Annotated in this window: 56 protein-coding genes, 3 tRNA genes and 1 other RNA gene (2 of these 60 only partly in view); 55 read left to right on the top strand and 5 right to left on the bottom strand. The window is 49.3% G+C overall.

The features are described from left to right. Positions 1 to 602, top strand: partial view of a hypothetical protein gene (locus ACYQ1O_RS05025; protein ID WP_459990533.1) — the 3' portion only. Its footprint begins 418 nt before the window's first position; only the last 602 of its 1,020 coding nucleotides appear in the window; its start codon lies off the left edge, out of view; the stop codon is at positions 600 to 602. 163 nt (positions 603 to 765) lie between these two features. Here the strand turns inward: ACYQ1O_RS05025 and mutM are convergent, their stop codons facing one another. Continuing rightward, the gene (gene mutM / locus ACYQ1O_RS05020; RefSeq protein ID WP_459990532.1) at positions 766 to 1,578 is read right to left on the bottom strand and encodes a bifunctional DNA-formamidopyrimidine glycosylase/DNA-(apurinic or apyrimidinic site) lyase; all 813 of its coding nucleotides are present in this window, start codon (positions 1,576 to 1,578) and stop codon (positions 766 to 768) included. 91 nt (positions 1,579 to 1,669) lie between these two features. Here mutM and ACYQ1O_RS05015 point away from each other — a divergent pair, with 91 nt between their 5' ends. Continuing rightward, positions 1,670 to 1,894 carry a hypothetical protein gene (locus tag ACYQ1O_RS05015; RefSeq protein WP_459990531.1) on the top strand — a complete coding sequence of 75 codons (225 nt, stop codon included), beginning with the start codon at positions 1,670 to 1,672 and terminating at the stop codon, positions 1,892 to 1,894. 131 nt (positions 1,895 to 2,025) lie between these two features. Then, the gene (locus ACYQ1O_RS05010; protein WP_459990530.1) at positions 2,026 to 2,682 is read left to right on the top strand and encodes a class I SAM-dependent methyltransferase; all 657 of its coding nucleotides are present in this window, start codon (positions 2,026 to 2,028) and stop codon (positions 2,680 to 2,682) included. 30 nt (positions 2,683 to 2,712) lie between these two features. Here the strand turns inward: ACYQ1O_RS05010 and ACYQ1O_RS05005 are convergent, their stop codons facing one another. Genes ACYQ1O_RS05005 through ACYQ1O_RS04995 form a run of 3 tightly spaced genes read right to left on the bottom strand, consistent with a single transcriptional unit; the run spans position 2,713 to position 4,292 of the window. Beyond that, the gene (locus ACYQ1O_RS05005; protein ID WP_459990529.1) at positions 2,713 to 3,294 is read right to left on the bottom strand and encodes a BON domain-containing protein; all 582 of its coding nucleotides are present in this window, start codon (positions 3,292 to 3,294) and stop codon (positions 2,713 to 2,715) included. Positions 3,295 to 3,314: 20 nt separating this feature from the next. Next, entirely contained in the window at positions 3,315 to 3,899 is a 585-nt protein-coding gene (locus ACYQ1O_RS05000) for an SIS domain-containing protein (RefSeq protein WP_459990528.1), read from the bottom strand. 21 nt (positions 3,900 to 3,920) lie between these two features. Continuing rightward, positions 3,921 to 4,292, bottom strand: coding sequence for a YraN family protein (locus ACYQ1O_RS04995; protein WP_459990527.1), 372 nt, complete (start codon positions 4,290 to 4,292; stop codon positions 3,921 to 3,923). Positions 4,293 to 4,343: 51 nt separating this feature from the next. Here ACYQ1O_RS04995 and rsmI point away from each other — a divergent pair, with 51 nt between their 5' ends. The 37 genes from rsmI (at position 4,344) to ACYQ1O_RS04810 (ending at position 42,062) form a co-directional block, all read left to right on the top strand. After that, complete coding sequence (rsmI, locus tag ACYQ1O_RS04990; RefSeq protein ID WP_459990526.1) at positions 4,344 to 5,204, top strand: 16S rRNA (cytidine(1402)-2'-O)-methyltransferase; 861 nt, start codon at positions 4,344 to 4,346, stop codon at positions 5,202 to 5,204. A gap of 3 nt (positions 5,205 to 5,207) precedes the next feature. Next, the gene (locus ACYQ1O_RS04985) at positions 5,208 to 5,417 is read left to right on the top strand and encodes a TfoX/Sxy family protein (protein ID WP_459990525.1); all 210 of its coding nucleotides are present in this window, start codon (positions 5,208 to 5,210) and stop codon (positions 5,415 to 5,417) included. Positions 5,418 to 5,615: 198 nt separating this feature from the next. Beyond that, the gene (locus tag ACYQ1O_RS04980; RefSeq protein ID WP_459990524.1) at positions 5,616 to 6,485 is read left to right on the top strand and encodes an NHL repeat-containing protein; all 870 of its coding nucleotides are present in this window, start codon (positions 5,616 to 5,618) and stop codon (positions 6,483 to 6,485) included. A 130-nt stretch (positions 6,486 to 6,615) separates the two neighbouring features. Beyond that, positions 6,616 to 6,982: RNase P RNA component class A (gene rnpB, locus ACYQ1O_RS04975), an RNA gene on the top strand. Positions 6,983 to 7,343: 361 nt separating this feature from the next. Continuing rightward, positions 7,344 to 7,814: a division/cell wall cluster transcriptional repressor MraZ gene (gene mraZ, locus ACYQ1O_RS04970; protein ID WP_459990523.1), complete on the top strand. Its 471-nt coding sequence runs from the start codon at positions 7,344 to 7,346 to the stop codon at positions 7,812 to 7,814. Positions 7,815 to 7,829: 15 nt separating this feature from the next. Further along, positions 7,830 to 8,756: a 16S rRNA (cytosine(1402)-N(4))-methyltransferase RsmH gene (gene rsmH, locus ACYQ1O_RS04965; RefSeq protein ID WP_459990522.1), complete on the top strand. Its 927-nt coding sequence runs from the start codon at positions 7,830 to 7,832 to the stop codon at positions 8,754 to 8,756. Position 8,757: 1 nt separating this feature from the next. Then, positions 8,758 to 9,033 (top strand): cell division protein FtsL, encoded by a 276-nt coding sequence (gene ftsL / locus ACYQ1O_RS04960; protein WP_459990521.1) that lies wholly within the window; start codon positions 8,758 to 8,760, stop codon positions 9,031 to 9,033. Between the two features lie 20 nt (positions 9,034 to 9,053). Beyond that, positions 9,054 to 10,889, top strand: coding sequence for a peptidoglycan D,D-transpeptidase FtsI family protein (locus ACYQ1O_RS04955; RefSeq protein ID WP_459990520.1), 1,836 nt, complete (start codon positions 9,054 to 9,056; stop codon positions 10,887 to 10,889). A 4-nt stretch (positions 10,890 to 10,893) separates the two neighbouring features. Next, positions 10,894 to 12,387, top strand: a complete 1,494-nt coding sequence (locus ACYQ1O_RS04950) for a UDP-N-acetylmuramoyl-L-alanyl-D-glutamate--2,6-diaminopimelate ligase (protein ID WP_459990519.1) — start codon at positions 10,894 to 10,896, stop codon at positions 12,385 to 12,387. Between the two features lie 22 nt (positions 12,388 to 12,409). Beyond that, entirely contained in the window at positions 12,410 to 13,771 is a 1,362-nt protein-coding gene (locus tag ACYQ1O_RS04945; protein ID WP_459990518.1) for a UDP-N-acetylmuramoyl-tripeptide--D-alanyl-D-alanine ligase, read from the top strand. Positions 13,772 to 13,774: 3 nt separating this feature from the next. Beyond that, positions 13,775 to 14,857 carry a phospho-N-acetylmuramoyl-pentapeptide-transferase gene (mraY, locus tag ACYQ1O_RS04940; protein ID WP_459990517.1) on the top strand — a complete coding sequence of 361 codons (1,083 nt, stop codon included), beginning with the start codon at positions 13,775 to 13,777 and terminating at the stop codon, positions 14,855 to 14,857. A 2-nt stretch (positions 14,858 to 14,859) separates the two neighbouring features. Next, a complete protein-coding gene (gene murD, locus ACYQ1O_RS04935; protein WP_459990516.1) occupies positions 14,860 to 16,230 on the top strand; it encodes a UDP-N-acetylmuramoyl-L-alanine--D-glutamate ligase in 1,371 nt (456 codons plus the stop codon). After that, a complete protein-coding gene (ftsW, locus tag ACYQ1O_RS04930) occupies positions 16,227 to 17,435 on the top strand; it encodes a putative lipid II flippase FtsW (RefSeq protein ID WP_459990515.1) in 1,209 nt (402 codons plus the stop codon). The genes murD and ftsW overlap by 4 nt, the downstream gene beginning before the upstream one ends. Beyond that, a complete protein-coding gene (gene murG, locus ACYQ1O_RS04925) occupies positions 17,420 to 18,478 on the top strand; it encodes an undecaprenyldiphospho-muramoylpentapeptide beta-N-acetylglucosaminyltransferase (protein WP_459990514.1) in 1,059 nt (352 codons plus the stop codon). Before ftsW ends, murG begins: the two co-directional genes overlap by 16 nt. Continuing rightward, positions 18,475 to 19,923: a UDP-N-acetylmuramate--L-alanine ligase gene (gene murC, locus ACYQ1O_RS04920; RefSeq protein WP_459990513.1), complete on the top strand. Its 1,449-nt coding sequence runs from the start codon at positions 18,475 to 18,477 to the stop codon at positions 19,921 to 19,923. The genes murG and murC overlap by 4 nt, the downstream gene beginning before the upstream one ends. A gap of 2 nt (positions 19,924 to 19,925) precedes the next feature. Further along, positions 19,926 to 20,810: a UDP-N-acetylmuramate dehydrogenase gene (murB, locus tag ACYQ1O_RS04915; protein ID WP_459990512.1), complete on the top strand. Its 885-nt coding sequence runs from the start codon at positions 19,926 to 19,928 to the stop codon at positions 20,808 to 20,810. Beyond that, entirely contained in the window at positions 20,803 to 21,726 is a 924-nt protein-coding gene (locus ACYQ1O_RS04910) for a D-alanine--D-alanine ligase (RefSeq protein WP_459990511.1), read from the top strand. Before murB ends, ACYQ1O_RS04910 begins: the two co-directional genes overlap by 8 nt. Positions 21,727 to 21,735: 9 nt before the next feature. Continuing rightward, a complete protein-coding gene (locus ACYQ1O_RS04905; RefSeq protein ID WP_459990510.1) occupies positions 21,736 to 22,503 on the top strand; it encodes a cell division protein FtsQ/DivIB in 768 nt (255 codons plus the stop codon). A 39-nt stretch (positions 22,504 to 22,542) separates the two neighbouring features. Continuing rightward, the gene (gene ftsA, locus ACYQ1O_RS04900; protein ID WP_459990509.1) at positions 22,543 to 23,769 is read left to right on the top strand and encodes a cell division protein FtsA; all 1,227 of its coding nucleotides are present in this window, start codon (positions 22,543 to 22,545) and stop codon (positions 23,767 to 23,769) included. A 32-nt stretch (positions 23,770 to 23,801) separates the two neighbouring features. Further along, entirely contained in the window at positions 23,802 to 24,977 is a 1,176-nt protein-coding gene (gene ftsZ / locus ACYQ1O_RS04895) for a cell division protein FtsZ (protein ID WP_459990508.1), read from the top strand. Positions 24,978 to 25,252: 275 nt separating this feature from the next. Further along, the gene (locus tag ACYQ1O_RS04890) at positions 25,253 to 28,957 is read left to right on the top strand and encodes a pyridine nucleotide-disulfide oxidoreductase (RefSeq protein ID WP_459990507.1); all 3,705 of its coding nucleotides are present in this window, start codon (positions 25,253 to 25,255) and stop codon (positions 28,955 to 28,957) included. 140 nt (positions 28,958 to 29,097) lie between these two features. After that, entirely contained in the window at positions 29,098 to 29,703 is a 606-nt protein-coding gene (locus ACYQ1O_RS04885; RefSeq protein ID WP_459990506.1) for an NUDIX domain-containing protein, read from the top strand. Between the two features lie 110 nt (positions 29,704 to 29,813). Beyond that, positions 29,814 to 30,341 carry a YceD family protein gene (locus ACYQ1O_RS04880; RefSeq protein WP_459990505.1) on the top strand — a complete coding sequence of 176 codons (528 nt, stop codon included), beginning with the start codon at positions 29,814 to 29,816 and terminating at the stop codon, positions 30,339 to 30,341. Further along, complete coding sequence (gene rpmF / locus ACYQ1O_RS04875; RefSeq protein ID WP_459990504.1) at positions 30,341 to 30,526, top strand: 50S ribosomal protein L32; 186 nt, start codon at positions 30,341 to 30,343, stop codon at positions 30,524 to 30,526. The genes ACYQ1O_RS04880 and rpmF overlap by 1 nt, the downstream gene beginning before the upstream one ends. A 66-nt stretch (positions 30,527 to 30,592) precedes the next feature. Further along, positions 30,593 to 31,621 (top strand): phosphate acyltransferase PlsX, encoded by a 1,029-nt coding sequence (plsX, locus tag ACYQ1O_RS04870; RefSeq protein ID WP_459990503.1) that lies wholly within the window; start codon positions 30,593 to 30,595, stop codon positions 31,619 to 31,621. Then, a complete protein-coding gene (locus ACYQ1O_RS04865; protein WP_459990502.1) occupies positions 31,618 to 32,586 on the top strand; it encodes a beta-ketoacyl-ACP synthase III in 969 nt (322 codons plus the stop codon). Before plsX ends, ACYQ1O_RS04865 begins: the two co-directional genes overlap by 4 nt. Positions 32,587 to 32,605: 19 nt before the next feature. After that, on the top strand, positions 32,606 to 33,550 hold the full coding sequence (gene fabD, locus ACYQ1O_RS04860; RefSeq protein ID WP_459990501.1) for an ACP S-malonyltransferase: 945 nt from the start codon (positions 32,606 to 32,608) through the stop codon (positions 33,548 to 33,550). After that, positions 33,547 to 34,275, top strand: coding sequence for a 3-oxoacyl-ACP reductase FabG (fabG, locus tag ACYQ1O_RS04855; protein WP_459990500.1), 729 nt, complete (start codon positions 33,547 to 33,549; stop codon positions 34,273 to 34,275). The genes fabD and fabG overlap by 4 nt, the downstream gene beginning before the upstream one ends. 136 nt (positions 34,276 to 34,411) lie before the next feature. Continuing rightward, positions 34,412 to 34,642 carry an acyl carrier protein gene (gene acpP, locus ACYQ1O_RS04850; protein ID WP_459990499.1) on the top strand — a complete coding sequence of 77 codons (231 nt, stop codon included), beginning with the start codon at positions 34,412 to 34,414 and terminating at the stop codon, positions 34,640 to 34,642. A gap of 81 nt (positions 34,643 to 34,723) precedes the next feature. Next, the gene (gene fabF, locus ACYQ1O_RS04845) at positions 34,724 to 35,968 is read left to right on the top strand and encodes a beta-ketoacyl-ACP synthase II (RefSeq protein WP_459990498.1); all 1,245 of its coding nucleotides are present in this window, start codon (positions 34,724 to 34,726) and stop codon (positions 35,966 to 35,968) included. 15 nt (positions 35,969 to 35,983) lie between these two features. Next, entirely contained in the window at positions 35,984 to 36,832 is an 849-nt protein-coding gene (gene pabC, locus ACYQ1O_RS04840) for an aminodeoxychorismate lyase (protein WP_459990497.1), read from the top strand. Continuing rightward, the gene (gene mltG, locus ACYQ1O_RS04835; RefSeq protein ID WP_459990496.1) at positions 36,822 to 37,835 is read left to right on the top strand and encodes an endolytic transglycosylase MltG; all 1,014 of its coding nucleotides are present in this window, start codon (positions 36,822 to 36,824) and stop codon (positions 37,833 to 37,835) included. Before pabC ends, mltG begins: the two co-directional genes overlap by 11 nt. Beyond that, on the top strand, positions 37,832 to 38,455 hold the full coding sequence (tmk, locus tag ACYQ1O_RS04830; RefSeq protein WP_459990495.1) for a dTMP kinase: 624 nt from the start codon (positions 37,832 to 37,834) through the stop codon (positions 38,453 to 38,455). The genes mltG and tmk overlap by 4 nt, the downstream gene beginning before the upstream one ends. Next, a complete protein-coding gene (locus tag ACYQ1O_RS04825) occupies positions 38,452 to 39,456 on the top strand; it encodes a DNA polymerase III subunit delta' (protein WP_459990494.1) in 1,005 nt (334 codons plus the stop codon). Before tmk ends, ACYQ1O_RS04825 begins: the two co-directional genes overlap by 4 nt. Next, a complete protein-coding gene (locus ACYQ1O_RS04820) occupies positions 39,437 to 39,787 on the top strand; it encodes a PilZ domain-containing protein (RefSeq protein ID WP_459990493.1) in 351 nt (116 codons plus the stop codon). Before ACYQ1O_RS04825 ends, ACYQ1O_RS04820 begins: the two co-directional genes overlap by 20 nt. Positions 39,788 to 39,796: 9 nt before the next feature. After that, positions 39,797 to 40,570, top strand: a complete 774-nt coding sequence (locus ACYQ1O_RS04815; protein ID WP_459990492.1) for a TatD family hydrolase — start codon at positions 39,797 to 39,799, stop codon at positions 40,568 to 40,570. A 91-nt stretch (positions 40,571 to 40,661) separates the two neighbouring features. After that, on the top strand, positions 40,662 to 42,062 hold the full coding sequence (locus ACYQ1O_RS04810; protein WP_459990491.1) for a mannose-1-phosphate guanylyltransferase/mannose-6-phosphate isomerase: 1,401 nt from the start codon (positions 40,662 to 40,664) through the stop codon (positions 42,060 to 42,062). A 72-nt stretch (positions 42,063 to 42,134) separates the two neighbouring features. Here ACYQ1O_RS04810 and rimK read toward each other — a convergent pair whose 3' ends face one another. Continuing rightward, positions 42,135 to 43,061: a 30S ribosomal protein S6--L-glutamate ligase gene (gene rimK / locus ACYQ1O_RS04805; RefSeq protein WP_459990640.1), complete on the bottom strand. Its 927-nt coding sequence runs from the start codon at positions 43,059 to 43,061 to the stop codon at positions 42,135 to 42,137. Between the two features lie 215 nt (positions 43,062 to 43,276). Here rimK and ACYQ1O_RS04800 point away from each other — a divergent pair, with 215 nt between their 5' ends. From ACYQ1O_RS04800 to ACYQ1O_RS04730, 15 genes are all read left to right on the top strand, one after another. Next, on the top strand, positions 43,277 to 43,591 hold the full coding sequence (locus ACYQ1O_RS04800) for a redoxin domain-containing protein (RefSeq protein WP_459990490.1): 315 nt from the start codon (positions 43,277 to 43,279) through the stop codon (positions 43,589 to 43,591). Beyond that, positions 43,581 to 43,826, top strand: coding sequence for a thioredoxin domain-containing protein (locus ACYQ1O_RS04795; RefSeq protein ID WP_459990489.1), 246 nt, complete (start codon positions 43,581 to 43,583; stop codon positions 43,824 to 43,826). Before ACYQ1O_RS04800 ends, ACYQ1O_RS04795 begins: the two co-directional genes overlap by 11 nt. Positions 43,827 to 43,859: 33 nt before the next feature. Next, complete coding sequence (locus tag ACYQ1O_RS04790; protein ID WP_459990488.1) at positions 43,860 to 45,032, top strand: phosphoglycerate kinase; 1,173 nt, start codon at positions 43,860 to 43,862, stop codon at positions 45,030 to 45,032. A gap of 197 nt (positions 45,033 to 45,229) precedes the next feature. Then, entirely contained in the window at positions 45,230 to 45,481 is a 252-nt protein-coding gene (rpoZ, locus tag ACYQ1O_RS04785) for a DNA-directed RNA polymerase subunit omega (protein ID WP_459990487.1), read from the top strand. Positions 45,482 to 45,497: 16 nt separating this feature from the next. Next, a complete protein-coding gene (locus ACYQ1O_RS04780; RefSeq protein WP_459990486.1) occupies positions 45,498 to 47,660 on the top strand; it encodes a RelA/SpoT family protein in 2,163 nt (720 codons plus the stop codon). A 398-nt stretch (positions 47,661 to 48,058) separates the two neighbouring features. Continuing rightward, positions 48,059 to 48,943: a response regulator gene (locus ACYQ1O_RS04775; RefSeq protein ID WP_459990485.1), complete on the top strand. Its 885-nt coding sequence runs from the start codon at positions 48,059 to 48,061 to the stop codon at positions 48,941 to 48,943. 62 nt (positions 48,944 to 49,005) lie between these two features. After that, positions 49,006 to 49,416: a response regulator gene (locus ACYQ1O_RS04770; RefSeq protein ID WP_459990484.1), complete on the top strand. Its 411-nt coding sequence runs from the start codon at positions 49,006 to 49,008 to the stop codon at positions 49,414 to 49,416. 27 nt (positions 49,417 to 49,443) lie between these two features. Then, complete coding sequence (locus tag ACYQ1O_RS04765; protein ID WP_459990483.1) at positions 49,444 to 49,968, top strand: chemotaxis protein CheW; 525 nt, start codon at positions 49,444 to 49,446, stop codon at positions 49,966 to 49,968. Positions 49,969 to 50,028: 60 nt separating this feature from the next. Continuing rightward, positions 50,029 to 53,622, top strand: coding sequence for a hybrid sensor histidine kinase/response regulator (locus tag ACYQ1O_RS04760; protein ID WP_459990482.1), 3,594 nt, complete (start codon positions 50,029 to 50,031; stop codon positions 53,620 to 53,622). 40 nt (positions 53,623 to 53,662) lie between these two features. Then, positions 53,663 to 55,936, top strand: a complete 2,274-nt coding sequence (locus ACYQ1O_RS04755) for a methyl-accepting chemotaxis protein (protein ID WP_459990481.1) — start codon at positions 53,663 to 53,665, stop codon at positions 55,934 to 55,936. Positions 55,937 to 56,265: 329 nt separating this feature from the next. Then, positions 56,266 to 56,457, top strand: a complete 192-nt coding sequence (gene csrA / locus ACYQ1O_RS04750) for a carbon storage regulator CsrA (RefSeq protein WP_459990480.1) — start codon at positions 56,266 to 56,268, stop codon at positions 56,455 to 56,457. A gap of 8 nt (positions 56,458 to 56,465) precedes the next feature. Further along, positions 56,466 to 56,557: transfer RNA gene (locus ACYQ1O_RS04745), tRNA-Ser, on the top strand. An 83-nt stretch (positions 56,558 to 56,640) separates the two neighbouring features. Further along, positions 56,641 to 56,717: transfer RNA gene (locus ACYQ1O_RS04740), tRNA-Arg, on the top strand. Between the two features lie 16 nt (positions 56,718 to 56,733). Next, a tRNA-Asn gene (locus ACYQ1O_RS04735) sits at positions 56,734 to 56,809 on the top strand. Between the two features lie 288 nt (positions 56,810 to 57,097). Beyond that, positions 57,098 to 57,671, top strand: partial view of an HsdM family class I SAM-dependent methyltransferase gene (locus ACYQ1O_RS04730; protein WP_459990479.1) — the beginning only. 641 nt of this gene lie beyond the right edge of the window; 574 of the gene's 1,215 nt are visible here — the first part of the coding sequence; the start codon lies at positions 57,098 to 57,100; its stop codon lies off the right edge, out of view.

Raw genomic sequence — 57,671 nt, 5'->3', positions numbered from 1 at the left:
ACAAACTCAAACTGGAACACCAAGGCAAGGCCGGGGGTTTATACGCCGAAAACAGCCGCTGGATTTATGGCGATATTGTCTTTGTTGGACTGAACATACCCGGCAGCAATAACAACAAAGTGGCGATGCCCGACTGCATCAATACCAAAAGCCACCGCAACAAAGCCGACTGCCAAGCCGACAACATCGAATACCTCGCCCGCGACGCCGCCAACATTGCCTATTTGCGCGAAGCCTTCAGCCTTGCCAAACAACGCCATGCGCCCGGGTTGGTGCTGATTGTCCATGCTGACTTAGGCTTTGACTTGCCCGAAACCGACGACATTAACGAACGCAATGACAAAGGCTTTGATGGTTTTAGCGATTTTGTCAACGTACTCACCAAAGAAACCCGCACCTTCAACGGACAAGTGCTGTTGGTACATGGCGACACGCATTTTTTTAAAATCGACAAGCCATTGGTCAACCAACCCCAATTGCTGGCTAACCTGACCCGCGTGGAAACCTTTGGCAGCCCCAATTTGCACTGGGTTAAAGTGACGGTTGATGACAACAATGCCAATGTTTTTGTGATTGAACCCGTCATCGTGCCGGGCAATTAAGATAAGGAAAATCGATAGATAAGTAATGGGCATGGAATAAAACAAGGCAGTAGGTGCGAATTCATTCGCATTTATGCCCTGTGGGTACTGTGCGGATAAATCCGCACCTACACCGAAAACCCATCCACGTACTTGAGGAAATTATTTTATGCGCGCTCCTAAGCTAGCGCTGGCAAGACCGGCAAAACACGGTTGACCGGTTGGACAAGCGTGTTTCCGTTAAGGCTTCACCACATTGCCGGCAAGGCAAACCGGTGCGCCCATAAACCCGCAGCTGTTGCTGAAAATAGCCCGGCTTGCCCGCTTCATTGACAAAGTCGCGCAGCGTTGTGCCGCCTTGGGCAATGGCGTCCGCCAAAACCGTGCGGATGCAGTCCGCCAATTGTTGGTAACGCGCCAAGGCTATTTTCCCTGCCGGACGGGTTGGCAAAATGCCCGCCATAAACAACGCTTCGTTGGCGTAAATATTACCGACACCGACAACATGGTGGCTGTCCATAATGAATGACTTGACCGGTACTTTGCGGTTTTTTGCCGAGTTGTGCAGCCATTCGCCACTAAATCCCGATTCTAACGGCTCCGGCCCCAAATCTTTAAGCAAAACATGCTCGGCAACAGGCTCGGTCGTCCACAAAACCGCACCGAACCGGCGCGGGTCATTAAAGCGCAGGATGATGTCATCAAAGACGATGTCGATATGGTCATGCTTGGCAGGCGTTTGCGGTTCGGTCAACACCCGCAAACTGCCCGACATCCCCAAATGCACCAGCAACGTACCGGCCTGAGTTGCCAGCAATAGATACTTGCCACGCCGACTGACCGACTGCACCGTCAAGCCCAATAAAGTCTGAGGCAAATGTTCCGGCACAGGCCAGCGCAAACGCCGCTCACGCACCACAACTTGGGTGATCGTGCGTTGGCTGATATGGGGGGCAACACCGCGACAAGTTGTTTCAACTTCGGGTAATTCAGGCATACTGGTATTTAGGGGCTGCAAAAGGCTGCATTATAAAGTAGGCAGCCGGCATTATCAGGATTCATCTTCGGACAAACAACCAAGAGGCACTATGCAAGATTGGGTAAAAAACGTCGGGCAACTGTTAAACAACCCTAGCCCACACACAGAAACAGAGGATTTGCCCGCCAGCGCCACCGCAGCAGTGGCGGGCGAACAAAAATCGACAACCGTACACACCGGCAAACGGCATGTGAAAGAAATCTTTACCAACCATTGGGATTTGGATTATTTGCCGCGCAGCGAGACCGATAATCTATTTAAAAGCGACGAATAGGTTAAACTCTGCCTGTCGCCACGCCCAAAAGGTTTGCTGGCACTTTCGCCTTTTCGGCCTGTATGCCGCTTCTTATCAAGTGTTGTGCCATTCGATCAGAAACTTTCGGCACACTTTTTTAAGAGGCAACCATGCCCGGCTACCAAGTCAAATTCGAAACCGTCACAGTGGGCGGTTTCGATTACCAAATACGCTCGCTTTTAGACTTGCAACAATTTGCCGACCCGCAAGGCGAGGCGGAAGCCGCAGGCCTTTCTTCAGCCTCGTGGTCACTGTTTGGCAAAATATGGCCTTCGGCAAGAATTTTGGCGCAAGCCATGCACAGCCATGAGCTGCTCGGTAAACGTATCTTAGAAATTGGTGCGGGCTTGGGTTTGGCAAGTTTGGTGGTGCATCGCCGCCAAGGCGACATGACCGTCAGTGATTGGCATCCGTTAAGCAAACCGTTCTTAGATGCCAACGTCTTGCTTAACCATTTACATCCCATCAAATACCAAACCGGCAACTGGGCGGAAAACAACCCCGAACTGGGCCAGTTTGATTTGATTATCGGCAGTGACATCCTTTACGAACGCCAACATCCGCAGCAGCTTGCCACGTTTATTGATTGCCATGCCGCCCGTGACGCGCAAATTATGATTGTTGACCCAGACCGCGGCAACCGCGTGGGCTTCTGCCGCGCAATGGCGGCGCTTGGTTATGGCTTTAGCAGCCGGAAGGCGGATGCCACCATTGAAAACGGCGAGCCGTATAAAGGGCGCTTTTTGACTTTTTCGCAATCGCTTTAAAAAGCACTTGCCTTATCGCCAAAGGAACGCTCAGTTCAGGTACTCAAAAACCGCCACAATACGCTGAACGCCGTTCTGATGGCGGATGACATTAATGACGGTGTTGCCTTCAATCCTATGCACCAAGCCCATCACATAAACCGCACCATTTTCCACAACCACGTTGACCATTGAAGCGTCAAAACCGTCTATCGTCCTGATTTGGCTAAGCGCCATTAACAGCCGCTCTTTAATAGCTTGGTCTTGCTCTTGAACCGTTTTGTCCAACGGCGGCGCAATGCTTAAATGGTTGTGGACTTCCTTGACGTTTTTAATGATCCGAAGGCTGTCCACCAGCTGGGTTTGCGCTTGGGCATCGGGCACTTGCCCTAAAATCAAGGTTTTGCCATTGTAAACGGCGGTGACAATATGGCTATGCGCCAACAAGTCTTGCTCATCCGCCAGCTTGTCTTTGATGTCAGCCTCAATCTCTAAGTCTTTAGACAACGCGTCGCGGCTGCGGCGGTCGTTGATCGACAAGGCATCAATTTCTTGATCGCTGATGTTATGTGTGGTGCAGCCCAAGCTTGATAATTGGGCGGCAAGCATCAGCAGCAATAGCAGTTTTTTCATGGCTTCACACCTTGTTTGGCTTATCCAAACAGTTGATGGTCAATGAGATCACACAAACAATGGGTAATCAGCACGTGGGTTTCGTGGATGCGTGCGCAAGATTGCGCAGGCACGCGGACTTCAATATCGGTTTCATGCAAAAGCGGTGAAAGCATACCGTTATTGTCACCGGTCAGGGCAATCACCGAGATGTCTTTATCATGTGCGGCAGAAATGGCTTTGGCAATATTGCTGCAGTGGTCGCTTTCTGTATACACCAGCAAAATATCGCCATTTTGCCCTAACGCCCTGACTTGTTTGGCAAAAATATCGTCAAAATGGTAATCGTTGGCAATCGCCGTTAAGGTAACGGCATCCGTGTTCAAAGCAATGGCGGGCAAAGACGGACGGTCGCGCTCAAACTGGTTGAGCATGGCGGCCACCAACAGCTGCACCGTGGTAGCCGAAAAGCCATTGCCGCAGGCCAAGATTTTTTTATCATTTAATAAAGCGTTGACCATGCGCTGCGAGGCATATTCAATCAATTCGCACAAGCCCGCGATAGACTGCTGCTGGGTTTGGATATTGTCGGTAAAGTGGTTGATGATCCTATCTTGTAAACTCATGAAGCTTGCAAACCCTGAAAATTAAAAAGCGTTTTTTATCCAATTGATGCTGCCCACACCCGACAGCGCAACCACATCAAAGCGCATGGCGCGTTTTTGATGTTGCGGCGATTGCGATAAATAACAGTGTGTTGCCGCTATTATACGCGATTGCTTGCTGGGCGTGACGCTCTCGGCGGCACTGCCGTAGCGGTCGCTGGCGCGGAAGCGGACCTCGACAATCACCAAAGCCTGTTGATCGAGCATAATCAAATCCAACTCGCCTTGCTTACAACGGAAATTACGGTCGACCGGCAACAAGCCTTCGGCAAGCAAAAATTGATGCGCCGCCTCTTCGGCACTTTTGCCACGCGACAAATGGGCAGTTTTGCTTTCTGGTTTACGAAAAAGCATATAATTCCACGATTGACGATTAAATGGGGGCGCACATCATGAGGACAAACAATGGCAACTGAAGCGGGTAAATTATACGTGGTTGCCACGCCGATAGGTAATTTAGCGGACTTGAGCTTTCGGGCGGTAGAGGTATTGAAGCAGGTCGACATGATTGCCGCTGAGGATACACGTCATGTCAAAATGCTCTTGCAGCATTATGGCATCAGCAACAAAACCATCGCCCTGCATCAACACAATGAAGAAAAAGCCTCGGCACAGCTGGTCGAAAAACTCCTGCAAGGCGAATCCATCGCCTTGGTCTCCGATGCTGGCACGCCACTGTTCAGCGACCCGGGCATGCCCTTGGTGAAACTGGCGAAAGATTCAGGCTTGGACGTCATTCCTATTCCCGGCGCATGCGCACTGGTCGCAGCCCTGTCGGCGGCAGGCTTGCCAGTCAGCCGCTTTTACTTTGAAGGTTTTTCGCCGCGAACCTCTTCTGCCCGCAAAGCTTTTTTTAGCGAACGCGCACAATTGCCCATGACTTGGGTTTTCTACGAATCAAGCCACCGTATTTTGGATTCCCTGCAAGATATGGTGGTCAGCTTGCCGCCAGAACGCACCATCGTCATCGCCAGGGAAATGACCAAACTGCACGAAACCATCGTCAAAGCCAGTGTGGCAGATGCCTTGGCTTTGGTCGAACGCGACGACAATATGCGCAAAGGCGAGTTTGTCGTGATTGTCGACGCAGCCCCTATTGACCTAAGCGAACCGGCACTGACCCCGGAACAGGAAAAAATATTGCGGATTTTACTGCAAGAATGCTCCATCAAAACCGCTGCTGCTCTGGCGGCAGAGATTACGGGTGTCAGAAAAAAACTGCTCTACCAAACCGCATTGGCTTGGCAAAACACCTCGCAACCTTAAAAAATGGCTAAAAAGCGTAGCGAATTTGTCGACTTTGTTGCCGAACAACTCGCGTTTATGCCCAGTACAAGCCTACGGCGCATGTTCGGCGGCTATGGCGTTTATACCGATGGGCTGATGTTTGCCATCATCATGGAAGATTGCCTGTACTTTAAAGCCGATGCGATCAGCCGCCCCCTGTTTGTCGGACAGAATTTGGCCTCCTTCAGCTAGAACGCGCGCGGTAAAACCATTGCCATCGCCTATTACGAAGCGCCAAGCGAAGTGTTTGACGAACCCGAAGCCATGCGTTTTTGGGCAGAAACCGCGTGGCAAGCGGCACTAAGAGGAAATACAACATCAAAGCCCCACAAAAAATAACGACTTAGAAACCTTATGACCCACACCATCAATCCCGACTTGGAGATCAGTATGAAAACATTAGCTTTTCCACTCACAGCACTTGCCGCGCTGCTATTTGCCGCCAACGTCTTGGCTGCCGACCCTATCTGGACTGTATCTGGCTTTAAAACCCCCGAATCGGTTGAGTACGATACCGCCCGTGACCGTTTTTATGTCTCCAACATCAATGGCGGCGTGAGCGAGCAAGATGGCAATGGCAGTATTGGCCTAATCGACGGCAAAGGCGGCTTGGTGGCAGCAGAATGGGTAAAAGGATTGCATTCGCCCAAAGGCTTGGCCTTGCACAAAGGCAAGCTGTATGTCGCCGATGTCAAAGAACTGGTGGTGGTTAATGTGGACACCGGCAAAGTCATTGCCCGTTACGAGGCGGATGATTCCAAAGTGTTAAATGGCATTTCCATTAGCGCATCAGGGCAAGTCTTTGTTTCCGATTGGCTAGGCAACCGCATTTATAAATTGGAAGACGGCGAGCTGAAAGTTTGGTTATCGTCCGACGATCTGGATTCACCAAACGGCTTATGGGTGGAAGGCAACGATTTGTATGTCGCCAGCTGGGGCAAACACCCGAAAGAAGATTTCACCACCGAAACATCAGGCGTGCTGAAAAAAATCTCGCTGAAAACCAAGTCCATCAAAACCATCGGCAGCGCGGGCAAACCGTGGATGAACATGGACGGCATCGCCCGTTATGACAAAACACACTGGTTAATCAGTGACTTTATCAAAGGCGAAATTTATCTGGTCGATAACCAAGGCCAAGTCAAAAAAACCATCACCTCGAAAAAAGGCTCGGCAGATTTGTACTACATCGCGGCGAAACATTGGTTGGTCGTGCCATTGTTCTTGGACAACCAAGTGGTTGCCTATCAATTGGATTAAACCGCGCCATGATTGGGCAGGGCGGTAGCTGAAGTGGTAGGGAAATTGAAAACATCACCAACCCTCTATTGAAGAGGGTTGCAATCCATCCTCATCGCACTCACCAATCTGTGTTAAACTGCCCAGAGAAAGAGTCGACTGAGCAGTCGCTGTTTTATCGCAAGATAAAATGGAGGAAAGTCCGGGCTCCACTGGGCAGGGTGCCAGGTAACGCCTGGGAGGCGTGAGCCTACGGAAAGTGCCGCAGAAAATAAACCGCCCGCCGTTTATGCCCCTCGTGGGTACAAGGCAGGTAAGGGTGAAAAGGTGCGGTAAGAGCGCACCGCGCAACTGGCAACAGGTGTGGCAGGGTAAACCCCACCCGGAGCAAGATCAAATAGGGGGACAGACGCATGGCCCGTGCGGTCCCCGGGTAGATTGCTTGAGCTGCAAGGCGACTTGCAGCCTAGATGAATGGCTGTTCTCGACAGAACCCGGCTTACAGGTTGACTCTTTCTTTTTTCTAATCCCTTCAAAACCCCTCCTCAAACCAACTAAAAACATTGGTTAATGCCTGCGGTAATATTTCACATTTACAGCATTATCCCCAAAAAATGCTTGCATTCCCTTTCAAGACCCTTTTCAAGCAACTCCTCAACAAAATTATTTAACTTTTTGATAAAACATAGAATTTGCTTTGCTGTGTTTTGACCCCTTTCGCAACTCATTGAAAGACATGTAAGTCATTGTCAAAAAAGAAAGATTTTAATCAAAAAGCCGCTTGACTATATATGCTTTGGTATCTATAGTGGAGACATGTGGAGAAAAATGGCGTTTTAGGGAGCAAAGTGGTTTTTTTTACCAACTCTGGGGAATGTTTTGTTTCGTGGCACCAGCTCAATCAATATTGACGAAAAAGGCCGGTTCGCCATACCAACAAAGTATCGCGACGAATTGCAGGCCTGTTGTGACCGCAAACTGATTGTAACTATTGCCATGACCGCCCGCTGCGCAGGTGAAAAAGGTTGCTTATGGCTTTACCCAGAAAATGAATGGGAAAAAGTTGAAAAAACCATCAACGCCTTACCTACCCTAAACGAAACCGCCATCAACTTAAAACGTTTTTTCATCGGCAACGCCACGGAGTGCGATATGGACGCCCAAGGAAGGCTGTTATTGCCCGATAAACTCAGAAAATATGCCGGAATGGATAAAAAAATTGTCTTGGTTGGTTTAGGCGAAAAATTTGAAGTCTGGAATGAAGAAGCCTTCAACGCCAAAGAAACCGCCTTTTTTGCTGGCGACGGCTCTGATAAAGGCTTGGAAGAGCTGGGTTCTTTGTCATTCTAAAAACAAGGATCACCAATGGAACACCAGCCCGTCATGCTCGCAGAATGCCTGCAGCAATTGGCGATAAAAACGGACGGCGTCTATCTGGACTGCACCTTTGGGCGCGGCGGTCACAGCCTTGAAATACTCAAGCAACTTGGGGAAAAAGGAAAACTACTGGCGTTTGACAGGGACAATGACGCAATCCACTCGGAACGCGCGCTAGCCCTAAGCAAGGACATGCGTTTTACATTAACGCATTGCTGGTTTTCCCGCATGGCAGAAGTGGTCGAAAGCCAAGGATTAAGCGGCCAAATTGACGGCATACTAATGGACTTAGGTGTTTCTTCACCCCAACTGGATACTCCGGAACGAGGTTTTAGCTTTCTTCGCAATGGCAATTTGGATATGCGCATGGACAGCAGCACGGGGCTCTCCGCCCAAGACTGGCTAAGTAGCGTTGATGAAAAAACATTGATCAAAGTCCTGTTCGATTACGGAGAAGAGCGCTTTGCCAAACGCATTGCTGCAGCCGTTGTCGCAAGACGCGCAATAGCACCAATCACCAGCACGATAGAGCTTGCCAAGCTAGTAGAAGATGCCGTGCCCTTCAAAGAAAAGCACAAGCATCCGGCGACCCGTACTTTTCAAGCGATTCGCATAGCCGTTAACCAAGAACTTGATGAACTGACAGCAGCCTTGCAACAAGCGGTACAAGTACTGAAGCCGCAAGGCCGCTTAGTCGTCATTTCCTTCCACTCGCTGGAAGACCGGATCGTCAAACGCTTTATCCGCGACGAATCTGGCAACAAATTTGATGCAGGCAAGCTACCCATTAAAGAAAGCGACATGGTGAAAGGATCCTTAAAAAAAGTGGGTAAAGCCCTAAAAGCCAGCCCTGACGAATTGGCAACCAACATTCGCGCCCGCAGTGCCGTGATGCGGATCGCAGAGCGGATTTGAAATGGCTGCGTGGCGGATTTGGTTAGTTGGCAGCCTAATGGCAGCCATGCTGGCATCAGCAATGGCTGTCATTTACAGCAAGTACCAATCGCGTTTGCTGTTTATAGAAATTCAAAAACAAGAAAAGGTTTTGGAACAATCTGAAGTCGAGTGGGGGCAACTGCAGTTAGAACTGATGTACCACACCGAGCAAAATCAGATAGAACGCAATGCGGTGGACAAGTTAAAACTCGTCATGCCGCCCCGTGAAAATATTATTTATGTGAAGCCTAAATGAAAGTTTTCAAAGTAAAAAATATGACCACCAAAACCAAGGACGACCTCTCTGGCAGAAGGCAGTTTCTGCAGAATTTTATGCTCGTTTGTGCCGTGGTACTGGTCGGACGGGCATTTTACTTGCAGGTATTGAACAAAAACTTTTACATCGAAAAAGGCGAACATAACCAAGTCGGCGTAGTTGATCTGCCCGCTTATCGGGGCATGATAAAAGACCGCAATGGCAATCCCTTAGCGGTCAGCACAGCGGTCGAATCGATTGCCATCGATCCTAAAGAACTCGGTTCAAAAGAGCTGACCGAAGACGAAAAATATGTCGTCAAACAGCGCGAACTCAAACTTGCCAGAGAACTGAAAGCGCGTTTAAGCGATGTCCAAAAAGCAGAAGTACTTGCCGACTATCAAAGCGACAAATTGAAAAACATCGCCGCGATGGAAGCCATGCTAAAGCTGCCCAAAGGCCAAATCGCCAAAGTCATTAAGGAAAATGCGGGTAAACGTTTTTGCCCTATTGCCAAAAACATTGAACCTGATGTTGCCCAAAAAATTAAAGACCTCGGACTACTGGGAGTCATTAGTAAGCGTGAATTTAAACGCTTTTACCCAACCGCCTCGGTATCAGCCCACTTAGTAGGCTTTACCGATGAAAAAGACATTGGGCAAGAAGGCATGGAAGCTGGTTACGAACACCGTCTAAAAGGCACGCAAGGCCTGAAAAAAGTGATGCGTGACGGTCAACGCCGCGTCATTGACGATATTGAAAGTGTAAAAACACCAGTACCAGGCCAAGATTTAGAATTAAGTATCGACCAACGCATACAGTACCTTGCCTATAGGGAGCTGAAACTGGCAGTTGAAGCCAACCAAGCCAAAGCCGGCACGATGGTCATTTTAGATGCTAAAACGGGTGAAATTTTAGCAGCTGCCAATCAGCCTTCGTTCAACCCAAATGACCGCAGCGAACTCATTGAAAGCTTGTACCGCAACCGCGCCATCACCGAAGTGTTTGAACCCGGCTCCACCGTCAAACCTTTTGTTGTCGCCGCTGCGTTAGAAGGCCGCTATATCCGTTATGGCGATATTTTCCAATCCGGAAGCATGCAAATTGGCAGCCACACGGTAAAAGACGTACACAACTACGGCTCTTTAGATTTGACGGGCGTCATCAAAAAATCCAGCAACGTTGCCGTCAGCCAAATGGCCTTGAAAATGCCGCCCAAGTATTTCCATTCCGTCTATCAACAGCTCGGCTTTGGTTCCAAACCGGGTTCAGGCTTTGAAGGTGAAGCAAGAGGCGTATTGGGCGACTACCACCGCTGGAAGGAATTTGACCGTGCCGTCAATTCGTTCGGCTATGGCTTTAACGCCTCGGCATTGCAACTTGCCAGAGCCTACACCGCTTTAGCTGACGACGGATTATTACATTCCGTCACCATTTTAAAACGTGACGAAACCAATCCAGACAAAACGGACCGCGTGTTTTCCCCAAAAACCGCCCGAAACGTCAGGGCCATGATGGAACACGTCATCATGAAAGACGGTACTGCTTACGAAGCCAGGGTTGATGGTTATACCGTTGCCGGCAAAACCGGTACTGTGAAAAAAGCCTCTGGCTCGCACGGCTACACTGAAAAAAGTTATTTCTCGGTATTTGCAGGCATGATTCCGGCAAAAGACCCACGTCTGATTGCCGTCATCATGATCGATGAACCCGGTGCCGGGCAATATTACGGCGGTTTGGTATCAGCTCCCGTGTTCTCCAAAGTGATGACCGGAGCCATGCGTATTTTGGCGGTGACACCTGATAAACAAGAAGCGATGCCGGTATTGCTGACGCAGCAAACCAACAATAACTAAAGCAATGAACTTAAATGAATTGCTTACTGGGCCGGTAACAACGGCAGATGGCTTGTCGCCTTTGGCAGCCAATCTGCCGGTTACCGGCTTAGCTTTAGATAGCAGAAAAGTAAAAAAAGGCCACGTTTTTATTGCCTTAGCTGGCGCCAACCAACATGGGCTGGCACATCTTCAGCAAGCAATTGAAAACGGCGCGGTTGCCGTGCTGTTTGACCCCAGCAAAGATGGCAAGGAATTAGCTGACAGCTTTGCAAACACGCAAGCCATTCCTTTACTGGCTATTGAACAGCTAGGCGATCACCTGGGCGAGATGGCGGCAAGGTTTTACGGTCAGCCATCACAGCAGCTCGATGTGATTGGCATTACGGGTACGAATGGCAAAACCTCATGCAGCCAATTTTTAAGCCAAATGTTGGATGCCTGCGGAATTATCGGTACGCTGGGCTGGGGATCGTGGGGGGAATTGCACAAAACGGTTAACACCACGCCCGACGCACTTGCCGTACAAAGCATGTTGGCGGCACTGGCTGCACAACAAAAACGCACCGTGGCAATGGAAGTATCTTCACACGGACTAGACCAAGGCAGAGTTAACGGCGTCGTATTCAAAGGTGCTGTATTTACCAACATCAGCCGCGACCATTTGGATTACCACGGCACGATGGAAGCCTATTTGAAAGCCAAGTTAAAGCTTTTGACAAAGCCAGGCTTGCAATTTGCCGTCATCAATATGGATGATAGTTATGCGGAGCGGATTTTGACAGCCGTGCCAGAAAACGTGATTGTTTGGGGCATTAGCCAAACGGATAAAGGATTGCAGGCGCAAGGCGAAAACCTCAAGGCCAAAAATATTATCCACCAGACGGGTGGCATTGAATTTACCGTTTGCTGGCGCGAACAATCGGCAAACGTATTATTGCCACTGTATGGTGACTTTAATATCGCCAATGCCTTGTGTGTGCTGGCGGTTGCCCTAGCAATGAGGATGAGATTTGAAACGGCTGTCGGCAAATTGGCGCAGTTAAAACCGGTCGATGGGCGCATGGAGCAGTTCGGCGGAGCGGGCAAACCCAAAGTTTTTGTCGATTATGCACACACACCGGATGCTTTAGAAAAAGCCTTATCGAGCCTTCGCCAGCACAGTGACCAGACCTTATGGCTTGTGTTCGGCTGCGGCGGCAACCGCGATGCCGGCAAACGGGCCGAGATGGGGAAAATTGCCGAACAATGGGCGGATCGGATTATCGTCACCGACGACAACCCCCGTTTTGAACAATCAGCTGACATCATTGCTGACATCTTAGCTGGCTGCCAGAGCCAAAAAGTTGAAGTGATTGCCGACCGAACCCAAGCCATCAGCAGCGTAATAACCCGAGCTGCGGCTACAGATACTGTCTTGATTGCTGGCAAAGGCCATGAAGATTACCAAGAAATCAACGGGGTACAACACCCGTTTAGTGATAGAAACATTGTGAAACGCAGTTTAGCAAGCATTTAAAAAAATACTAGAGAACTTACTCATGAATCTGTTGCTAAGTGAAATTGCCGAGATAGTCGGAGGCCAGCTTTACGGTGAAGACCTACGCGTTTCCGCCCTTAGCATCGACACGCGCACCCTTCAGCCAGGCCAATTGTATGTCGCCATTAAAGGCGACAATTTTGATGGCAACGATTTTGTTAGCCAAGCCGAACAGTCTGGCGCAGTTGCCGCTATGGTTCACACTGGCGTACAACCCCATATCCCGCACATCTTCGTAGCTGACACCCGTTTGGCTTTGGCAGAATTAGCGGGCGCATGGCGCAGAAAAGCCAATGTCGAAGTCGTGGGCATCACTGGCAGCAATGGCAAAACCACGGTTAAAGAAATGACAGCCGCCATTTTGGCGGTCGCAGGCAATACCTTATATACGCAAGGCAACCTCAATAACGATATAGGCGTGCCGCTCACCTTAATGCGCATCAGCGACGAAAACCGCTATGCCGTCATTGAAATGGGTGCCAACCATCACGGCGAAATTGCCTACACCAGCCGCTACGCGCAAGCCGATGTCGTCATTCTGAATAACGCCGGCGCGGCGCATTTGGAAGGCTTTGGCAGTTTGGAAGGTGTCGCCAAAGCCAAAGGCGAAATCATCGAAACCTTAAAAGCGGAAGGCGTCGCCATCATCAACCGCGACGATGTCTATTTTGACTACTGGCTGGGCGTGGCAGAGCCAAGAAAAACCTTGTCATTTGGCCTTGATAGCCATGCCGATGTCCGCGCCAGCAATATTCATGGCGAAATCCGCAACAACGCATTCTTAACGACCTTCACACTGACTTGCCCTCAAGGTGAAATCGAAATAAACCTGCACTTGGCAGGCCTGCACAATGTTAAAAATGCCTTGGCTGCCACAGCAGCTGCTCTGGCTTTGGGCTTAAGCCCTGAACAAGTGGCAGCGGGCTTGGCAACGATCAAACCCGTTACCGGACGTTTGCAGCCTTTGGTCAGCCGCCTAGGCAACATCATTATTGACGACACATACAACGCCAACGCCTCATCGCTCAAGGCAGGCTTGGATGTGTTGGCAAATTGCCCAGGCCAAGCTTGGCTAGTGTTGGGTATGTTTGGTGAATTAGGCCCGGAAAGCCCTAAACTGCATGAAGATTTGGCGCCACTCATCAAAGCCAGCGGCGTAAAGCGCGTATTCGCCGTAGGCCACGATTGCCAATATACCGTGGCGGCCTTCGGAAACGGTGCAAGCTACTTCGCCAACCAGGCCGATTTAATTACGGCATTGCAGCACGAGTTGACAGGCACAGAAACCATTTTAATTAAAGGCTCACGGGCGCAGCGCATGGAAAATGTCGTGGCGGCCTTAGTGGATAATTTTAGGATTTAAACGATGTTACTTTATTTGGCAGATTTTTTAATGAGTTTTGACAGCGGTTTTCGGGTATTCCATTACCTGACATTCCGCGCCATCCTAGGCGTGCTGACCTCATTAGGCATCTCTTTATGGATAGGCCCTGCCATGATCGACAGGCTCACCGTCAAAAAAATCGGTCAAAGCATCCGCGAGCTAGGCCCACAATCGCATTACCAAAAATCCGGCACCCCCACGATGGGCGGCACGCTGATTTTAATCGCTATCACCATCAGCACACTGCTATGGGCGGATTTAAGCAACCGCTACATTTGGGTTATTTTGTTGGTGACTTTAGGCTACGGCGTGATCGGCTTTTTGGACGACTACAAAAAAGTCGTAAAACGCAATAGCGACGGCCTTTCCGCTAAAGCCAAATACTTAGGTCAATCCATCATCGGCTTGATTGCCGCGCTATTTTTATACAACACCGCCGTCTTGCCTGCCGAAACCCAATTTATCTTCCCGTTTTTTAAAGATGTGATGATTAACATGGGCTGGATGTACGTGGTGATGACTTATTTCGTTATTGTTGGCACCAGCAATGCTGTCAACCTCACTGACGGCTTAGATGGCTTGGCCATTATGCCCACGGTAATGGTCGCGGCGGGTTTAAGCGTATTTGCTTATTTATCCGGTCACGTTGCTTTTGCTGAATACCTTGCCATTCCTTATTTGCCCAATGCCGGTGAATTGGTGATCTTTTGCGCGGCTTTAATTGGCGCAGGCTTAGGATTCTTATGGTTTAACACTTATCCAGCAATGGTTTTTATGGGCGATGTTGGCGCCTTGGCTTTAGGTGGCGCCTTGGGTGTGTTGGCAGTACTGGTCAGACAAGAAATTGTCTTGGTTATCATGGGCGGGGTGTTTGTCATGGAAACCTTGTCGGTCATCATCCAAGTGGCCTCCTTTAAAACTACCGGCAAGCGTGTCTTTAAAATGGCACCTATCCACCACCATTTTGAATTGAAAGGCTGGCCCGAACCCCGCGTGATCGTACGTTTTTGGATCATCACCATTATTTTGGTGCTGGTCGGCCTTGCCACACTGAAGTTGAGGTAAGCATGGACAACGCAGTCATCCTACAAAATTTAAAAACGCATTTCTCCTTAGAGCCTGAAACCGCCAAAGTTTTGGTGGTTGGCATTGGCAGCACCGGCATTTCGGTTGCACATTTTCTGCGCCAACTAGGTTTTCGTTTTGCCATTACGGATAGCCGTGACAAACCGCCATTACTCAACGAGTTTGCCGAAATGATGCCCGATACGCCGGTTTTTACCGGCGGTTTTGATGAAGCCGCCTTTAAAGTGGCAACCCATCTGGTAGTCAGCCCTGGCGTGACTTTAAACGAAAAATCCATCATCAAAGCCGTTGCCCAAGGCAGCAAAATCGTCAGTGATATTGATTTGTTTGCTTGCGCCAATGATGCCCCAGTTATTGGCGTAACGGGTTCCAATGGCAAAAGCACCGTCACCACCATGATGGGCGATATGGCAAAACAAGCGGGCTTGCGCGTTGCCATTGGCGGCAACTTGGGCGTGCCCGCCTTGGATTTATTGGAGCAACAAGCGCAAATTTATGTCTTGGAACTATCCAGCTTCCAATTGGAACGCACTTCCGTCTTAAACAACGCCGCCGCCACCGTACTGAATATTTCTGCCGACCATTTGGACAGGCATTCATCGCTTGCCGACTATGCGGAACAAAAAAGACGCGCCTTTAGGGGCAACGGCGCAATGGTCCTTAATTTGGATGACCCGCTGGTTGCCGCCATGCAGGACAGCAGCCGCAAAACCCTAACGTTCTCAATTAAGCAAGCCGCCGACTTTCACTTAGGCATGATGGATGGCATCGAATATCTGATGCATCAACAACAAGCCCTAATGCCGTTGACAGACTTACCGTTAGAAGGCCGCCATAACGCCGCCAACGCCTTAGCCGCTTTGGCTTTAGGCTCAGCCGTCGGACTGGACATGGAGAGCATGTGCAAAGCCTTGCGCAAATTTAAAGGCTTAGATCATCGCATGCAAAAAGTCGCAGAAATACGTGGCGTCACTTGGGTTAACGATTCAAAGGCCACCAATATTGGCGCATGCGTTGCCGCCTTGGAAGGCTATCAGCACAAAGTGATTTTGATCGCTGGCGGCGAAGCCAAAGGCGCAGATATGAACGAGCTAAAACCCGCCGTCTGCGAAAAAGCCAAAAGCGTCGTGTTAATGGGCAAAGACGCGCCATTAATAGAAAAAGCATTGGCAGGTTGTGTACCGGTTTATGCCGCCAGCAATATCAACGAGGCGGTCAAAATTGCCGCGCATTTGGCTGAATCCGGTGACAGCGTGTTGTTATCACCCGCTTGCGCCAGCTTGGACCAATTCAAAAATTACCAAGACCGTGGCGACAAATTTGTTAAAGCTGTCATGGAGTTTGCCCGATGATTAAACCTACAAAAAGCAAACACAAAGAAGCCTTCCATTTTGATAGCTTGCTGAGCTTAGCCAGCGCATCGATTATCTTGCTGGGTTATGTCATGGTCGCCTCATCATCCCTGCACTGGGGTGTCAGCAAAGTGGACGGCAGCTTGTTTGACCCGTTATTTGCCGCCCCTTTTAAGCATGAGATCGTCAAGCAATTGATCCACATCGGCTTAGGTTTGTTTTTGGGCGTCATCGTTGCCAGAACCCCTATGCGGCAATGGCAACGCATGGGACCCTGGTTGTTTATTGTTGGTTTGCTGTTATTGGTTATCGTCTTAATCCCTGGTCTTGGCGTCAAAGTAAACGGCAGTATCCGTTGGCTGCAAATTGCCGGGCTGCGCATTCAAGTTTCAGAAATCGTCAAGTTTTTTGCGGTTATCTACATGGCGGGTTATGTCACTAGACACCATAAGTCTATCCGCCAATCGGCATTTGGCCTGATTAAACCGCTGATGTTGTTTTCGGTGGCTTGTGTGCTGCTATTGCTGGAGCCGGATTTTGGCTCGTCCGTAGTGATTTTAATCATCGCCATGGGCATCATGTTTTTGGCTGGCGCGCGTTTATCGCAATTTATCCTACTGTTTTCGCTGGTTGGCGCAATGGCGGCCTTGATGGTCTTGATTTCGCCTTACCGTATGCAACGGGTTACCAGCTACACCAACCCTTGGGATGATGTCAAAGGCACCGATTACCAATTGGCAAACGCGCTGATTTCCTTTGGGCGTGGCGAATGGTCAGGCGTTGGCCTGGGCAGCGGCGTACAAAAATTGTTTTATCTGCCTGAAGCCCATACTGACTTTTTGTTTTCAGTCATCGCCGAAGAGTTAGGGTTTTTGGGCGTGGTTGCCGTTATCTTGCTCTTCGCCATTCTGGTCTGGCGCTCATTTAGCATCGGCAAAGCCGCAGAAACCGCCGGTGAAGGCTTTTCTGCCTACATTGCCTACGGATTAGGTATTTGGTTTGGTTTTCAGGCATTCGTCAACATGGGCGTCAACATGGGGGTTTTACCCACCAAGGGACTGACACTGCCCCTCATGAGCTACGGCGGCGGCAGTATGATGATTATGTGTTGCGCCGTCGCCTTATTGTTTCGCGTACACAGCGAAACCGCCGAACTGAACGCCAGCACACCGAAAGAAAGGTCAGGAATATGGGCAAAAGTATAGTCATCATGGCGGGCGGAACTGGCGGACATATATTTCCGGCCCTGGCAGTCGCCCAACATTTAAGCGCAGAAGGCTGGCAAGTCAGCTGGCTGGGTACACAAAAAGGCTTGGAGAGCCGCGTTGTTCCTGAAAACGGTATCGACATCGACTGGTTGCCGGTCGCTGGCCTACGCGGCAAAGGCTTGCTGACAAAAGTGAAGGCCGTGCTATTGCTGTTTAAGGCTTGTGCCGAGGCTCGATCAGTCTTGCGCCGCCGTAAACCTGACGTCGTCTTGGGTATGGGCGGATTTGTTGCAGGGCCTGGCGGTTTGATGGCAAAACTGCTCGGCATACCGCTGGTCATTCACGAACAAAACCGAGTACCCGGCACCACTAACCGATTACTGGCAAAAATCGCCAAGCGCGTATTGGAAGCGTTTCCAAACAGCTTTAGCAAAAAAGTTAAAGCCGAATGTACAGGCAACCCACTGCGAAAAAGCTTTATCGATAAAGCAGGCTTAAGCGTAGAGAAAACCACGCATAAGGGACTGAAAATATTGGTTGTAGGTGGTAGCCAAGGCGCTCAAATACTGAACGAAATATTGCCTGATGCGCTTGCACACATTGAAGAAATCATTGTAAAGCACCAAACCGGTGCGATAATGCGTGACCAAGTCGCCAACCGTTATCAGGACTTGTCAGTAGAGGCGGATGTGCAAGCCTTTATCGACGATATGGTTGCCGTTTACCAGTGGGCAGACCTGGTGATTTGCCGCGCAGGGGCAATGACCGTCAGCGAAGTGGCTGCAATGGGCGTTCCGGCTATCTTCGTTCCCTTGCCCAATGCCATTGACGACCACCAAAACGCCAATGCCCGATTTTTAAGCGAAGCAGGAGCTTGCACCATTTTGCAACAAAAAGATTTAAATACTGCCAACTTGGTAGCAAAAATAAACAGTGTTCGTGGACAATTAACCGAAATGTCGCAGGCATCAAAGCAATGCGCCCGCATGGATGCAACGGAAGTGGTCGCTGCCATTTGCAAAGCAGAGGCTGGCGCATGAACTTCCCCAAAAATACCATTTCGACGCGTTTGATCGCCAACGTACTGGGCAATATTGACCACATCCACTTTGTTGGTATTGGCGGCACCGGCATGAGCGGCATCGCCGAAGTGCTGGCAAACCTAGGCTATCAGGTGTCTGGCTCGGATATTAAAACCAGCCAAGTCACCCAACGCTTGGCAGATTTGGGTGTGACCATCACCATTGGCCATGAGCGCGAAAATGTCGCCGAAGCCGATGTCGTGGTCGTTTCCAGCGCCGTTGACCGCAGCAATTTGGAAGTTGAAGAGGCGTTTATCAGACGCATCCCCATCATTCCGCGTGCAGAAATGTTGGCGGAACTGATGCGTTTTCGATTTGGCATAGCTGTTGCTGGTACGCATGGCAAAACCACCACGACCAGCTTGACCGCCAGCTTGTTGGCAGAAGGCGGACTCGATCCTACTTTCGTGATCGGCGGTCGTTTAAACAGTGCGGGTACCAATGCCAAGTTGGGCTTAGGCAATTATTTGGTGGCGGAAGCTGACGAAAGCGATGCGTCTTTTTTGTATTTGCAACCGATGATCGCCATCGTCACCAATATCGACCAAGACCACATGGCGACCTATCAAAACAGCTACCAGCGCTTAAAAGATACGTTTCTGGAGTTTTTGCACCACCTGCCTTTCTATGGATTGGCGGTGTTATGTTTGGATGACGAAGGCATCCGCGAGATTTTGCCGCAAGTGTCCAAACCCCTGCTGACTTACGGTGTCCATGAGGATGCCGATGTCCGCGCCGTTGATGTTCGCCAAGAAGGTATGCAAACGGCATTTACGGTGATTCGCCGCGGCGATTACCCAGCCTTGCGGGTCACGCTTAACATGCCGGGTTGGCACAACATGCTGAATGCCCTGGCGGCTATTACGGTCGCCACCAAATTGGATGTTGATGACGCGGCGATTATCAGAAGCTTGGCAGCCTTCACGGGCGTGGGCCGGCGTTTCCAAATTAACGGCGACGTGCCCTTGGCAGACGGCGTGGTCACTTTGGTGGACGATTACGGACATCACCCACGGGAAATGGCGGCAACCTTCGAAGCGATGCGCCAAGCGTGGCCTACACGCCGCGCCGTGGTGATTTTCCAACCGCACCGGTATTCGCGGACGCGGGATTTGTTTGAAGACTTCGTCCACGTGCTATCCAGCGTTGACGTGCTGGTCTTGTCGGAAGTGTATTCGGCGGGCGAAAGCCCCATTCCCGGTGCCGATGGACGGGCATTAAGCCGCGCCATCCGTGTCCGTGGACAAGTAGACCCTGTGTTTGTCGAAAGCTGGGACGAATTGCCGAAAATTCTGGCGGGCATTTTAAAAGCCGACGACGTGGTGCTGACACTCGGCGCGGGCAATGTTGGGCAAATCGCCACACAACTACCGCAATCATTAGCGGAAGCCTTGGCGGTTTAAACGTGAAAGGGCAATTATTGTTGGACGAAAAACTGGCGAAATACACCAGTTGGCGGGTAGGCGGCAAGGCGGATCGCTTGTACATCCCGCACGACAAGGCCGATTTGATTGATTTTGTAAAAAGCTTGCCAGAATGCGAGCCGATTTTTTGGATGGGCTTAGGCAGCAACCTGCTCATCAGGGACGGCGGCATTCGCGGTACGATTATCAACACCAAAAACCGCTTAAAAGCGATGCAGGTGGCGGATGACGGCAGTGTCTATGTCGAAGCAGGCGTTCCTTGCGCCTTAGTGGCGAAATTTTGCAGTGAACACGGATTGCTGGGCGCAGAGTTCTTGGCAGGCATTCCTGGCACGATGGGCGGGGCTTTAAAAATGAATGCCGGTGCCTTTGGCGGCGAAACGTGGCCTATCGTAAAAAGCGTGGAAATGCTTAGCCGTACAGGCCAAATAACTATCCGGTATCCGGCAGATTTTCAGATCAGCTACCGCTCCGTCAAGGGTTTTGGTGACGAATGGTTCCTGTCGGCAAATCTGGTTTTACAGGCTGGCGACACGGGCGAAAGCATCCAAAAAATTAAAGGTTTGCTTGAACAACGCGCCAAATCGCAGCCGACCAACCAACCCAGTTGCGGCTCGGTGTTTATCAACCCAACCGGCAACTACGCCGCCAAGTTGATTGAAGGTCTGGGCTTAAAAGGTTATGCCATCGGCGGGGCGTGTGTATCGGAAAAACATGCCAACTTTATTATTAACACCGGCAAGGCCACGGCAGCAGAAATTGAACAACTGGTCTATTACGTACAACGCCAAGTTGAAGAAAAGACAGGTATTTTATTAAAAACAGAAGTATGTATGGTAGGCGAAACGGATGGGCTTAATGATTAACAATCCTCAAGATTTTGGCAAAGTCGCCGTACTGATGGGCGGCTCAGCGGCGGAACGTCCGGTTTCACTTCGTAGCGGTCAAGCGGTTTACGAAGCCTTGCTCAGCAAAGGCGTCGATGCCATTGCCGTTGATGTCACCGGCAGCCCTATCGAAGCGCTTGCGGGTTTGAAGGTGGATCGGGTGTTTAACATCATCCATGGACGTGGCGGTGAAGATGGTGTTTTGCAAGGTGTTTTAGACGTGCTGGGCATCCCTTACACCGGCAGCGGCGTGATGGCATCGGCCTTGGCAATGGACAAATTGCGCACCAAATTATGTTGGCAGGGTTATGGGCTGGTAACGCCAAAGTGGTGTTTGCTGAAAAGCGTTGCCGATATTGACGGCTGTATTGCCAATCTGGGTTTTCCGGTGATTGTCAAACCGGCTCAAGAAGGCTCCAGCATTGGCATGAGCAAAGCCAATAACCGCGAAGAACTGGTCGCTGCTTTAGAAGTGGCGGCGCAATACCATTGCGATGTCTATGCGGAAAGCTGGGTGACGGGCAAGGAGTACACGGTTGCCGTATTAAATGGCAAGGCGTTGCCGGTGATCCGCCTGGAGACACCCAATGCGTTTTACGATTACGAAGCCAAATACCACGCCACCACCACGCAATACCATTGCCCTTGTGGTCTGGCAGCCGATGCCGAACAGCAATTGCAGGCTTTGGCAGAAACCGCCAGCCAAGTGATCGGCATTAAAGATTGGGCGCGCGTTGATGTCTTTATTGACAATAACGGTCAATATCAATTGATCGAAATCAACACCGTACCCGGCATGACGGACCATAGTTTAGTGCCTATGGCGGCACGCCAAGCGGGCATCAGTTTTGAGGATTTGGTCTGGCAAATCTTAACTGGCAGCGTAACGGATTAATGACCCTTTATGCGACCGACAACCAAAGCACTTTTGGCAATATCGTTGCTGACCCTGTTCGGCGCAAGTGCTTACCAGATTGCAGCAGGTTTGCCGCCGTTAAAAACGCTGGCGACACCGATTAAATATGTTCGGGTGGAGGGTTACTTCCAATACTTGTCCGAAGAAGAGATCAAATCGGTATTATTGCCGCAAATTTCGGCAGGTTATTGGGAAGCCGACGTGCAAGCCATCCAGCAAGCCGTCAGCACCTTGCCTTGGGTGGAAAAGGTGTCGGTCAAACGTGTTTGGCCCGATGTCATCGCCATCCAACTGATGGAAAAGATACCTTACACTCGCTGGGGCAGCGATAAATTAGTGACTGAAACAGGTGATATTTTCACACCCAAAGACTTATCACCATTTTTGGATATGACCATAATCGAAGGCCCCGAACAACAGCAGCTCAATGTGCTGGAAACCATGCAAGGCATTAAAACCACGCTGGCAGACCAATCCATGAGCTTAACGGAATTTAAAATAAATAGCCGCGGCGCGTGGCAGATAAAATTGGCCAGCGGTTTACAAATACAATTAGGACGCACTGAACCATTAAAAAGGTTACAACGGTTTTTAAGGACACTGTCATTATTGGCACCGGAAAAAGTAGCGGCAATGGCAGTCGTTGATTTGCGCTATCCCAATGGTTACGCAGTGGCTTGGAAACCCGAAACACCGGTATTGGAATGGAATTTGGACAATTCCCAAGAGGAATTGGCAACGCCGAAAAATAACTAAATAAACAGGCATACGAGATAACGGGCAGAGTACATAATCATGGCTAGAAAAGCAGAACGTAATTTAATCGTCGGACTCGACATCGGCACCTCCAAGGTGGCGGCGATTGTCGGCGAGCTAAACGCCGATGGCAGCATCGAGGTGATTGGCCTTGGTACATGCCCATCAAAAGGTTTGAAAAAAGGCGTGGTGGTCAATTTGGAATCCACCGTGCAATCCATCCAAAAAGCGGTCGAAGAAGCCGAACTGATGGCGGGTTGCCAAATTAAATCCGTCTTTGCGGGCATTGCTGGCAGCCATATCAAAAGCTTAAATTCGCACGGCATCGTGGCGATCAAAGATAAAGAAGTCACCCAATACGATATTGACCGGGTGATTGATTCAGCGCGGGCCATGGCGATTCCTGCCGACCAAAAAATTCTGCACATTTTGCCGCAGGAGTTTGTCATCGACTTGCAGGAAGGCATTAAAGATCCTATCGGCATGTCCGGCATTCGTCTGGAAGCCAAAGTGCATATGGTCACCGGCAGCGTCAGCGCTTCGCAAAACATCACCAAATGCATCCGCCGTTGCAATTTGGAAGTGGAAGACATTGTTCTGGAACAATTGGCTTCGTGTTATTCCGTCTTGACCGATGACGAAAAAGAACTGGGCGTCTGTCTGATCGACATGGGCGGCGGCACTACCGATATTGCCATTTACGTTGACGGCGCCATCAAACACACGGCAGTTATCCCCATTGCCGGCGACCAAGTCACTAACGACATCGCCGTGGCCTTGCGGACACCCACCATCAACGCCGAAGACATTAAGCGCAAACACGCTTGTGCGCTCACGCAGCTGGCGGATGTCGATGGCGTGATTGAAGTGCCCAGCATAGGTGATCGTGCGCCACGCAAAATTTCTACGCAAAACTTGTCGGAAATTATCGAACCCCGTTACGAAGAACTGATGGTGTTGGTGCAAAAAGAACTGCAACACCACGGTTTTGAATCGTTAATTGCCGCCGGCATTGTCTTGACGGGTGGCAGCTCAAAAGTCAAAGGCTTGGTGGAGCTAGCAGAAGAAATATTCCACGTGCCGGTTCGGGTTGGCGGGCCAGAACAAGTGACCGGTTTGGCAGAAGTGGTAAAAAACCCCATTTATTCGACAGGGGTCGGTTTGTTGTTGTATGGCAGAGAGCATCAGGGTTTAGGCAATATTGCCGACACGGGGGCGGTTGGCATGTTTGAAAAAATGAAGAGTTGGTTTCAAGGAAATTTTTAATAACTTTGTATTTGTCTTGAGGGGCAGTAAAAATGAAATATGAATTAGTAGATATGTATAGCGAGACTGCCGTTATCAAGGTTATTGGTGTCGGCGGTGGTGGTGGTAATGCGGTCAATCATATGATTGGTCGCCACATCGATGGGGTTGAATTTATTTGCGCCAACACCGATGCACAAGCATTAAGAAAATTGGATGTCGGCACGATTATCCAATTGGGCTTGGAATTGACCAAAGGTTTGGGCGCAGGCACCAACCCAGAAATCGGTAAAGAAGCGGCTTTGGAAAACAAAGAACGTATCAAAGAAGTGCTGCAAGGTGCGGACATGGTGTTTTTGACCGCCGGCATGGGCGGTGGTACCGGTACTGGCGCAATTCCTGTCATTGCCGAAATCGCCAAAGAAATGGGCATTTTGACCGTTGCCGTCGTCACCAAACCATTTGAATTTGAAGGCAAAAAGAAAATGGCTGTGGCTGAATTGGGTATTATCGAATTGGAAAAATATGTCGATTCGTTAATCACCATCCCTAACCAGAAATTGTTGCCTGTTTTAGGCAAAGACGTATCGTTGCTGAACGCCTTCAAAGCCGCCAATGACGTATTGTTGGACGCGGTACAAGGCATCACCGAATTAATCGTCCACCCAGGCATGATTAACGTTGACTTCGCCGACGTTAAAACCGTGATGAGCGGCATGGGCGCAGCCATTATGGGTTCTGGCGCAGCTTCTGGCGAAAACCGCGCACGTGAAGCGGCAGAAAAAGCCATCGCTTGCCCACTGTTGGAAGACATCAACCTGCAAGGCGCACGCGGCATTTTGGTGAACATCTCCGCATCGGACATGGGCATTGCCGAATTTAACGAAGTCGGCAGCATTGTCCACGAATTTGCGTCAGACGATGCCATCATCAAAATTGGTACGGCAATTGACCCCACCTTGGGCGACGAAATTAAAGTCACCGTGGTTGCCACCGGCATGGGTACACCGCCGCCAGCCGCCGCTGTCTTGCCAAAAGCGCAAGTCAGACAATTCCGTAATGCCGCCAGCCAAGGCGGTTATGAAGGCTTGGAAAGACCTGCCTCAGTGCGCCGCGAAAAAGCGGACACCAAACCTGAAAGACGTGATGTGTTTGGTGTGCAAAACAAAAAAGACAGCCAGTTTGACGACCTTGACATCCCCGCATTCTTGCGCCGTCAAGCCGACTAAACCGGTTAGCCAACTCGCATTAAAGGCCAGTTGATCGTTCCCGCGTTCCAACGCGGGAACCCACTTGCCACGAATCCAAAGTCTTTTTAGACCCCACCTGTTCCGTCCTACATTGTGTGCAACACACAAGTGACGCTTTGTAAATACATAAGCAGTGGCAATAAGCCCCGTATTTACATACAATATTCTGTTAAATCATCCTCTTTTAAACTATTTATCCGCGCAGGAATGCTTTTGCACAACCTGTATCGGCAGCTATGAGTCAGCCTAAAACTATGCCAGCAAACACTCTAACCCTTGGAATCCCCAACTTCACTTACGCCGATTTATACGATGCCGCCCGACTGGAAGAGTTGTCGGCGGTGTTTGATGCCTCGGTCAAGCATCATGATGTTGAGTTGTTCGACCAATTTGCTGAGTTTCGGCAAACCCAAGGCGCAGGGCTGACACCTGAGCAACAATCGGCTTTGCTGGTGGCGATGGGGCCTTATGTCGGGCAGTTTGTCGCCAAATTGTTCAACGTCAGTGAGCAACACCAAGCACAAATTACACATATCAAAGATGAAATCGACACCATCTTTACTTATAAAAATGAAGTGGTCGAAAAACTGGGCGTAGTTTTTAAAGGCCAAGACACCAGCGATTGGAACATCCCCAGCATTTTAAGCCGCTTCGATTTGCTGATAGAAGCCGCCTTCCTCGAAGCCAATCAAGACAACGATGCCGAACACCGCGTCGCCCGCGTGGGCGCGGTCATTGGCCAGCTGTCCAGCCATTACAAAACCCTCGCCAAAGGCAAAGCCAGCGATTACGCCAATGCCGACGAGCAAACCCAAGCCATCCGCAGCAAATTGGCAGCACATGAATTGGCAGCCGAAGAATTTAAGGACTTGCTCGCCACGGACGACATCGGCGAATTCGTCGCCGGCTTGATGGACATCGTGCAGCGCTGGAGCTTTGTCGCCCAACAAGACAACGATGTCGTTGCCGATTGGTTAAGCTTCAAATTCCCCGAAAAACGCGACTTTGACAACTTGGTCGAACACGAGGTGATTGACCGTGGCGAATTTACCGCCTGGATGGGTGAGCTGGAACATCGCCGCCGCCGTGACGGTTTTAAGTTGACCGACCCGCGCTACAACCAACGCCAAGTGCTGTCCGAAGTCAACCACTGCATTTACTGCCACGAGCGCGATACCGATTCTTGCTCGAAAGGTATGCGCAACAAAAAAACCAATACCTTCAAAACCGACCCGTTAGGCGTGACCACCATCGGCTGTCCGTTGGATGAAAAAATTTCTGAAATGCATTTGGTGAAACGCGGCGGCGACAATATTGGTGCGCTGGCGATCATCATGATCGACAACCCCATGTGTCCTGGCACCGGCCATCGTATCTGTAACGAGTGCATGAAAGGCTGTATTTACCAAAAAACCGATCCGGTCAACATTCCGCAGATTGAAACCAATGTACTGACTGACGTGTTGTTCATGCCTTACGGCTTTGAGATTTACAGCTTGTTGTCGCGCTGGAACCCGCTCAACATCAAACGCCCGCACATGCTGCCTTACAACGGCAAAAACGCTTTGGTGGTGGGTTTAGGCCCCGCGGGTTACACCATGAGCCATTATTTGCTCAACGAAGGCTTTGCGGTTGCAGGCATTGACGGCCTTAAACTGGAACCTTTGCCGGTTGAATTGACCGGCGACAGCGAAAACCTGCCCTTGCCAATTGTCGATTTCAAAGACTTGTACGAAGAACTCGACCAACGCATCCTCGCCGGTTTTGGCGGCGTAGCGGAATACGGCATTACCGTACGTTGGGACAAAAACTTCTTAAAAGTCATTTACCTGACCTTATTGCGTCGCCAAGCCTTCCGCGCCTACGGCGGCGTGCGCTTTGGCGGCACTTTGACGATTGACGACGCGTGGCAAATGGGCTTTGACCATATCTGTATCGCCTCCGGTGCCGGTCAACCCACCATTATCGACTTGAAAAACAATTTGTTGCGCGGCATCCGCAAAGCTTCGGACTTCCTGATGGCCCTGCAATTGACTGGCGCGGCAAAATCGTCGTCGTTGGCAAACCTGCAAGTGCGCTTGCCAGCGGGCGTGATCGGTGGCGGCTTGACCGCGATTGATACCGCCACCGAGCTGATGGCTTATTACCCCGTGCAAGTCGAAAAAGTCCTGCACCGTTACGAAACCTTAGTCGCCACCTACGGCGAAGCAGCGGTCCGCAAACGTTATGACGCTGAAGAAACCATCATCCTTGATGAATTCCTCGCCCACGGCAAAGCTATTGTTGTCGAACGCGAGCGGGCAGCAGCCGAAGGCGAAAAACCTAACTTCCAACCTTTAGTGGAAGCTTGGGGCGGCGTCACCTTGTTCTACCGCAAAGGCATGAAAGACGCACCCGCTTACCGCCAAAACCACGAAGAAATTTCCGAAGCCTTGGAAGAAGGCATTGCCTTGGCCGAAGGCATGAGTCCGAAAGCCGCCATCGCCGACGAGTTCGGTCACTTGACTGCTGTCGAATTCGACAAACTGGAACAGCAAGACGGTCGCTGGAGCAACGTTGGACAAGTCAACGTGCCGTTACGCGGCCTGTACATTGCCGCCGGTACGTCGCCCAACACCATCTACCAAAGCGAATACCCCGAAACTTTCGTCATGGACAAATGGTTCTTCCAACGCTACGAACCGCAATTGACCGAAAGCGGCGTGGAACTGCTGGCAATGCACGACGAAACCACGCCTAAATTGGGCAAGCCCGCGCCACTGACCTCTTACCATAAAGATGGTAAATTCATCAGTTTCTACGGCGACAACCACCCCGTCTATGCGGGCAACGTCGTTAAGGCGATGGCGAGTGCGAAAAACGGCTATCCGTTCGTAGTCAAATTGTTCGAGAAAGAACTGGCAACACTAGAGCCAGCGCAACAACCCAAGCGTGATGCGGCCTTGAAAGATTTATTCACCCGTTTGGACGAGTCTTTCAAAGCCACGATTGTTGCCATCAACCGCCTGACGCCGACCATTATTGAAGTCGTCGTCAAAGCCCCGTTGGCGGCAGAAAAATTCCAGCCCGGCCAGTTCTACCGTGTGCAAAACTACGAAGCGTTTGCGCCCGTCGTCGAAGGCACGGTGTTGGCGGCGGAAGGTTTGGCGTTAACCGGCGCGGAAGTCGATAAGGAAAACGGTACGGTGTCGTTGATTGCTTTGGAAATGGGTTCATCATCCAGACTGTGCGCCAATTGGAACATCGGCGACCCTGTCGTGTTGATGGGCGTAACCGGAACACCGACCGAAATCCCAAGCGGACAAACCGTATTACTGTTAGGCGGTGGCTTGGGCAACGCGGTGTTGTTCTCCATTGGTAAAGCCTTACGCGCCGCTGGCAACCGCGTGATTTACTTCGCCGGTTACAAATTCGCGCAAGACCGTTTCAAAGTCGAAGACGTGGAAGCTGCCGCCGATGTCGTGGTCTGGTCGGTTGACAAAGCCGAAGGCGTTGAGCCATTCAGCACCCACCGCCCACAAGATAAATCGTTCGTCGGCAATATTTTGGAATGTATGATCGCTTACGCCAAAGGCGAATTGGGCGAACAACCCATCTCTCTGTCGGACGTGGATCACCTGATCGTCATCGGTTCCGACCGCATGATGGCAGCCGTCAAATCCGCCCGTTTCGATGTGCTGAAACCGTACCTGACCAAAGCCCACCACGCCATCGGCTCCATCAACTCGCCGATGCAGTGCATGATGAAAGGCATCTGCGCCCAGTGTTTATGCAAACACGTCGATGCGGAAAGTGGCAAAGAATATTTTGTCTATTCCTGCTACAACCAAGACCAAGATTTGGACAAGGTGGACTTCCCGCATTTGAATGCTAGGTTGCGGCAAAATACCGTGCAGGAGAAATTATCTAACCTTTGGTTGGATTATTTGTTGGAAAAGCAATCGTCTGAAAATGTCTGATTAGTAAAAAACTTCCATCGCCTTATAGGCTTTTATTGAGACACGCCGGACACGGATAAGGATGCAAATTTTCCTTAACTGGTGTCCGGCGTTTTTGTTAGGTTCAAATACGTTCCAATATCAAAGCAAACAAATCCCAAATGACCGAAAAAACCTTTCAGATCATCGATAAAGAACCGGTTTACCAAGGTTTTTTCCGTATGGAAAAATTTCGCCTCCGCCATACTTTGTTTGCGGGTGGCTGGAGCAAAACCATCAGCCGGGAGATTTTTTACCGTGGCTTTTGTGTTGGCGTGCTGCTTTATGATCCGGATGCCGATGCTGTTGTCCTCATCGAGCAGTTCCGTATTGGCGCCATGCTTCAACCCGACCGCGCTTGGCTGGTGGAAATTGTTGCTGGCGCGATAGAAGCGGGCGAAACGGCGGAAGAGGTGGCGTACCGCGAATCGCAAGAAGAAGCGGGCTGCGAAATTGAAGAGCTTTTATATATTAATGAGTTTTTCACAACACCAGGTTGTTCAACCGAAAAAATCACCTTGTTCTGCGGCAAAGTGGACAGCCGAAAAATCAGTGGCATCCACGGCCTAGCCGAAGAAGATGAAGATATTCAGGTTAAAGTTGTGGGCTTCCCCGACGCTTACCAAATGATTTACAACGGCACCATCGAATCTGCCATTCCCATTGTCGCGATCCAATGGCTGGCATTGAATCGGGAAATGCTGCGGCAAAAATGGTGCGCGGGCTAACAACACCTTCTGCCAATGGTAACGCCAGCCACCTGTGCAGATACCATAAACCTAAGAAAGCATTCATGTTTGTTTGACGTGCCTATGCTTTCAATATATTATAGCGGGTTATGTTAGATCGATTGCCGGAATACATAGACCCTATCCAGCTTGCTGACAAGCAAGGTATCCTGAAAGGTCAAATCCCCATCAATAGCCTGAATCGCTTGAAAGATTTTCTTGAGAACGATGCTGGGGAGATTTCCGTTGAGCTTTTTTTTAGGCGGGAAGGCCGGTATCCAAGAGCAGAAGGAACGTTGAAAGGCACGCTTCAACTCACCTGCCAAAATTGCCTTGAAGCCGTTGAGCTACCTGTTGACATTGCCGTTAAACTTGGCATTGTCACCACTATCGATCAAGCTGACCGCCTGCCTGAAGGCTACGAACCTTTAATGGTTACAGGCGAGAAAGTCTTGGCTAAAGACATCATTGAAGACGAATTATTGCTGATATTGCCGACCTACCCTAAGCACCAGCAAGCTTGCTTTGTTAAAACCAAGCAGAAATATAAGGCTGACGAGCAAGAAACCAGCGCTGCGCCAGCACGTGAAAACCCATTTTCCATCTTAGCTAACTTAAAAAACACCGGAGACCTCTAATGGCTGTACAAAAAAGTAAAGTCACGCGCTCAAGACGCGGACAACGCCGTTCACACGACGCATTAACCGCCAAAACTTTGACTAACGACCCGATCACCGGCGAAACTCATTTGCGCCACCACATGACACCCGATGGCTACTTCAAAGGCCGTCAAATCGTCGGGTTTGTCGTTGAAGAAGACTAAATCCTTTATCGTTTCCGTGCCTAAATGGGCCGGCTTATTGCAATAAAAGCGGAGTCATTGGTCAACGTGAGTCTTACTATTTCCATTGATGCAATGGGCGGCGATCACGGCCCTAAAGTCACCATTCCAGCCTCGCTGGATTGTTTACAAAACAATCCAGAATTGCACCTGATCTTAGTGGGTGACGAGGCGGTGCTTAAGCCTCAACTGGCACAAGCCCTAAACGACTATGCAGGTCGTCTCAGCATCCACCACGCATCACAATGCGTAGCCATGGATGAGTCACCCTCAAAAGCACTAAAAAACAAAAAAGATTCTTCCATGCGCGTCGCCATCAACTTGGTGCGCGACGGACAAGCAGATGCTTGCGTAAGCGCCGGAAACACAGGCGCACTGATGGCAACTGCACGGTTTGTGTTAAAAATGATCCCTGGCATTGACCGCCCCGCCATCATATCCACCCTACCCTCCACCTTTGGACACACCCATGTTTTGGACTTGGGCGCCAATGTCGACTGCACTGCAGAGCATCTGTTCGAATTTGCCGTCATGGGCAATGAATTGGTTAAAGCGGTAGACAATATCGAGAACCCAAGAATCGGCTTGCTCAACATTGGCGAAGAAGACGTCAAAGGCAACGAACAAGTCAAAGCGGCTGCCAAACTACTGGAAAACTCGTCACTCAACTACATTGGCTATGTCGAGGGTGACTCCATCAACGCAGGCAAAATTGCCGTTGATTTAATTGTTGTCGACGGCTTTGTCGGCAATATCGCCCTAAAATCCATTGAAGGCGCAGCCAAAATGATCGGCGGCGGCTTAAAAGAAGCCTTTAGCAAAAACCTGCTCACCAAACTGGCAGGACTAATCGCCTACCCAGTACTCAAACTATTCAAAGAACGGATTGATCCGCGCCGTTACAATGGCGCCAGCTTTTTAGGCTTACGGGGTCTGGTCATTAAAAGCCACGGCGGCGCAGACCGCCTAGCCTTCAAAACCGCCATAAAGCTCGCCGAACTGGAAGCGAAAAAAGACATCATAAAAAAAATCAGTGAACAAGTTGAAAAATCCTTGGCAATGAGGGAAAGCGCATGAGCCGCTACGCACGCATCATCGGCACAGGCGGCTATCTGCCGGAAAAAATACTGACGAATGACGAAATTTCACAAACCGTCGACACGTCCGACAGCTGGATTTTTGAACGGACAGGCATCAAAAGCCGCCATATTGCAAACGAAAACGAAAGCGCATCCAGCATGGCTGAAGCCGCAGCACGACAAGCCATCGATGCCGCACAGATTGATGCAGAGAGCATTGACCTGATTATCGTCGCCACGGGTACGCCTGACCGCGTTTATCCCAGCACCGGCTGCCTGTTACAGCAACGCTTAGGTATTAAAAACTGTGTGGCTTTTGACGTACAGGCCGCCTGCTCAGGATCAATCTTTGCCTTAAATATTGCCGACCAATATATCAAGTCAGGCGCAGCCAATACGGTGCTAATTGTCGGCGCAGAATTGTGTTCACGTATCGTGGATTGGACCGACCGCAGCACCTGCGTTCTTTTTGGTGATGGCGCAGGCGCGCTCTTGCTGAGCGCAGCCGAAGAAGGCGGCGTACTGTCGACCCACATCCATTCTGACGGCGAATTTGGCAACCTGCTCTACTGCCCAAATCCGCAAGTAGCCACCGCCGACAACAAAGACGAAAGCGGTTACATCAAAATGCAAGGCAACGAAGTCTTTAAGGTTGCCGTCAACACCTTAGGCCGCATTGTTGATGAAACCTTGGAAGCCAACAATTTGGATTTGAGCGAGATAGACTGGCTGGTCCCCCATCAAGCCAATATCCGCATCATAGCGGCGACCGCAAAAAAATTAAAAATGTCGATGGAACAAGTGGTCGTCACCCTGGAAACGCAAGGCAACACCTCTTCGGCATCCGTCCTGCTGGCATTTAACGCCGCCGTTCGCGACAACCGTATCCAACGTGGACAAATTGTATTGCTGGAAGCATTTGGCGCAGGCTTCACTTGGGGTTCTGCATTAATCCGATACTAAAAATAACAATAACCATCAGATGAACAAACAATCAAACGATCTTGCTTTTGTATTCCCCGGACAAGGCTCACAATCTGTCGGTATGCTAACCGAACTGGCAGACAGCTATCCTGAGGTCAAACAAACCTTTGCGCGCGCATCTGATGTGCTGGGCAAAGATTTATGGGCCATCCTTAACGGCAACCCCGAAGAACTCAACCAAACTTACAACACCCAACCGATTATGCTGGCTGCTGGCGTATCGGTTTGGGAAATCTGGTGCAAACTCAGTGAGGTCCGCCCCGCATGGATGGCAGGCCATAGCCTAGGCGAATACACCGCCTTGGTATGCAGCGGCGCACTGGCCTTTGAAGACGCCATATCATTGGTATCAACACGCGGCCACCTGATGCAAGAAGCCGTACCACAAGGCCAAGGCGCAATGGCTGCCATTATCGGACTGAGCGACGAAGATGTCATTAAAGTCTGCCAAGAATCCGCTGAAGGGGAAATTGTTTCCGCAGTTAACTTCAACTCGGTTGGGCAAGTGGTTATCGCTGGCAACACTGCCGCCGTGCAACGCGCCATGCAAGCCGCCAAAGCGGCAGGCGCCAAACTGACCGTACCCATTCCTGTCAGCGTACCGTCGCATTGCTCATTAATGAAGCCCGCCGCTGACAAACTTGAGCAATACCTGCAAAGCACCAACGTCAACACGCCAGAAATCACGCTGATCCATAACGCTGACATCACCTCGCACCACTCGCCAGTAGCGATCCGTACCGCACTTAAAGAACAACTTTATTTGCCAGTGCGCTGGGTGGAAACCATTTCCTACTTGCACGCGCAAGGCGTTTCACGCTTTATTGAATGCGGCCCCGGCAAAGTTTTATCTGGCTTGAATAAACGTATCGCCAAAACCGCCGAACATTTGACGATGTACGACCCAGAAACCATTATGAACGCAGCAGGGCAATTCGCATGAGCAAAGCCATCGCATTAGTCACCGGCGCCAGCCGTGGCATCGGCAAAGCCATTGCCGAACGCTTAGCAACCGACGGCTTTTTCGTGATCGGGACAGCCACCACCGACAACGGCGCATCCGCCATTAGCAGCTATCTTGGCGAAAACGGCAAAGGCATCAAACTGGATGTCACCGACGCCCAAGCGATAGATACCGCCATCAAAGCCATTAATGATGAACATGGCACACCCGCTGTTTTGGTCAATAACGCAGGCATCACCCGCGACAATCTGCTGATGCGGATGAAAGACGACGAATGGGATGACATCATCAATACCAATCTCAGCTCTGTGTTCCGCATGAGCAAAGCCGTACTGAAAGGCATGATGAAAGCTAGAACCGGACGCATCATCAATATTTCGTCGGTGGTAGGCTCAACTGGCAACGCCGGACAAACCAACTATGCCGCCGCTAAGGCAGGAATGATCGGCTTTACAAAATCTATGGCCAAAGAAGTGGGTTCCCGCAACATTACCGTCAATACCGTTGCGCCTGGCTTTATCGACACCGATATGACCAAGGAACTTAGCCAAGAGATCAAAGACTCGCTATTGTCCGCCATTCCTTTGTCACGTCTAGGCGATGCCAAAGAAATTGCCCATGCCGTAGCGTTTTTAGCCTCCGAAGGTGCAGCATACATCACCGGAGAAACATTACATGTGAACGGTGGCATGTTTATGCCTTAATATTGTGACATTGTTGCAATATCAAGTATAATTCCCGAACCGTCTGGAATTGCCGGAGACGGGATTTCAAGAATAACAAATAACAATATCATTGTAAGTTACAAAAAGACACTTGCATTGTTTGAGGATAATAATTATGAGTAACATTGAAGAACGAGTAAAAAAGATTGTCGCAGAGCAATTAGGTGTTAAGGAAGAAATCGCTAATGATGCTTCATTTGTAGATGATCTTGGCGCTGATTCTCTTGATACAGTAGAACTCGTGATGGCACTTGAAGAAGAGTTCGAGTGTGAAATTCCAGACGAAGCCGCTGAAAAAATCACCACTGTTCAGCAAGCTATCGACTACGTAGAAAAAAACGTATAAAGCCAGAACATCAGTGGATGGCTTATTAAATAAAACCATCCACTTGTCAACGCCCTGCCATCATTTCTTAGGTAAAGTACATTGAGCAAACGTCGAGTTGTCATAACTGGATTAGGTGCTGTCACGCCTTTGGCAAACACAGTTCCTGAAACATGGGACGGTATCATCAATGGAAAAAGCGGTATAAGTCCGATAGATTCCTTTGACATCTCTCCTTTTGCCACCACTTTTGGCGGCGTTATCCGCAATTTAGACATTAGTCTGTATATTGCTGAAAAAGACGCCAAACGTATGGATGGTTTTATCCACTACGGCATTGCTGCAGGATGCCAAGCCTTTGAAGATTCTGGCATTGAAGTTACCGAAGATAACGCCGAGCGTATCGGCGTAGCTATCGGGTCTGGCATTGGCGGCATTACGGGTATCGAAGAGTGTTACGCACTTTACGACAAAAGTGGCCCACGCCGCATCTCCCCTTTCTTTGTGCCTGGCAACATCATTAACATGATTTCCGGCAACTTATCCATAAAATACGGATTGAAAGGCCCAAATTATTCTATTGTTACGGCTTGCGCAACGGGTACACACAACATTGGTGATGCTGCCCGGTTGATTATGCACGGCGATGCCGATGTCATGTTGGCAGGCGGCGCAGAACGATGCACCACCTCACCTACCGCGATGGGTGGATTTGCGTCAGCAAAGGCCTTATCCCGCCGTAACGACGACCCACAAGCAGCCAGCCGCCCTTGGGACAAAGACCGTGATGGTTTTGTATTAAGTGACGGAGCTGGTGTCGTAGTTCTCGAAGAACTAGAGCATGCAAAAGCCCGTGGTGCAAAAATTTATGCAGAGCTGGTCGGTTTCGGCATGAGCGGTGACGCATACCACATCACAACCCCATCCGAAGGCGGTGAAGGTGCTGCGCGGTGCATGAAAAATGCCTTGCGTGATGCCGGCATCAATGCAGAAGAAGTCGATTACATTAATGCACACGGAACATCTACACCTGCCGGCGATCTTGGCGAGACCAAGGCAATGAAAAGCGCTTTGGGTGACCATGCCTATAAAGTAGCCATCAGCTCTACTAAATCTATGATTGGTCACTTGCTGGGCGCCGCAGGCGGAATCGAGGCAGTACTGACGGCGTTAAGCATTAAAAATCAAATCGCGCCAGCAACCATCAATCTTGAAAACCAAGACCCTGAATGCGATCTCGACTATATCCCCAATATTGCACGGGATATGACCATTAACGTTGCCATGTCCAACTCCTTTGGGTTTGGTGGCACCAACGGCTCGCTCGTTTTCAAACGCTACGCATAAACTAGCGCCCTGCCCATGTTTTTGGTCAATGGCGCAAGCGCAACATCTATCGATATTGCCGACCGAGGCCTTCAATACGGCGACGGGATATTTGAAACCCTCGCCGTCATTAACTGCACCCCCCTTTTTCTTGATCTACATATCGCCCGATTAAACAACGGCTGCGAGCGCTTGGGCATACCTACGCCTAATCGGGACACGCTTATTGATGAAATTGCCTATTTGTGCCAACAAATTCCAAGCCAATTTAGCCATCGTAATGGTGTCATCAAAATCATCATTACACGAGGAACAGGCGGTCGCGGCTACCGTCAACCCGAAACGATAACTACAACACGCATTATCAGCCTACATCCTTACCCCAATTACCCAGAAAACTTTAACCAGCAAGGTATTCGTACCCGTTTTTGTCAACACCATCTGGGACTTAACCCCACTCTAGCCGGCATGAAGCATTTAAACCGGCTTGAACAAGTATTGGCGAGAGCAGAATGGCAAGATAACACCATTCAAGAAGGCATCATGCTCGACCTCAATGGACATGTCATTGAAGGCACAATGAGCAATTTGTTCTACGTAAAAGACAACACCTTCTATACTGCTTGCTTAACTTATAGCGGCATTGCAGGCATTATCCGACAATGCCTCATCAACTATGCCCAACAATTAGGCGTTATGGTCATCGAAAAATTTTTCACACCCCATGAATTGCTGGCTGCCGATGAGATACTGGTCTGCAACTCCATTATCGGCATCTGGCCTGTGGTCGATATTGAAGGGCAAGCTTTTGGAATCGGCCCGATAACTCGACAATTGCAAACAGCTCTGGCGAAACAGATCCAGGAAACCAGCCATGCGGGCTAAACAAATATTTTCACTGACAGTCATCTGCATGCTATTTGGCTGCGCCACAGCCTGGCTTAGCTTTGTAACCGCCCAACAAACGCCTGTGGTCGGCAACACCATCGTCACCATTGAAATCAACAAAGGCGATTCCTTCAAACGCATTACTGATAAGCTTACCGAACAACACGTCAATATAACGCCTCTGTGGTTTAAGCTGATTGCCTTCCAGCAAAAAACTTATCTGAAACTCAAGGCGGGTGAATACGACCTAAGTGCTGGCATGACTATGCCACAAATACTATTGCTGTTCGCCCAAGGCAAAACCAAAAAACATGCCATCACTTTTCCTGAAGGCTGGAGCTTCCAGCAATTTCTTGATGAATTGCAGAAAAACCCTAATATTGAACACAACCTTAGCAAAAACTCGGATACGTCCACCTGGCAACAATGGCTGAATCAACAAAACAGCCCATACACGCACCCGGAAGGCCTGTTTTTTCCTGACACCTATTATTTCAGCAAACATACCAGCGATAGCGCCATATTAAAAATGGCCTATGAAAAAATGCAACAAGTGCTGGCTCAAGAATGGCAGAAAAAAGCTGATAGCTTGCCGGTCAAATCGGCGTATGAAGCCTTAATCCTTGCTTCGATCATCGAAAAAGAAACCGGTGTCGCTAGCGAAAGACCACAAATTGCCGGTGTTTTTAGCAGGCGCCTGCAAACCGATATGCTGCTACAGACCGACCCAACCGTCATCTACGGCATGGGTGCAAACTACCACGGCAATATCAGCCATGAAGATTTAATTACGCCGACCGCTTACAATACCTACCAAACTAAAGGCTTGCCGCCCACCCCCATCGCCATGCCGGGGCAAGCAGCCATCCATGCTGCACTGCACCCCGACAATAGCACCAATTTGTACTTTGTTGCCAAGGGTGACGGCACGCATGTATTTTCCTCAACCCTAGAAGCCCACAACCAAGCCGTCAACCTTTACCAAAGAAAACAACCATGAGTTTAGGAAAATTTATCACCTTAGAAGGCTGCGAAGGCGTAGGCAAATCGACCAATCTGATCTTTTTAAAAGAAGTTTTGGAACAGCGTAAAATTCCCGTCACCGTCACCCGCGAACCTGGCGGCACCCAACTGGCAGAACATCTGCGGCATTTGCTGTTAGACCCCGACAGCGAAGCCATCTCCAAAAAATCCGAATTACTGCTGATGTTTGCCGCACGGGCACAGCACATCAAACACGTGATCCAACCCGCTTTAGCGAAAGGCAACTGGGTCTTATGTGACCGCTTTACCGACGCCACCTATGCCTATCAAGGCGGTGGACGCAACATGAAAACAGCCAATATCGAATGGCTGGAAAACTTCGTCCAAGGCAAATTAAGGCCGGATTTGACCATTTTGTTAGACGCGCCCGTCGAAATAGGTATGAAACGGGCGCAAAAACGTATCGTCACCGACCGTTTCGAATCCGAGGAACTGAGTTTTTTTGAGCGCGTCAGAAGCGGGTATTTGGCTCTGGCAGAAGCCTACCCTGAACGCATTAAAGTCGTCCACGCCAACAATCCCTTGTCGGACGTGCAGGATGCCATTATTGAAGCCTTAATGCCGTTATTCAAATGACCGACTTACACAGTTGGCAGCAGCACGACTGGAAACGGCTTTGCCAATACCACACCCAAGCACGAATACCGCAAGCCTTACTTATCCATGGGCGCAACGGCCTTGGCAAACACCTGCTTGCCCGACAATTTGCCGCCTCGCTCCTCTGTGCCTCGCCACAAACTGACCATTTGGCGTGCGGCAACTGTAAACCTTGCCAGCTTTTCCAAGCGGACACCCATCCGGATTTTTACAAACTTAACCCCGAAGAACCCGGCAAAGCTATCAACGTAGATGCCATCCGCCACCTGATTGGCGAATTAAGCCTAAAGCCGCAATATCCGCAATACCGCGTCATCATCATTAACCTTGCCGAGCAAATGAACTTAAAGGCGCAAAATGCCTTTTTAAAATGCTTGGAAGAACCCGCTGAACGCAGTGTCATTTTGTTGATAAGCGAACGCCCTGCCAAACTACCCGCCACCATTGCCAGCCGTTGCCAACAATTTGCCGTCAGTACACCACCCAAAGCCGATACCCTCGCTTGGTTAGCAACACAAAACCCACAAAGCCAAGCCACTTTAGCCCTGCAACTGGCGCAAGGCGCACCGATTAACGCGCTAGCCTATTGTGACGGGCAGCAATTCAAGCAACGCCAAGACTGCTTCCAAGCTTGGTTAGCCGTCAGCAACCGGCAACTATCACCAACTCACGTTGCCGAAAACTGGCAAAAACTGCCGGATGCGCAATTATTGGCATGGCTTCTTTCGTGGCTAAATGACTTAGCCAAATGCCATTACCAAGCCGAAGACAAGCAATTACAAAACGTCGATTTGCAACAAGCCTTGCAAGTACTGGCACAACGGTTAGAATTGAACAACGTATTCAAACATTACGACTTAATATTGGATCGCTATCAATTACTCGATACCACCATCAACAAACAACTCATGTTTGAAGAGATTTTAATTCACTGGCTAGCCATCAACAGAAGCACCCAACATGTCAGACCCAACACCTAGACAAGGCATCTTGTCGCTCAACATCAAAGATAAAAACGCACTTTATGCCGCTTACATGCCCTTTATTAACGGTGGCGGCTTATTTATACCCACTAACCGTGACTATGAAATGGGACAAGAAGTCTTTATTTTGCTGGGTTTAATGGAAGAAACCGAACGCTTCCCCATTGCCGGCAAAGTGGTCTGGAAAACGCCACCACGGTCGGAAAACTACCGGGCCGCGGGAATTGGCATCCAATTTACCGACCAAAACGGCAACATCGTACGCGCCAAAATTGAAAATTATCTGGCCGGCGCACTCGGCTCCGAGCGCAGCACCCACACCATGTAACCCAAAACTATGTTCATCGACTCGCATTGCCACCTTGACCGCATCGACCTTGCGCCGTACCAAAACAGTTTCGCCAACTTTGTAGAAGCTGCCAAAGACCAACAAATTGACCGCATGCTGTGCATCGCCATCGACATGGAAGCCTATCCAGCCATGCAAGATTTGGTCGCGCCTTATCCCGACATATACCTCAGCGTGGGCGTACACCCAAACGTGCAAGACGGCAAAGACCCTAGCACCGATGAACTCACCGCCTTAGGTGCCGACACCAAAGTTTTGGCAATTGGCGAGACAGGCTTAGATTATTTCCGTAGCGAAGGCGATTTAAGCTGGCAACAGCAACGCTTCCGAAACCACATCCACGCTGCCAAAACTTTGGGCAAGCCGCTCATTATCCACACCCGCGACGCCCAAGCCGACACCTTGCGTATCTTGGCAGAAGAAGGCGCGGCAGAAGTAGGCGGCATCATCCATTGCTTTACCGAAGACTGGGCATTTGCCCAACAAGCGTTGGACCTTAACTTTTACATCTCGTTTTCAGGCATTGTCACCTTCAACAACGCCAAAAGCATTAAAGAGGTGGCGCAGAAAGTGCCTGCCGAGCGCTATTTGATTGAAACTGATTCACCGTACCTAGCCCCCGTCCCGCATCGAGGCAAGCCCAACTACCCCACTTATGTGTGCCATGTCGCCGAATGCATCGCCAATTTACGTGGTGAGAGCCTTACGGAAGTGGCAAAACAATCCAGCGACAACTTTAATAACCTGTTTAAATTAGCATAAATGGCTCAATTGCCGTACGATTAACACTATTGTCCGATTAGCTCATTACAATTTGCCTTTATCATCACCCCCCCTAAAGGAGCAGCGCCCCATGATTCCTGTTATCTTATCCGGCGGTTCCGGCACACGGTTATGGCCTTTATCGCGCAGCCAATACCCCAAACAGTTTTTGCCCCTGGTTTCTGACTTCACCATGGTGCAAGAAACTGTGCTGAGAATCCAATCAGTACCCGGCATGAAAGCGCCGATTGCCATCTGCAATGAAGCACATCGCTTTTTAATGGCAAAGCAGCTGCATGAAATTGACGCCATCCCTTCGGCAATCATCCTTGAACCCATGGGGAAAAACACCGCCCCTGCAGTGGCTATGGCGGCCTTATCAGCCTCCTCTCCCGATGAAGTCCTGCTAATTTTGGCAGCCGATCATGTCATCAGCGACACCAGTGCCTTCCAATCAGCCATTGTCAAAGCCGAGCAACTTGCCCTACAAGGCTTATTAGTCACCTTTGGCATCGTACCCCATTGCCCAGAAACCGGCTATGGCTACATTAAGCAAGGAAAAGCCACCGGACACAGCGCCTACCAAGTCGCTTCATTTGTCGAAAAGCCAGATTTGGCAACAGCTAAGCATTATTTAGAATCAGGCGAATACCTTTGGAACAGCGGCATGTTTGCCTTCACGGCGGGCAGTTTTCTTGAAGAGCTGGAAAAATTCAATCCCGACATGCTCAGCTGCTGCCGTCAGGCCATTGCCTCAGCCAAAGTGGACATGGATTTTGTCCGCGTCGACAAGGAGATTTTTTCAAAATGCCCGTCCGACTCGATTGACTATGCAGTCATGGAAAAAACCGACAAAGCCGTGGTTATCCCATTAGACGCGGGCTGGAACGATGTCGGCTCTTGGTCGGCATTGTGGGAAGTGCGGGAAAAAGACCGGCAAGGCAATGCCATTCACGGCGATGTCATTACCATCAATACCCAAAACTCACTGATCCATGCCGAACATAAACTGGTCACCGTTATTGGTCTGGACAACGTCATTATTGTGGAAACGAAAGATGCGCTGATGATTGCCAGCAAAGACAGCGTGCAAGATGTGAAGGAATTGGTCGGGAAGTTAAGCAAAGCCAACCGCGATGAAGTCAACATCCATCAAAAAGTCTACCGGCCGTGGGGGCATTATGATTCGGTAGACACCGGCGACCGCCACCAAACCAAGCGGATTGTCGTCGATCCGGGGGCGAAGCTGTCTTTACAAAAGCACCACCACCGCGCCGAACATTGGGTCGTTGTCAAAGGCACCGCCTTAGTAACCAGAAATGACGAAAAAACCCTGTTGTTTGAAAATGAGTCGATCTACATTCCCTTAGGCACCGTGCATTGCTTGGAAAATCCGGGCGTCATACCACTGGAAATTGTCGAAGTGCAATCCGGCACGTATTTGGGTGAGGATGATATTGTCCGTTACGGCGATCAATACGGACGGGTTTGACAGCAACTTAACGGCAATCTCTTTCGGGGCTGACAAGACACTGTTCCGTCGCACCCGCCCCGAAAGCAATTGTTAACCTTTGCCGCGTGTACGGGTCAACGATTTGTCTTTAGACGCTTCCAAAGTCTCAAAGCGTTTTTCGATAAATTGGATAATCAAATCGGCAATATCTTTTTCGCTAGCGGTTTCAATGCCTTTTAAGCCGGGTGAAGAATTCACCTCCATAATCACCGGGCCGTGGTTAGACCGCAGCATATCAACACCACAAACATTCAGACCCATAATTTTGGCGGCCCTAACAGCGGTCGAGCGCTCTTCTGGCGTTAGCTTGACTAACGAAGCTGTTCCGCCGCGATGCAAATTAGAGCGGAATTCACCCTCTGCCCCTTGGCGTTTCATAGCCGCCACAACCTTGTCGCCGATAACAAAACAGCGAATATCGCTGCCGCCCGCTTCCTTGATAAATTCCTGAACCATAATATTGGCATTTAAGCCCATAAAGGCCTGGATAACACTCTCAGCGGCATTATGCGTTTCCGCCAACACCACACCAATGCCTTGCGTGCCTTGCAGCAACTTAATCACCAATGGTGCGCCACCCACCTGGGCAATCAAATCGGCAATGTCGTCAGGATTGTTGGCGAACCCCGTGACAGGCAAGCCAATTCCTTTGCGCGCCAACAGCTGTATGGAACGCAATTTGTCGCGCGAGCGGGAAATGGCCACCGACTCATTCAGCGGAAACACATTCATCATCTCAAACTGGCGCAGCACCGCGGTGCCATAGAACGTTACCGATGCACCAATGCGAGGGATGACCGCATCAAACTCGGTTAAATCTTCGCCACGGTAATGGATGGAAGGGCTGTGCGAGGTAATGTTCATATAACAACGCAGAACATCTAACACCCGCACGTCATGACCACGGGCTTGAGCCGCCTCAACCAGCCTGGCTGTCGAATAAAGTTTTGGATTGCGGGAAAGAATGCCGATTTTCATAATCTCTGTAAAAGGCTGGGGAAAAAAGCCCATTTTCTCATGAATCACAACAACAAGCATTACAAATACCGTTAGAGTCAGCACCTGTCCTGCTTGGTAAAAAAAACAACCCATAAATGATAGGTTTGCCTTCCGCAATTAACGCAATCCCGACAAATTTTGTTGTACAGTATGGTTTTTATCCGCCCAACCAGAAAAACGATAAGGACTTGACCATGGCAGCCCTGCAACCACCCGTCTGCGAATTTGGCAAAAAAGCACCCGATTTCAATTTGCCGGGCATCGACGGCAGGCATTGGTCTTTGCAACAATGCATGGGCGCAAACGGCTTGTTGGTTATGTTCATCTGCAACCATTGCCCTTATGTCATTGCCATCCGCGAACGGATCGTCAGCGACGTTCTGGCATTAAAAAACGTCGGCATCGAATCGGTCGCCATTATGTCCAATGATTTCATCAGCTACCCCGAAGACTCTTTCGACAACATGCGCCGAACAATTCGCCTACCCGTTCCCGTATTTGCTCGATGAATCGCAATCCATCGCCAAAGCTTACGGCGCCGTCTGCACGCCTGATTTTTTCGGCTATAACACCCATTTTGAATTGCAATACCGGGGGCGTTTGGACGCCAGTCGCAAGGAAGCCGCCCCAGCTGATACAATACGCGAATTATTGCTAGCCATGAAGCAAGTCGCTGAAACGGGGCAAGGCCCAACACAGCAGACCCAGAGCATAGGTTGCTCCATCAAATGGAAACAAGACTAACCCTTTAATTTTAACAAGCAGAGAGAATTGAATATGTCGATTAAAAGAATGGCGGATTTGGATTTGGCTGGCAAACGCGTGTTGATTCGCCAAGACCTGAACGTACCGGTCAAAAACGGCAAAGTCACCAGCGACATCCGTATCCAAGCCAGCGTACCCACGATTGAATTGGCTTTGGAAAAAGGCGCTGCGGTCATGGTGCTTTCCCACTTAGGCCGTCCAGAAGAAGGCCATTACGATGAAGAATCCTCATTAAAACCGGTTGCCGAGCGTTTGGCAGAATTGTTGGGCAAGCCTGTTCGTTTGCAAAAAGACTGGCTAGACGGCATTGAAATCGCGGCAGGCGAAGTGGTGCTGTGCGAAAACGTGCGCTTTAACGTGGGCGAAGAAAAAAACAGCGATGCCTTAGGTGAAAAAATGGCGGCCTTGTGCGACGTGTTCGTGATGGATGCCTTCGGCACCGCACACCGCGCCCAAGCGTCAACCCACAGCGTCGCCAAATTTGCGCCGATTGCCTGCGCTGGCCCGTTGTTAGCGAGCGAATTGGATGCCTTGGGCAAAGCCTTGGAAACCCCAACCAAACCACTGGTTGCCATCGTTGGCGGCTCTAAAGTTTCGACCAAACTGACGGTATTGAAATCCTTGTCAGAAAAAGTGGACCAACTGATCGTCGGCGGCGGCATTGCTAACACCTTTATTGCGGCAATGGGCTTTCCGGTCGGCAAATCCTTGTACGAACCTGACCTGATCGAAGAAGCCTTGCGCCTGATCGCCGAAGCTAAAGCCGTGGGCGCAGACATTCCTATCCCAACGGATGTGGTTTGTGCAAAAGAATTTTCCGAAACAGCCGAAGCCACAGTCAAACAAGTGGCAGACGTTGCCGAAGACGATTTGATTTTGGACATTGGCCCCGATACAGCCAAGCATTACGCAGAAATCTTAAAATCTGCCGGGACGATTGTTTGGAATGGCCCTGTCGGTGTGTTTGAAATTGACCAGTTCGGTAACGGTACCGAATCATTGTCAAAAGCCATTGCGCAAAGCCCAGCCTTCTCTATCGCAGGCGGCGGCGACACCTTGGCAGCCATTGACAAATACGGCATCAACGATGAGGTCTCCTACACATCAACCGGCGGCGGCGCTTTCTTAGAGTTTTTGGAAGGCAAAGAACTGCCTGCCGTTGCCATCTTAAAATCTCGCGGCTAATCCCAAACCCGCAAAAAAAGGCTGGCAGTAATAAAATTGCTGCCAGCAGCAATTTTATTACTGCCAGCAGCAACAAAAATTATCCTGTATTGTCAATACGATGTGGTTTAAAGCCGCCGTTATCCTTATAATGGTTGCCCTCCAATCACTTTTTCAACCCTTTCGGGTTTAATACCCGTTAACCTTCAGGAAAAAAAATGGCACGCGTAACCATCGAAGATTGTCTGGAACACGTAGAAAATCGCTTTAAACTTGTCTTATTGGCAGGCACTCGCGCCCGTCAACTGAGCCACGGCGCCACCGAATTTATGCCACGCGGCAAAGATAAAGACACGGTTCTGGCATTGCGCGAAATCGCCGCAGGCCATGTGACCGAAGACAATATTGCCTCATTGCATAAAGTCACTGAAAACCACGACTACAACCCACCTGTACAACCTTTGTTCTAAGCGTTAAATATTTGTTATGTTGCAGTTAGCCGAACCTATTGACCGCCCAGAAGACAAGCTGATCGCCCAGCTGAGCGGCATTTTGTCAGGCTATCTGGAACCTAGCCAAGTTAACGATTGCGTCCGCGCTTACGAATTCGGCGCCGCCGCCCATACCGGACAATTCCGAAAATCCGGAGAAGCCTACATCTGCCATCCGGTTTCTGTCGCCATCAGCTTGGCGGAAATGCGCATGGATGCCAACGGCATTATGGCAGCCATCTTACATGATGTGATCGAAGACACACCTGTCAGCAAAAAAGAACTGGCCACCACTTTCAGCAAAGAAGTAGCTGATTTGGTCGATGGTGTCACCAAATTAAGTAAAATCGGCAGTAAATCCCATGCCGAAGCCCAAGCAGAGAACGTTCGTAAAATGTTTCTGGCAATGGGCAAGGACTTACGCGTGATTATGGTCAAACTGGCTGACCGCCTCCATAACATGCAAACCTTAGGCGTGATGCCGCCCGAAAAAAAACGCCGCATCGCCCGCGAAACCCTCGACATTTACGCGCCTATCGCCAATCGCCTGGGCATGAACAGCATCCGCCACAAGCTGGAAACCTTAAGCTTTGAGGCCATGTACCCTCGCCGCTACACCATCTTGCAAAGCGCTGTCAAAAAAGCCCGGGGCAACCGCAGTAAAATTGTCAGCTCCATTGAGGTCGCCATCAAAACCCGCTTGGAACAGGCCGAACTGGTTTGCGAAGTGTCGGGTCGTGAAAAAAACCTCTACAGCATTTACCAAAAAATGCTGCATAAAAAAGTGTCCTTGTCAGAAGTGTTTGATGTATATGCGTTCCGCATTTTTTGCAGCAACGTCGACAACTGCTACCGTATCCTCGGCATCATCCACAACTTATACAAACCCATACCAGGCCGCTTTAAAGACTACATTGCCCTGCCCAAGGCTAACGGCTACCAATCGCTGCACACGATTGTCATCGGCCCTTACGGTTCGCCCATAGAAGTGCAAATCCGTACCCATGACATGCACCGTATGGCGGAATCGGGCATTGCCGCGCATTGGCTCTACAAGTCGGATGACGACAAATCAACAAAATTCCAAGCCCGCGCCAACGAATGGCTACGAGATTTGCTGGAAATCCAGCAATCAGCAGGCGACTCGCTGGAGTTTATCGAAAACTTAAAAATCGACCTGTTTCCGCAAGAAGTCTTTGTATTTACACCTAAAGGCAAAATCATCAAAATCCCGCGTGGTGCAACCGTGGTCGATTTTGCTTACGCCGTGCATACCGACGTAGGCAACGCCTGCGTATCCGCACGCATCGACAAACAGTTGGTACCCTTACAAACCAAACTGGAAAACGGCATGACGGTTGAAGTCATCACCACGCAATGGGCAAGACCCAATCCGCTGTGGCTCAACTACGTCGTTACCGCCAAAGCCCGCTCCAGTATCCGCAACTACCTCAAACACTTCAAGCAACAAGAAGCCATTAGCTTGGGCAAGCGTTTGCTTGAAAAAGAACTGCAAGCCATGCATGTGCAATTGGAAAACATCACCACCACACGCATTGATGCATTGCTGAAAATATCATCAATGAACACGTTAGACGAATTGCTGGAAGATATTGGCTTAGGCAATAAAATGCCGTTCCTGATCGCCAAATGCTTAACTCAAGACGACATCAACGCCAACATCAAGCTTAATGACGAAACCCAAACCAAAAAAACGCCACTGATTATCAAAGGCACGGAAGGCATGGTCATTACCTTGGCAAAATGTTGCCGACCCATTCCTGGCGATTCCATCATTGGCTTTTTCAACCCGGGCAAAGGCATCGTCGTACACGACCACGAATGCCGCAACCGCTCGGTATCCAGAAAACGCCATACCAGCTGGCTGGATGTGGAATGGAGCCATGAAGTGGTCGGCGATTTCCCCGTCGATCTGCGCATCGAAATCCTCAACCAACGCGGTTCATTAGCCACTGTAACAACCACTATTTCTGATGCGGACTCCAACATCGAAAATGTCACCGTTGTCGATCAAGACGAAAAAGTCAGTGTTGACCTCATCACCCTCACCGCCAGGGACAGAACCCACCTCGCCAAAATTATGCGCCGCTTAAAAGATTTGTCGGTGGTGCTAAAAATTACCCGCGTCAAAGCTTAAATAAAGCCTTTTACCAGCCAAGCCGAATAAAGCAGGCATCATTTCCCTTATCAATAAAAAGGTAACTGTCTTTTTTGGCTAATAAGTGACCATTTTTGTCAGCTTTAGCCCATAAATAGTCAGTTACTACAAAAAAAACCAATGTAGAACTGAAGGTTCATATGAGCCATCTTTGCAGGCCTTTCCGCACAATAAAACAAAGCAGTTCTCAAAACCGAAAAAAACATCCAAACAACAGTCTTTTTTAAAATTACTGGCACTCATATTGCTTGAAAAGACTTACTATCATCAAAAACCAAGCATTCAATTAATGGCTGCGGAATATAAAATAGAAAAATAAATTTATTTATATTCAAGCCCTTAAGCGTGCCAACCATACATTTCATGGGTAACAGACTATGCTAACTAACAATCTCCAACAAACAGCCATGCCACACCGTCGTTATTCGGTGGCCATCTTAGGTTTTGACGCGCCACAAGAAGAAAAGCTGACCACCATTCTCCAAAGCAACCAACAAAATACCAAAAGCTACACTATTATCAGCAACACCAACGTCCATGCCGATATTCTATTAGTCAATTTCGACAATGTTGCCGCCATCAACAAACAAGCAGCCTTGCTTGCCATTAACCCATCTGCAAAAACGGTCGCATTTAGCCGTGGCCCTCTAAGCAACCCACCTGCCTACCATATCCGCGGCATAGTCACCGCATCTCGATTGCTAGGCATTATCGATACCATCAAACATCCAATTGATGACGCCCCTATCGCCGAAAAACCAACCCAACCGACCAGCCATTTGAGCATTGTTCCGAATGCACCGGCACAAGAGACAGCTTACCCAACCGAACAACCAGAAAAAATAGATTTAATTTCAATAGGATACAAAGCACTTGTAGTTGACGACAGCCTTGCCATCCAAAAATCTATCGAAGTAAAACTGGTCGAACTTGAACAAATCAGTGGCATCGATTTCGCCGCCAGCGGGGAAGAAGCCCTGGAAAAAGCCACACAAGACCACTATGACCTGATCTTTTTAGATGTCATGATGCCCGGCATAGACGGCTACGAAACCTGTACCCAGCTCCGTAAAATTGCCGCCTACAAGCGCACACCCATTATTATGGTATCCGGCAAAACCTCGCCGCTTGATGAAGTAAAAGGCGTTATGGCCGGCTGTACAACCTACCTAACAAAACCAGTAAAAGATGACGCATTCAGCAAGCTTAGCCAACGCGTGCTAACGTGGCTGGATAACCAAAAAGAATCCAAAAATCTATAAAAAGCAATCAAAAACGCTGCCAATGCCCCCTTGCCTTGGGAGAGAAGCAAGGGAAATCGGTATTGCCAGCCAAACAACACACCTTAGAAACAAACTTAGAGGCAATAATTATGGCTATTCAGAAAATTCTTATTTGTGATGACTCGCAAACCGACTTGGCAAATCTCAGGATTGCACTACAAAATACCAGTTGCACCTTAATAACAGCCCATAATGGTGCGGAAGCAATTGCAAAAGCCAAATCAGAGCAACCTGACGTTATTTTCATGGATATCGTCATGCCGGGCATGGATGGCTATGCGGCATGCCGCAGCTTAAGGGAATCGCCAGAGACAAAACACATACCCGTTATCTTTGTAAGCTCAAAACACCAAAAAGCTGACCGTATCTGGGCACAAATGCAAGGTGCAAAAGACCTTGTGGGCAAACCTTACGAACCCGACCAAATCACAGCAGCCCTCGCAGGCCTTTAACCGCTGACAACATTTGTCATAAAAACTATGGACTCAGAACCGCTAACAGAAGTACCCAATCTATCAGCTGGCAAGTCAACAGAAGAAATCGACCAGCCAACAGACAACACACCTAATGCATTTGAATCGCTACACCTAGGTTTTCGGATGGGCGACTTGGGTTTTTTAATTTCTACCCAAGTTTTTTCCGAAATCATCACAACGCCTCAGGTAAACCCACTACCCAAAGTTCCTGAGTGGTTTCTTGGCCTGCAAAACCTACGAGGCAATGTCATCCCTGTTTTGGACTGGCTGCTCTATTTGGAACAGCCTCCTAGCCAGCAAAATAAACGCCAACTGGTTGCCCTCGACAAAGGCGACAAAACCGTAGCGATATGGGTAGATGGCTATCCAGAAATCATCAGTAACTTACTCATCAAGCCAGCCACCATCCCTCTGTTGCCTAGCAAACTACAGGCTTATACCCAAGAGGCTTTCGAATACAAGCAGCAGATTTGGTTAAACCTAAAGCTTGGCGATTTTTTAAAAAATCTAGGCCAGCAATTACGATAAAAACCAGCGTTTCGCCCCTGCCCTGTAGGACGTCACCCCAACCCCTGAACGATTGCCAATATGATTGAATCTCCAGACCTGCAATCCATTGCCGCTTTTGCCGTAGAACTAGAAGCCTTCGCCGACCAAGCAGCAAGCTCAGAAAACTACGGCTTACAAGATGTTTGCCTACTACTTAGCGAAGCCTTGGCTGCTTCGCAACCAGAACAACTGGATGCCGAGAGTATCAGCCTGCTTAACAACTTCCCTGAACTCATCAACACCTATTGGCAATTCCCACAAATTACCGCTCCGCAGCTACTCGCCACCCTTTGCCATCCCAGCTTTAATATTGAACTGAGTCCAGACGAAATTGGCATGCTAAGCTCGGCATTATTACTAGGCAGCGACAACGGGCTAACCGATACGGAAAACACCGTCAGTCCCGCCGAACAAACCCAATTTATCTGTGCAATCGCCGAACAATTGGCAGATGAAGCCGCCAACCAAGGCCTTTATGGTGTGCAGGATGTCTTCTTGCTGATTGGCGAAGCATTAGCGAACTTGCAGACGCTCTCAGACGACTTACAAACAAGCCTTGGTAATCTGCCGCTGCTTTACACAAATTACCTGGAACAACCCGACTCCGCCACCGAAGCGCTGCTCGCCTGCTTATGCCATCCCGAACTGGGCATTATCTTAGAGGCGGAAGAACTTGAATTAATTTCAAGCCAACTACTTCCACCCCCTACCGAGCCAAATCTGGACGAAGCCCATATAGACACGCCAGAAATTGAACCTTTCGAAAGCCTCTCAGGCCATCTATCCGGGCTGCCAGGGCTTATTCAACAAACCCAAATTCTAAAAGGCTATGTAGCCAATATACAGGCTGATGATGCCGTCCAACAGGCTTCAAGCAGACAATCACTGGAAGACCAGCTGTTCCGTTTTTCAGATGCCGCCATGCTAGCCGAGCTTTCTGGCCTTGGCTTGGCTTGCCATCAAGTTATCGCCAACCTGGAAAAACTTAGCGAAACGGACACCAACCTCAACGCTGCCCATTTGGCCTTGCTAAGCGACTGGTTGGCTTGCTCCTACGACTACCTTCAAGACCACAGCAATGAAGACAGTATTATTGCCCTGCTCATTAAGCTAGGCGACCCTGATTGGCCTTCCCCCCTAGTTCCCGAAGATGCCATGCAAATTCTGGCGAATCTGCGGCAGGAGGACGCAACGCATTACTTTGCGGAAAACTCGCCAGCAAGAATGCAAATTGCCAGCGAAGACGACATATCTTTGGCTCTACCTGACGATGTTAACCAAGAGCTGTTGTCCATCTTGCTGCAAGAGCTTCCTGAACAAACGCTGCAATTCTCCGAAGCCATCCAACGCCTGCAAACCCATAGCAACCCCAAAGACCTGGAAATCGCCCAGCGTATCGCCCACACAATTAAAGGCTCAGCCAATACTGTAGGCATTACAGGCATTGCCACCCTTACCCACCAGCTGGAAGATATTCTGGTGGCCTTTGCCGATGCTGGAAAAAGCCCAACCATCAACTTGCTCAGCGTATTGTCAACCGCAGCTGACTGCTTGGAAGGCATGAGCGAATCGTTGTTAGGCATGAGCGCACCACCGGATAATGCCAGAACCGTATTGCAAAATATTCTCGACTGGGCCAACCGCATCGACCAATCAGGCATTGATGACTTAACCGACCTAGCAACGGAAGCACTTCCCGTTGCAGACACAAGCAACACCCCAGCAGCAACGCCCACACCCATTAGCACTTATGACAATGAAAACGAACAAGCGCCAGCTGCCACATCGTTAAGGGTTTCATCCGCCCAAATAGAAAACTTGTTCAGGCTTTCTGGCGAAAGCATTATTATGAACACCCAAGCCATTGAACGCCTGCGCCAACTCAAACACCAATTGCAACTCATGGAACAACAGTTCGAGCTGCTGCAAAAACTGGGTGATGAATTGGATCAAATGATCGACTTAAAAGACTTGTCAGGACGCTCGCAAGCCCATGTGTCGGCAAGCTTCGACTCACTGGAAATGGACCAATACAACGAGCTGCACACTGCCAGTCGCCGCATGGTAGAAGCTGCCGTCGATGCCCGCGAAATCAGCAAAGATGCCAAAAAAGATTTGGAGCAAATGGGCGAACTGCTCGATCTTCAACAACGTATCGTTATCGACAGCCAAGAAGCAGCCATGCAAACGCGCTTGGTCTCCATTGCCAGCATTGTTCCGCGCCTGCAACGCAGTCTTAGACAAACCTGTCGTCTAACCGGCAAGCAAAGCGATCTAAACATTACCGGCGAACATCTGCAGATTGACGGCGACACGCTGAACGCCATGATTGACCCCTTAATGCACTTGCTCCGCAACGCTATCGACCACGGACTGGAAGCGCCTGAAGAAAGGCTGGATATTGGCAAATCTGAAACAGGATTCGTCACCATCAGTTTCGAACGCGAAGGCAACAGCATTTTAGTGCGTTGCCAAGATGACGGCCGTGGCCTCGACTTCGCCGCCATTCGCGCATCTGCAGAAAAAAAGGGCCTCATAACCCCCGACCAAAAGGTGTCCGAAGACGAACTCAAACGCCTTATTTTGCGCCCTAACTTCTCCACCCGCAGCCAAACCACCCAGACATCAGGCCGTGGCGTCGGCATGGATGTGGTGAATTATCAAATCAAGCAACTGGGCGGCACCTTGTCCATGCACAGCCTCGCCGGACAAGGTTTAGCGGTCGAACTTAAAATACCATTGCCGCTCAGCCGCTTACATGCCTTGCTTGCCAACATTGGCGGCTACAAAGTTGCCATCACCAGCAAAGGCTTGGTGCGGGTACATTTCCCAAATCTGGGCGAAATTACCGAAACCGAAAATGGCCTGCAACAAATCACCATTGAAGAACAAAGCTACCCGCAACTGGGTCTACACAGGGTACAAAAGCACCCGCTCATCAATCTACGCAGCCTGCTGCGCATTCCCGAAAAGCGCAATAAAGTCCGCACACAAAACCAAAGCCCTGTCTTGCTAGTGGAAAACGACGGTGAAATCATGGCGATACAAGTCGATTCACTGATTGGCAGCATGGACTTAGTTATCAAAAACTTTGGTTTCTACTTACAAAAAATCCCAGGCTTTGCAGGTTCAGCAATTTTAGGCGATGGTAAAGTCGCGCCCGTTTTAGACCTTCCCGAACTCATCAGAACAACCATCCTCGACGAAATTGACCATTCGCACGAACGCTCTGCGCCTGTAGACGAAGAACAGGTACCAACCATTTTGGTTGTCGATGACTCCCTTAGCCAACGCCGTGCCTTGGAACAATTGCTTAACGATGTCGGCTTTAAAACCCGATCCGCACGCGATGGCATGGAAGCCGTAGAAATATTGGGCTTATTTAAACCTGATATTGTCTTAACAGACCTTGAAATGCCACGCATGAATGGTATTGAGCTTGCCACCCATATTCGTAGCAAAGAAAACCTGCAAAATCTGCCCATCATTATGGTTACCTCGCGTACTACTTTAAAGCACCGCGAAATGGCAGAAGCAGCGGGATGCAACTATTATTTGACCAAACCCGTACGGGAAGATGATTTACTCGAAAAAATTATTAGCCTTATTGGCGAAATCACCCCGAGCAACTAAAGAATAAAACAAATTAACCATCTATTTTCAGGAAAACAACATGAGCAAACAACAAGTCAGCCTGTTTAGTCGGCTCTCCGTAGGGAAAAAATTCTTTATCCTAGGGGTTATCGCCTTCTCTCTCGTCGGGATTGCTTTTTACTCTTTCGTAGATACCCAACTACAAAAAATCAATGTCACCAAACATGAACAACAAGGCTTAATACCGGCAAAAGAGCTGATTGCGCTTGCACAAGCGCTACCTAAGCACCGAGGCTCATCAACCGGATTGCTCAGCGGTAATGCAGCCATGGAAAGCGAAGTAAAAACCAGTCGTGCCGCCGCCGATCGACATTTCTCCGCCTTCGATGCCCTTAGCAAATCCATCACCGATCCAGAATTGTTAAAAACGTGGAACAGCATCAAAAGTGATTGGCCAGCCATCATCAAAAATTTTGATAACCGCACCAGCAATGCCCAACAAAACTTTCAGGCACATACCCAACTGATCGCCAAAGTGTTGGATTTGCTGGAACAGGTTGCCGACTACTATGGTTTGTCATTAGACCCCTACCCAGAATCTTACTTCTTACAACGCGCCTTATTAGTCGAAGCCCCCATGCTGACCGAATACCTCGGACAAGCGAGAGGCTGGGGTACTAGCTTATTGGCAAAAGCCGCCAAACAAGCCGTTGCCAAGGCAGCCACTAAAGAAGGCGAAGCAGCCCCTGCACCGCAAGCCACTATCACCCTACAAGAGCGCGGACGTTTGGGCTTAATGACCAGTATCGCGACCTCTAACCTAAGCGAAGTCAAGAAAACCTTTTCCAAGTTTTTCAAAAGCAACAAAGCGCCTCTGACAACGCCATTAGATCAACAACTGGCCACGTCAACGGGGCTCATCGACAAAGCCCTTGCCTTGTCAGAATCGGAAATCATCAGTAAATCGACGCCTAACTTTGCCTCCACGGAATACTTTAACCAGTACACCAAGGCAATCGATGAAATGTACAAAACCATGGATATGGGTATTAAAGAACTGGACACCACCTTTAAAAGGCAGATCAACACCGCCACTGAAAAACTGCAAGTGGTCTCGCTCATCATTTTATTGCTGATTTTGGTCGCCGCCCTCGTCGCGTTTTTAATCGCCAACTCCATCACCCGCCCCATCAACTACTTGGTAGGGGTTATCCAAAAACTGTCAAGCGGCGACAGTAGCGTACGCGCCAACTTAGAAAGCTTTGACGAAATCGGTCTATTAGGGCGTCAATTTGACATCATGGTTGACCAAAACAACCTGATTAAAGAAGACATCCAACGCGAAAACGAAGCCTTAAACAATTCCGTCATTGAATTGCTGTACGCCGTAGCAAAACTGGCACAAAAAGACTTGACCACCAAAGTGGAGGTAGCGGAAGACGTCACCGGCCCAGTAGCGGATGCGTTAAACTTGCTGACCGACGAAACCGCTAAGGTTTTGAACCGTGTAACCCAAATTGCCAACGAAGTCGCCGACGTATCACAACAAGTACAGACCCAATCAGCCCATGTTATTCATGTTGCAGAAGAAGAAAAGCAAGAGGTTGAACAGGCCTCTAACGAATTGGAAGCCTCATCAAAAGCCATGATTGACATTGCCCGGCTCGCTTTCTCCTGTAACCGCGCCGCAGAAAAAGCCATCAAATCCACCGACAAGGCACAAGAAACGGTATTGGACAGCGTACAAGGTATTACCGGTATTCGTGACACCATCCGCGAAACGGAAAAACGTATCAAACGCTTGGGTGAACGCTCACAAGAAATTGGCGGCGTTGTTAACCTGATTAATGATATTGCAGAACGTACCCACGTCTTGGCACTCAACGCGTCTATGCATGCAGCATCCGCCGGTGAAGCGGGACGTGGTTTTGCGGTCATTGCCAACGAAGTACAAAAACTGGCGGAAAACTCCCGTGAAGCGACCTCAAAAATTTCTTCGCTGGTCAATAACATCCAAGTGGAAACAGCCGACACCGTCACCACAATGAATGATGCTATCAGCCAAGTGGTAAAAGGCACCGACCTAGCCCAACAAGCGGGCGAGCAAATGCGGGAAACCCGTGACACCACAGCCGATCTTGTGCAACTGGTGCAACAAATTGCCACAAGCTCGACCAACCAATCAGAAACCTCGCAACGTCTGGTAGAACGCGCCAAGCAAATTCAAAACAGTACCGACCAAACCTACCAACAATTGCAAGACCAAGGCAAACAAACCGAATTGCTGGTAAACCTATCAGATTTGTTGGTAGCAGCCGTAGGTGTCTTCACACTACCCAAAGACAACATCTAACAAGATATTATGATGCATATCTAAAAAGTGATACGGGAGGACTTTATCTTTTTAAAGTCCTCCCCCACTTTCATTTTTCAGTGGTGGCATTTAGTCCTCAACCGCCCTGCTAAAAATAGGAACGGCACTGACAACAAAGTAGATATTCATTTAGCCAAAAAACATCTAAGCCTCTAAAACAGCACAAAAAACAGACCAGATAACAACCTAAACCACCTAAATACCGACAGGTTTTGATTTTTATTTAGTGAAAAAACTGTTATCATTGACAGCGTAAGTTGGTTGCTGTGTAAGAGCAGTGAGATTTTAATGAAAATTAGGGAGATGCCATGCTTATATTGACTCGCCGAGTAGGAGAAACTTTAATGATCGGTGATGAAGTAACAGTCACTGTTCTAGGCGTAAAAGGAAATCAAGTCCGAATTGGTGTCAACGCCCCGAAAGATGTCTCCGTTCATAGGGAAGAAATTTACGAAAGAATAAAAAAGGAACAATCTGAATCAACCGACTCCAACGGTTAAAAATTTCAGGAGGGATGGCCGAGAGGCTGAAGGCGCTCCCCTGCTAAGGGAGTATGGGCTTTAACTCCCATCGAGGGTTCGAATCCCTCTCTCTCCGCCACATTAGTAAAAAATTATCTTTGTTTAGCAACAAAAATAATTGACAAAACATAAAGTAACAAAGATAATAAGCGGCTCAATTAAGCGCCCGTAGCTCAGCTGGATAGAGTAATCGGCTACGAACCGATCGGTCGGGAGTTCGAATCTCTCCGGGCGCGCCAATCAATAAAAGTTTAATCCCCTGTAGCTCAGTCGGTAGAGCGGGTGACTGTTAATCACTAGGTCGGCGGTTCGAGCCCGTCCGGGGGAGCCAAGTAAATCGAGGGTCTGTAGCAATGCAGACCCTTTTTTTTGCCTTGCGTCCGGTCAACCTCCGGTACTGTTGGCTATTGGGCCACTGGCTCGGCTTTTCTAAATTAAGTTTTATGATGGCGCCTAAAACCAGCATATTCAGTTTTATGCGCCTCTCCTCAAAAAAGACTATATTTCTGATATATTTTTCATTTTGTATTCTCCAAACCGTATTTACTATGACCTTCATTTTTTTTGCTAGAATACCTGTCATCATTCAGTTAGAAAAATCATAAATGGCATATTAATAATGCGCTTATACAGCTCTTCCAAAACTTCTGATTCATTAGGACGCTACTATACGAAACCAGCTGTAGGGAAGTTACTTGTGAATTCAATGGAAATAGAATCTCCAGCTATTATCATGGATATTTGTGTTGGTGATGGTGCTTTGGTGAGAGAAGCAGCAAAACTTTGGGAGAAAAGCAGTTTCATTACAGTTGACATAGAAGAGAACGGAAAAGACATTTTATTTCAAACGCTAAGCGGACGAAAAGTCACTCATTATGTTACCGATTCTCTTGATTTTAACTTAGCAAAGAGTCTTGGTGTCCAATGGGGTCAAGCTGACATTGCTCTCTGCAATCCACCTTATATAAGGCCTAAATGGAAAAATCAGTTTATGGATATTCTTGAAGATGCGGGGCTAAATCATGTTTTGCCTAAAATGCGTGAAATTCCTGCCGATTTACTTTTCATTGCTCAAAATCTTCGATTATTGCGACAAGGTGGACGATTAGGCTTGATTCTGCCTGATGGCATTATCGCCGGGGAAAAATTTTCTGTATTTAGAAAAACTTTACTTATGAAGTACCAAGTTGAAA

This window comes from Methylosoma difficile (assembly GCF_054657615.1).
Note: the sequence above shows the minus strand (reverse complement) of the source record. Positions and strands in the feature narration are given on the sequence as shown.

Excerpts from the sequence above, each read along its gene's own strand:
- ACYQ1O_RS04955 (WP_459990520.1), top strand. The coding sequence starts at position 9,054 with ATGACCACCAAAACCAAGGACGACCTCTCTGGCAGAAGGCAGTTTCTG.
- rsmI (WP_459990526.1), top strand. The coding sequence starts at position 4,344 with ATGGCAACTGAAGCGGGTAAATTATACGTGGTTGCCACGCCGATAGGT.
- mraY (WP_459990517.1), top strand. The coding sequence starts at position 13,775 with ATGTTACTTTATTTGGCAGATTTTTTAATGAGTTTTGACAGCGGTTTT.
- rimK (WP_459990640.1), bottom strand. The coding sequence starts at position 43,061 with ATGAAAATCGGCATTCTTTCCCGCAATCCAAAACTTTATTCGACAGCC.
- ACYQ1O_RS04800 (WP_459990490.1), top strand. The coding sequence starts at position 43,277 with ATGGCAGCCCTGCAACCACCCGTCTGCGAATTTGGCAAAAAAGCACCC.
- ACYQ1O_RS05005 (WP_459990529.1), bottom strand. The coding sequence starts at position 3,294 with ATGAAAAAACTGCTATTGCTGCTGATGCTTGCCGCCCAATTATCAAGC.
- ACYQ1O_RS04825 (WP_459990494.1), top strand. The coding sequence starts at position 38,452 with ATGACCGACTTACACAGTTGGCAGCAGCACGACTGGAAACGGCTTTGC.
- ACYQ1O_RS05010 (WP_459990530.1), top strand. The coding sequence starts at position 2,026 with ATGCCCGGCTACCAAGTCAAATTCGAAACCGTCACAGTGGGCGGTTTC.
- rpoZ (WP_459990487.1), top strand. The coding sequence starts at position 45,230 with ATGGCACGCGTAACCATCGAAGATTGTCTGGAACACGTAGAAAATCGC.
- rsmH (WP_459990522.1), top strand. The coding sequence starts at position 7,830 with ATGGAACACCAGCCCGTCATGCTCGCAGAATGCCTGCAGCAATTGGCG.
- acpP (WP_459990499.1), top strand. The coding sequence starts at position 34,412 with ATGAGTAACATTGAAGAACGAGTAAAAAAGATTGTCGCAGAGCAATTA.
- ftsW (WP_459990515.1), top strand. The coding sequence starts at position 16,227 with ATGATTAAACCTACAAAAAGCAAACACAAAGAAGCCTTCCATTTTGAT.
- mltG (WP_459990496.1), top strand. The coding sequence starts at position 36,822 with ATGCGGGCTAAACAAATATTTTCACTGACAGTCATCTGCATGCTATTT.
- fabG (WP_459990500.1), top strand. The coding sequence starts at position 33,547 with ATGAGCAAAGCCATCGCATTAGTCACCGGCGCCAGCCGTGGCATCGGC.
- ACYQ1O_RS04945 (WP_459990518.1), top strand. The coding sequence starts at position 12,410 with ATGAATCTGTTGCTAAGTGAAATTGCCGAGATAGTCGGAGGCCAGCTT.
- ACYQ1O_RS04755 (WP_459990481.1), top strand. The coding sequence starts at position 53,663 with ATGAGCAAACAACAAGTCAGCCTGTTTAGTCGGCTCTCCGTAGGGAAA.
- csrA (WP_459990480.1), top strand. The coding sequence starts at position 56,266 with ATGCTTATATTGACTCGCCGAGTAGGAGAAACTTTAATGATCGGTGAT.
- ftsZ (WP_459990508.1), top strand. The coding sequence starts at position 23,802 with ATGAAATATGAATTAGTAGATATGTATAGCGAGACTGCCGTTATCAAG.
- ftsL (WP_459990521.1), top strand. The coding sequence starts at position 8,758 with ATGGCTGCGTGGCGGATTTGGTTAGTTGGCAGCCTAATGGCAGCCATG.
- ACYQ1O_RS05000 (WP_459990528.1), bottom strand. The coding sequence starts at position 3,899 with ATGAGTTTACAAGATAGGATCATCAACCACTTTACCGACAATATCCAA.
- fabD (WP_459990501.1), top strand. The coding sequence starts at position 32,606 with ATGAACAAACAATCAAACGATCTTGCTTTTGTATTCCCCGGACAAGGC.
- ACYQ1O_RS04980 (WP_459990524.1), top strand. The coding sequence starts at position 5,616 with ATGAAAACATTAGCTTTTCCACTCACAGCACTTGCCGCGCTGCTATTT.
- ACYQ1O_RS04910 (WP_459990511.1), top strand. The coding sequence starts at position 20,803 with ATGATTAACAATCCTCAAGATTTTGGCAAAGTCGCCGTACTGATGGGC.
- murD (WP_459990516.1), top strand. The coding sequence starts at position 14,860 with ATGGACAACGCAGTCATCCTACAAAATTTAAAAACGCATTTCTCCTTA.
- ACYQ1O_RS04760 (WP_459990482.1), top strand. The coding sequence starts at position 50,029 with ATGATTGAATCTCCAGACCTGCAATCCATTGCCGCTTTTGCCGTAGAA.
- ACYQ1O_RS05015 (WP_459990531.1), top strand. The coding sequence starts at position 1,670 with ATGCAAGATTGGGTAAAAAACGTCGGGCAACTGTTAAACAACCCTAGC.
- ACYQ1O_RS04815 (WP_459990492.1), top strand. The coding sequence starts at position 39,797 with ATGTTCATCGACTCGCATTGCCACCTTGACCGCATCGACCTTGCGCCG.
- ACYQ1O_RS04865 (WP_459990502.1), top strand. The coding sequence starts at position 31,618 with ATGAGCCGCTACGCACGCATCATCGGCACAGGCGGCTATCTGCCGGAA.
- ACYQ1O_RS04985 (WP_459990525.1), top strand. The coding sequence starts at position 5,208 with ATGGCTAAAAAGCGTAGCGAATTTGTCGACTTTGTTGCCGAACAACTC.
- ACYQ1O_RS04880 (WP_459990505.1), top strand. The coding sequence starts at position 29,814 with ATGTTAGATCGATTGCCGGAATACATAGACCCTATCCAGCTTGCTGAC.
- ACYQ1O_RS04765 (WP_459990483.1), top strand. The coding sequence starts at position 49,444 with ATGGACTCAGAACCGCTAACAGAAGTACCCAATCTATCAGCTGGCAAG.
- ACYQ1O_RS04890 (WP_459990507.1), top strand. The coding sequence starts at position 25,253 with ATGCCAGCAAACACTCTAACCCTTGGAATCCCCAACTTCACTTACGCC.
- pabC (WP_459990497.1), top strand. The coding sequence starts at position 35,984 with ATGTTTTTGGTCAATGGCGCAAGCGCAACATCTATCGATATTGCCGAC.
- tmk (WP_459990495.1), top strand. The coding sequence starts at position 37,832 with ATGAGTTTAGGAAAATTTATCACCTTAGAAGGCTGCGAAGGCGTAGGC.
- rpmF (WP_459990504.1), top strand. The coding sequence starts at position 30,341 with ATGGCTGTACAAAAAAGTAAAGTCACGCGCTCAAGACGCGGACAACGC.
- mutM (WP_459990532.1), bottom strand. The coding sequence starts at position 1,578 with ATGCCTGAATTACCCGAAGTTGAAACAACTTGTCGCGGTGTTGCCCCC.
- murG (WP_459990514.1), top strand. The coding sequence starts at position 17,420 with ATGGGCAAAAGTATAGTCATCATGGCGGGCGGAACTGGCGGACATATA.
- murC (WP_459990513.1), top strand. The coding sequence starts at position 18,475 with ATGAACTTCCCCAAAAATACCATTTCGACGCGTTTGATCGCCAACGTA.
- ftsA (WP_459990509.1), top strand. The coding sequence starts at position 22,543 with ATGGCTAGAAAAGCAGAACGTAATTTAATCGTCGGACTCGACATCGGC.
- ACYQ1O_RS04810 (WP_459990491.1), top strand. The coding sequence starts at position 40,662 with ATGATTCCTGTTATCTTATCCGGCGGTTCCGGCACACGGTTATGGCCT.
- ACYQ1O_RS04820 (WP_459990493.1), top strand. The coding sequence starts at position 39,437 with ATGTCAGACCCAACACCTAGACAAGGCATCTTGTCGCTCAACATCAAA.
- ACYQ1O_RS04885 (WP_459990506.1), top strand. The coding sequence starts at position 29,098 with ATGACCGAAAAAACCTTTCAGATCATCGATAAAGAACCGGTTTACCAA.
- ACYQ1O_RS04950 (WP_459990519.1), top strand. The coding sequence starts at position 10,894 with ATGAACTTAAATGAATTGCTTACTGGGCCGGTAACAACGGCAGATGGC.
- ACYQ1O_RS04780 (WP_459990486.1), top strand. The coding sequence starts at position 45,498 with ATGTTGCAGTTAGCCGAACCTATTGACCGCCCAGAAGACAAGCTGATC.
- ACYQ1O_RS04775 (WP_459990485.1), top strand. The coding sequence starts at position 48,059 with ATGCTAACTAACAATCTCCAACAAACAGCCATGCCACACCGTCGTTAT.
- ACYQ1O_RS04790 (WP_459990488.1), top strand. The coding sequence starts at position 43,860 with ATGTCGATTAAAAGAATGGCGGATTTGGATTTGGCTGGCAAACGCGTG.
- ACYQ1O_RS04905 (WP_459990510.1), top strand. The coding sequence starts at position 21,736 with ATGCGACCGACAACCAAAGCACTTTTGGCAATATCGTTGCTGACCCTG.
- ACYQ1O_RS04995 (WP_459990527.1), bottom strand. The coding sequence starts at position 4,292 with ATGCTTTTTCGTAAACCAGAAAGCAAAACTGCCCATTTGTCGCGTGGC.